This is a genomic window from Paenibacillus taichungensis (genome assembly GCF_003287275.1).
GTDB lineage: Bacteria > Bacillota > Bacilli > Paenibacillales > Paenibacillaceae > Paenibacillus > Paenibacillus taichungensis_A.
The window spans coordinates 749,729-807,399 of record NZ_QEVW01000005.1; the positions used below are offsets into that span (position 1 = coordinate 749,729).

44 protein-coding genes (2 of these 44 running past the window's edge) are annotated in these 57,671 nt (G+C 46.7%); 15 read left to right on the plus strand and 29 right to left on the minus strand.

Annotation, left to right across the window (positions count from 1 at the left end; all coding sequences use genetic code 11):
* The 6 genes from DC345_RS08565 to DC345_RS08590 all read right to left on the minus strand — a co-directional run.
* On the minus strand, positions 1-489 hold the 5' portion of the coding sequence (locus DC345_RS08565) for a hypothetical protein (protein ID WP_113052719.1). The gene continues 210 nt to the left of window position 1, outside the view; the window shows 489 of its 699 coding nt (coding positions 1-489); the start codon lies at positions 487-489; its stop codon lies off the left edge, out of view.
* Positions 490-611: 122 nt separating this feature from the next.
* Positions 612-2,141: an ABC transporter substrate-binding protein gene (locus DC345_RS08570; protein WP_113052720.1), complete on the minus strand. Its 1,530-nt coding sequence runs from the start codon at positions 2,139-2,141 to the stop codon at positions 612-614.
* A 182-nt stretch (positions 2,142-2,323) separates the two neighbouring features.
* Positions 2,324-3,232, minus strand: coding sequence for a carbohydrate ABC transporter permease (locus DC345_RS08575; RefSeq protein WP_053783705.1), 909 nt, complete (start codon positions 3,230-3,232; stop codon positions 2,324-2,326).
* A 17-nt stretch (positions 3,233-3,249) separates the two neighbouring features.
* Positions 3,250-4,245 (minus strand): ABC transporter permease, encoded by a 996-nt coding sequence (locus DC345_RS08580; protein WP_181586522.1) that lies wholly within the window; start codon positions 4,243-4,245, stop codon positions 3,250-3,252.
* 183 nt (positions 4,246-4,428) lie between these two features.
* Positions 4,429-6,048, minus strand: a complete 1,620-nt coding sequence (locus DC345_RS08585) for a response regulator transcription factor (protein ID WP_181586523.1) — start codon at positions 6,046-6,048, stop codon at positions 4,429-4,431.
* A complete protein-coding gene (locus DC345_RS08590; RefSeq protein WP_113052722.1) occupies positions 6,023-7,822 on the minus strand; it encodes a sensor histidine kinase in 1,800 nt (599 codons plus the stop codon). Before DC345_RS08590 ends, DC345_RS08585 begins: the two co-directional genes overlap by 26 nt.
* Before the next feature lie 368 nt (positions 7,823-8,190).
* Between DC345_RS08590 and DC345_RS08595 the strand changes: the two genes are divergently transcribed.
* Positions 8,191-9,627 carry a hypothetical protein gene (locus tag DC345_RS08595; protein ID WP_113052723.1) on the plus strand — a complete coding sequence of 479 codons (1,437 nt, stop codon included), beginning with the start codon at positions 8,191-8,193 and terminating at the stop codon, positions 9,625-9,627.
* A gap of 13 nt (positions 9,628-9,640) precedes the next feature.
* On the opposite strand, the gene DC345_RS08600 is transcribed toward DC345_RS08595, so the two are convergent.
* The 3 genes from DC345_RS08600 to DC345_RS08610 form a co-directional block, all read right to left on the minus strand.
* Positions 9,641-10,231, minus strand: coding sequence for a DUF4269 domain-containing protein (locus DC345_RS08600; protein ID WP_113052724.1), 591 nt, complete (start codon positions 10,229-10,231; stop codon positions 9,641-9,643).
* A 21-nt stretch (positions 10,232-10,252) separates the two neighbouring features.
* Positions 10,253-10,459, minus strand: coding sequence for a YwbE family protein (locus DC345_RS08605; protein WP_063564738.1), 207 nt, complete (start codon positions 10,457-10,459; stop codon positions 10,253-10,255).
* Between the two features lie 126 nt (positions 10,460-10,585).
* Positions 10,586-11,056: a hypothetical protein gene (locus DC345_RS08610; protein WP_113052725.1), complete on the minus strand. Its 471-nt coding sequence runs from the start codon at positions 11,054-11,056 to the stop codon at positions 10,586-10,588.
* Between the two features lie 200 nt (positions 11,057-11,256).
* Between DC345_RS08610 and DC345_RS08615 the strand changes: the two genes are divergently transcribed.
* Both DC345_RS08615 and DC345_RS08620 read left to right on the plus strand, forming a co-directional pair.
* Positions 11,257-11,892 (plus strand): biotin/lipoyl-containing protein, encoded by a 636-nt coding sequence (locus tag DC345_RS08615; RefSeq protein WP_113052726.1) that lies wholly within the window; start codon positions 11,257-11,259, stop codon positions 11,890-11,892.
* An 8-nt stretch (positions 11,893-11,900) separates the two neighbouring features.
* Positions 11,901-13,442 carry a DHA2 family efflux MFS transporter permease subunit gene (locus DC345_RS08620; protein WP_076289412.1) on the plus strand — a complete coding sequence of 514 codons (1,542 nt, stop codon included), beginning with the start codon at positions 11,901-11,903 and terminating at the stop codon, positions 13,440-13,442.
* Positions 13,443-13,577: 135 nt separating this feature from the next.
* On the opposite strand, the gene DC345_RS08625 is transcribed toward DC345_RS08620, so the two are convergent.
* The 3 genes from DC345_RS08625 to DC345_RS08635 form a co-directional block, all read right to left on the minus strand.
* Positions 13,578-14,354: a polysaccharide deacetylase family protein gene (locus tag DC345_RS08625; protein ID WP_113052727.1), complete on the minus strand. Its 777-nt coding sequence runs from the start codon at positions 14,352-14,354 to the stop codon at positions 13,578-13,580.
* Between the two features lie 67 nt (positions 14,355-14,421).
* On the minus strand, positions 14,422-15,360 hold the full coding sequence (locus tag DC345_RS08630) for an aldo/keto reductase (protein WP_113052728.1): 939 nt from the start codon (positions 15,358-15,360) through the stop codon (positions 14,422-14,424).
* Between the two features lie 88 nt (positions 15,361-15,448).
* Positions 15,449-17,473 carry a Na+/H+ antiporter gene (locus tag DC345_RS08635; protein ID WP_113052729.1) on the minus strand — a complete coding sequence of 675 codons (2,025 nt, stop codon included), beginning with the start codon at positions 17,471-17,473 and terminating at the stop codon, positions 15,449-15,451.
* Between the two features lie 215 nt (positions 17,474-17,688).
* On the opposite strand from DC345_RS08635, the gene DC345_RS08640 reads away from it, so the two are divergent.
* The gene (locus tag DC345_RS08640) at positions 17,689-17,988 is read left to right on the plus strand and encodes a hypothetical protein (RefSeq protein ID WP_113052730.1); all 300 of its coding nucleotides are present in this window, start codon (positions 17,689-17,691) and stop codon (positions 17,986-17,988) included.
* Positions 17,989-18,075: 87 nt separating this feature from the next.
* On the opposite strand, the gene DC345_RS08645 is transcribed toward DC345_RS08640, so the two are convergent.
* Positions 18,076-18,558 carry a MarR family winged helix-turn-helix transcriptional regulator gene (locus DC345_RS08645; protein ID WP_113052731.1) on the minus strand — a complete coding sequence of 161 codons (483 nt, stop codon included), beginning with the start codon at positions 18,556-18,558 and terminating at the stop codon, positions 18,076-18,078.
* Positions 18,559-18,747: 189 nt separating this feature from the next.
* Here DC345_RS08645 and DC345_RS08650 point away from each other — a divergent pair, with 189 nt between their 5' ends.
* The gene (locus DC345_RS08650; RefSeq protein WP_053783691.1) at positions 18,748-19,272 is read left to right on the plus strand and encodes an NAD(P)H-dependent oxidoreductase; all 525 of its coding nucleotides are present in this window, start codon (positions 18,748-18,750) and stop codon (positions 19,270-19,272) included.
* Between the two features lie 253 nt (positions 19,273-19,525).
* On the plus strand, positions 19,526-20,632 hold the full coding sequence (locus DC345_RS08655; protein WP_113052732.1) for an FAD-dependent monooxygenase: 1,107 nt from the start codon (positions 19,526-19,528) through the stop codon (positions 20,630-20,632).
* A gap of 167 nt (positions 20,633-20,799) precedes the next feature.
* On the opposite strand, the gene DC345_RS08660 is transcribed toward DC345_RS08655, so the two are convergent.
* Positions 20,800-22,890: an acyltransferase family protein gene (locus DC345_RS08660; RefSeq protein WP_113052733.1), complete on the minus strand. Its 2,091-nt coding sequence runs from the start codon at positions 22,888-22,890 to the stop codon at positions 20,800-20,802.
* 512 nt (positions 22,891-23,402) lie between these two features.
* Positions 23,403-23,963: a flavin reductase family protein gene (locus DC345_RS08665; protein WP_113052734.1), complete on the minus strand. Its 561-nt coding sequence runs from the start codon at positions 23,961-23,963 to the stop codon at positions 23,403-23,405.
* Between the two features lie 272 nt (positions 23,964-24,235).
* Here DC345_RS08665 and DC345_RS08670 point away from each other — a divergent pair, with 272 nt between their 5' ends.
* Positions 24,236-24,868, plus strand: coding sequence for a LysE family translocator (locus DC345_RS08670; protein ID WP_113052735.1), 633 nt, complete (start codon positions 24,236-24,238; stop codon positions 24,866-24,868).
* A gap of 94 nt (positions 24,869-24,962) precedes the next feature.
* Here DC345_RS08670 and DC345_RS08675 read toward each other — a convergent pair whose 3' ends face one another.
* Positions 24,963-25,772: an HAD hydrolase family protein gene (locus DC345_RS08675; protein WP_113052736.1), complete on the minus strand. Its 810-nt coding sequence runs from the start codon at positions 25,770-25,772 to the stop codon at positions 24,963-24,965.
* 119 nt (positions 25,773-25,891) lie between these two features.
* Between DC345_RS08675 and DC345_RS08680 the strand changes: the two genes are divergently transcribed.
* A complete protein-coding gene (locus DC345_RS08680) occupies positions 25,892-26,542 on the plus strand; it encodes a Crp/Fnr family transcriptional regulator (RefSeq protein WP_258530588.1) in 651 nt (216 codons plus the stop codon).
* 51 nt (positions 26,543-26,593) lie between these two features.
* Positions 26,594-27,109 (plus strand): peptide-methionine (S)-S-oxide reductase MsrA, encoded by a 516-nt coding sequence (gene msrA / locus DC345_RS08685; protein WP_024629294.1) that lies wholly within the window; start codon positions 26,594-26,596, stop codon positions 27,107-27,109.
* Positions 27,110-27,161: 52 nt separating this feature from the next.
* Here msrA and DC345_RS08690 read toward each other — a convergent pair whose 3' ends face one another.
* Complete coding sequence (locus DC345_RS08690; RefSeq protein ID WP_113052738.1) at positions 27,162-27,812, minus strand: HAD-IA family hydrolase; 651 nt, start codon at positions 27,810-27,812, stop codon at positions 27,162-27,164.
* 232 nt (positions 27,813-28,044) lie between these two features.
* On the opposite strand from DC345_RS08690, the gene DC345_RS08695 reads away from it, so the two are divergent.
* From DC345_RS08695 to DC345_RS08705, 3 genes are all read left to right on the plus strand, one after another.
* Entirely contained in the window at positions 28,045-29,805 is a 1,761-nt protein-coding gene (locus DC345_RS08695; RefSeq protein ID WP_113052739.1) for a DEAD/DEAH box helicase, read from the plus strand.
* A gap of 2 nt (positions 29,806-29,807) precedes the next feature.
* On the plus strand, positions 29,808-31,037 hold the full coding sequence (locus DC345_RS08700) for a YqhG family protein (protein WP_113052740.1): 1,230 nt from the start codon (positions 29,808-29,810) through the stop codon (positions 31,035-31,037).
* Positions 31,038-31,373: 336 nt separating this feature from the next.
* Entirely contained in the window at positions 31,374-32,273 is a 900-nt protein-coding gene (locus DC345_RS08705; RefSeq protein ID WP_146752118.1) for a hypothetical protein, read from the plus strand.
* Positions 32,274-32,368: 95 nt separating this feature from the next.
* On the opposite strand, the gene DC345_RS08710 is transcribed toward DC345_RS08705, so the two are convergent.
* Positions 32,369-32,593: a YqzE family protein gene (locus tag DC345_RS08710; protein ID WP_113052742.1), complete on the minus strand. Its 225-nt coding sequence runs from the start codon at positions 32,591-32,593 to the stop codon at positions 32,369-32,371.
* Positions 32,594-32,788: 195 nt separating this feature from the next.
* Between DC345_RS08710 and DC345_RS08715 the strand changes: the two genes are divergently transcribed.
* Positions 32,789-33,562 (plus strand): N-acetylmuramoyl-L-alanine amidase family protein, encoded by a 774-nt coding sequence (locus DC345_RS08715; RefSeq protein ID WP_113052743.1) that lies wholly within the window; start codon positions 32,789-32,791, stop codon positions 33,560-33,562.
* Here DC345_RS08715 and DC345_RS08720 read toward each other — a convergent pair.
* The gene (locus DC345_RS08720; protein WP_258530589.1) at positions 33,537-34,484 is read right to left on the minus strand and encodes a divergent polysaccharide deacetylase family protein; all 948 of its coding nucleotides are present in this window, start codon (positions 34,482-34,484) and stop codon (positions 33,537-33,539) included. The genes DC345_RS08715 and DC345_RS08720 overlap by 26 nt on opposite strands.
* 76 nt (positions 34,485-34,560) lie before the next feature.
* A complete protein-coding gene (locus tag DC345_RS08725; RefSeq protein ID WP_113052744.1) occupies positions 34,561-35,457 on the minus strand; it encodes an AraC family transcriptional regulator in 897 nt (298 codons plus the stop codon).
* A 211-nt stretch (positions 35,458-35,668) separates the two neighbouring features.
* Between DC345_RS08725 and DC345_RS08730 the strand changes: the two genes are divergently transcribed.
* Positions 35,669-38,107, plus strand: coding sequence for a glycosyl hydrolase family 95 catalytic domain-containing protein (locus DC345_RS08730; RefSeq protein WP_113052745.1), 2,439 nt, complete (start codon positions 35,669-35,671; stop codon positions 38,105-38,107).
* 82 nt (positions 38,108-38,189) lie between these two features.
* On the opposite strand, the gene DC345_RS08735 is transcribed toward DC345_RS08730, so the two are convergent.
* From DC345_RS08735 to DC345_RS08745, 3 genes are all read right to left on the minus strand, one after another.
* Positions 38,190-39,794 (minus strand): extracellular solute-binding protein, encoded by a 1,605-nt coding sequence (locus DC345_RS08735; RefSeq protein WP_113052746.1) that lies wholly within the window; start codon positions 39,792-39,794, stop codon positions 38,190-38,192.
* A gap of 132 nt (positions 39,795-39,926) precedes the next feature.
* Complete coding sequence (locus tag DC345_RS08740) at positions 39,927-40,817, minus strand: carbohydrate ABC transporter permease (RefSeq protein ID WP_076289391.1); 891 nt, start codon at positions 40,815-40,817, stop codon at positions 39,927-39,929.
* Positions 40,818-40,845: 28 nt separating this feature from the next.
* The gene (locus DC345_RS08745; RefSeq protein ID WP_076289390.1) at positions 40,846-41,802 is read right to left on the minus strand and encodes an ABC transporter permease; all 957 of its coding nucleotides are present in this window, start codon (positions 41,800-41,802) and stop codon (positions 40,846-40,848) included.
* Positions 41,803-42,024: 222 nt separating this feature from the next.
* On the opposite strand from DC345_RS08745, the gene DC345_RS08750 reads away from it, so the two are divergent.
* Positions 42,025-43,782: a cache domain-containing sensor histidine kinase gene (locus DC345_RS08750; protein WP_181586524.1), complete on the plus strand. Its 1,758-nt coding sequence runs from the start codon at positions 42,025-42,027 to the stop codon at positions 43,780-43,782.
* A 70-nt stretch (positions 43,783-43,852) separates the two neighbouring features.
* Here the strand turns inward: DC345_RS08750 and DC345_RS08755 are convergent, their stop codons facing one another.
* The 6 genes from DC345_RS08755 to DC345_RS08780 all read right to left on the minus strand — a co-directional run.
* Positions 43,853-45,973 (minus strand): alpha-galactosidase, encoded by a 2,121-nt coding sequence (locus DC345_RS08755; protein WP_113052748.1) that lies wholly within the window; start codon positions 45,971-45,973, stop codon positions 43,853-43,855.
* A 166-nt stretch (positions 45,974-46,139) separates the two neighbouring features.
* On the minus strand, positions 46,140-50,699 hold the full coding sequence (locus DC345_RS08760) for an S-layer homology domain-containing protein (protein ID WP_181586525.1): 4,560 nt from the start codon (positions 50,697-50,699) through the stop codon (positions 46,140-46,142).
* A 312-nt stretch (positions 50,700-51,011) separates the two neighbouring features.
* The gene (locus DC345_RS08765) at positions 51,012-52,544 is read right to left on the minus strand and encodes a response regulator (protein WP_113052750.1); all 1,533 of its coding nucleotides are present in this window, start codon (positions 52,542-52,544) and stop codon (positions 51,012-51,014) included.
* 100 nt (positions 52,545-52,644) lie between these two features.
* Entirely contained in the window at positions 52,645-54,975 is a 2,331-nt protein-coding gene (locus tag DC345_RS08770; protein WP_113052751.1) for a glycoside hydrolase family 95 protein, read from the minus strand.
* Positions 54,976-55,128: 153 nt separating this feature from the next.
* Positions 55,129-57,183 carry an alpha-galactosidase gene (locus DC345_RS08775; protein WP_309304318.1) on the minus strand — a complete coding sequence of 685 codons (2,055 nt, stop codon included), beginning with the start codon at positions 57,181-57,183 and terminating at the stop codon, positions 55,129-55,131.
* Between the two features lie 132 nt (positions 57,184-57,315).
* Positions 57,316-57,671: the 3' end of a glycoside hydrolase family 95 protein gene (locus tag DC345_RS08780; protein ID WP_113052753.1), read on the minus strand. 2,020 nt of this gene lie beyond the right edge of the window; only the last 356 of its 2,376 coding nucleotides appear in the window; its start codon lies off the right edge, out of view — the gene reads right to left on this strand; it ends in the stop codon at positions 57,316-57,318.

Below are 57,671 nucleotides of genomic sequence, written 5' to 3' on the forward strand. Positions count from 1 at the left end.
TTTGTAACTGCCGGCCAAATCAGGCAAGAGTACAGCTGCTACAGACTCTCGGGTGTAATTTTTGAGTGTCAGGTCACAGTTTACTCGTGTAATACCATTGTCCAGTACATCATAGGTACAGGAACTATCATTTTGGACATAGGAAACACCATTGATACCAGAAGCTCCCCATTTGGCTACGTACATTAATTTATCCGTCATGTAGGAATAACTGAGAACGATAGCGAGAACGATCAGCCAGAGACGTTTGGCCAAAACCGGATATAATAGCATGATTTCTTTGCGTGTAAGATAGTAGCTGCACGCTAATATACCCATTCCAAAGAATATCGTGATATGAACACCACTTACGTAGGATGTGGTATAAGGCGACATGCCTATAGCAGACAACATCGTGTCCCCCACAGAGAAACCGAGGTGATGCTTAAACGTAAAAATGATGCCAAACAGCAATAACATCGCAGAGAACACAAGTCTGGTTCTCGACACACGAACACCCCCTAATCAACCACCTGATTATATCATATTTTTCCTTATTATGGTTTGTGATCCAAATAAAAAAAGACGCTCCGGTTTTTAACCGAAAACGTCTTTGGTTTTGCAACTCAAGTCTACTTTTTGGACAGGAATGCGTCGAGCTGTTCTTGTTTGGCTGCAATGATTTTGTCAATACCTGCGGCTTTCAGTTTCTCCAGATATTTCGGGATCATCTCATTCGGATCTACTGCACCCGAGGTCATGCCCGGTTTGAACTGTTTGTTCACGTTGTTGACCGCAGCAATTTCGTTTTTGACGGATTGGCTATTGAACGTAAAGCCCAGTGCAGGTGACTTAACGCCTTTGGCATTAAACTCCTTGAACTTTTCCCATTTCTGCGGATCTTCATTATCCCAGAGATAGTTCAGGAACTGGTTGCCCAGCTGCCATTGTGCGCCTGGATTGTATGTGCGACTGTTCGCATCCACCCCTTCCGGGAGGGTAATAATGTTGTCCTGTCCGTCTTTTTTTACATAATGCGTGCCTTCAATACCGAAGTTGAGCAGGTTGTTGATTTCTTTGTCGGAATGCAGAAGGTTAATGACTTGCATCGCCTTCTCCGGCTGCTCAGAGGAACGGGAGATCGCCAGCATCGCACCGGAAGCATCCCCGGTTGTAATCGTAGGCTGTGTCATCTCAATCTGTGTCAGTGGATAACCGACATACCCTTCTTCTTCCTTATCCTTGCCCGGCTTCATGCCATCGGTCCATAGGAAAGCCTTGCCTGCCTTCGCCTGATCTTTTGGGAACACATTGGAAGTCGCTGCATCACTGTTAATGTATCCAGCCTGATACCACTTGCGTGCAAGCTCAGCAGCTTCCTTGAATTCAGTGGTCTCCACTTCGTTCAATACCGTCGTTGTACCCGCTGTTTTGGAGATGACGCCTGGAACGGATGCATCACCAAGATAATCCCAGTCCAGATTTTCCAGCAGGCCGTTACCATTGGTGTTGGACATATAGAACGGGGTGACACCCGGCTCGTTTTCCTTGATCGTTTTGAGCAGGGGCTCCAGGTCAGCCCACGTTTTTACTGCGGTCAGATCAAGCTTGTATTTGTCAGCCAAATCTTTACGTACCAGCACACCACGCGTCGCCGCCAATTCCTTGTTGGTAGGAACGCCATAGTTCACCCCATCCACCTGAGAACCTTCCAGAAAGGCCGGATCGAGATTTTTCTTGATATCCTGCCCGTACTTGTCAAGCAGATCATTGAGTGGCAAGAAAGCACCTTTCGCTACATTGACCGTATAATTCTGCCAAGCCGCCGTGAAAATAATGTCTGATTTTTCGCCGGAAGAGATCATAAGATTCAGCTTGTTATCCCACTGACCCCAGTCGATCGCATTGATTTTGAGTGTTGCCCCGATCTTTGGCTCCATCTTTTTGTTGATCTCGGCTTCGACCAGAGCTACATCTTTCTGTGGTGTCCCTGGATAATACAACGTCACTTCATAGGGCTTGCCGCCACTCTCCGTTGCACCGCCACCCTGTGCTTCCGGTGTTGTTGTACCGCCTTTGTCTGACGAGCAACCTGCCAGCACCAGGCTCAGCGCCATAACTGCTGCCGCGAAACGCGGCCATACCTTAAACGTTCTAATCAAATGAACCCCTCCCGTCATATGTTGGACCCTGCAACCGATTGCCCCAATTTGCAATGTTCCCCAATCTGCAAAAGTCCGTTCGCTTGCCGGCCCTCCGGCGTGCCTGTACTCGCTGCTTTTTGTATATGCCCTCTCAGGTCCACCTTCGATTATCCGTTACCCTCTCCGCTAACCGGCCGGAGTTACCCCTTCACTGCACCTACTGTTAGGCCTTTGATGAAATAACGCTGGAAGAATGGATATGCCAGTACGATTGGACCAATACCGACAACAGCCATCGCCATTTGCAGTGTTTTATTCGGCAGATTCAACAATCCGCCCTGTGACGAAATCTGTGAAGAGACATTGGAGTTGGATGTTAAATATTGAATATCGAGCAGCGTCCGGTACATAAGGTACTGAAGACTGATCGTCCGGTTATCAGATATAAAAATCATGCTGAGATACCAATCGTTCCAGTAATTCAATGTGCTGAACAGCGCAACGGTCGCCATCACCGGAAGGGAGAGCGGAAGCACGATACGTGTAAACGTTCTCAATTCACCCGCTCCATCAATCCGTGCCGATTCAAGAATCGATACCGGAATGGAGTTAGCGAAGAATGTACGCATGACCAGCACGAAGAACGGTGACAACAGCAGCGGCATGATCAGTGCCAGAATCGAGTTTTTCAAATCCAGTACGTTGACATAGACGAGGTACCAAGGGACCAGACCGCCATTGAACAGCATGGTGAAAAAGATGAAAAAGGCGAACCAACCTCGATACGGCAAATCTCTTCGGGAAAGCGGGTACGCGTACAATGCCGTCAGTGCTACACTCGTTATTGTACCTATCACGGTTACGATAATTGAAATGCCATAGGAATGGATGATCTGATCCATGTCCTTGAACAGAAACTCATAGGCAGTAAGGCTAAACTTCTCCGGAATCAGCTTATACCCGTTCGCAATAACCGTCGTTTCGTCCGAGAAGGAGATTGCGAAGACAAGCAGGATCGGCACGATGCAGGCAATGGCATAGAATATAAACATAGCGTGTATGATAGACGCGGAACGCCGCGACACGGCTAATGGATCACGTGATTTCACAGCTGGCTTGCCTCCTCTCAAAATAATGCATTATCTTTGTCCATTCTCCTTACGATGGTATTGGATACCAGTACAAGTACAAATCCGACCACAGCCTGATACAGCCCGGCTGCCGAGGACATCCCGATATCGCCCCCAATAAGGAAGGTTCGGTACACATACGTATCCAGAACGTTCGTGACCGGGAACAATGCGCCCGATTCCAGCGGAACCTGGTAGAACAGACTGAAATCCGCGTAGAAAATACGACCGATCTGCAGCAGAGTCATAATCACGATTAGCGGTACGAGAAACGGAACGGTAATGAAGCGAATCTGATGCCACTTGCTCGCGCCATCCAGCACAGCTGCTTCATAGTACTCCTCATCGATACCTACCACCGCTGCCAGATAAATGACGGCATAATAACCGATATTTTTCCATGTATTCACCAGCGGCAAAATGTACGGCCAATACTTGGGCTCTGAATACCAATCAATTGGTTGTCCGCCAAAGAGCTGAAGAATCGTCGAGTTCATGAAACCCGAATCCTTGCCGAGAAACGCGAGCACCAGATAGCTGACTACGATCATCGACAGAAAATACGGGAGCAGCATGAGTGACTGATACAATTTGGACATCGCCTTGTTCTTCACTTCATTCAACAATATGGCAAGTCCTACACCTACAAATAAATTCAGCGCAATAAATACGGTGTTATATGCGAGCGTATTACGTGTGATCTCCCAAGCATCGCTGGTGGAGAATAAATACTTGAAATTATCCCAGCCGCTCCAGGGACTGCCCCAAATACCGTCGGCATAGTTTACATTTTTGAATGCAATCAGAACGCCGAACATCGGCATGTAGTTGTTTACCAGCAGAAACAAAATGCCTGGCAGAAACATGAGATACAAAACCTTGAATTTCCCTAGATTGTACAGGACAGACTTTCGTTTTCGAGCTGATATATCCGGTATGTCCCTTCCATCCGCTAGATGTGCTCCCTTACCCACCTGGGGTTGTGTCTTCATAACTTGATCTCCCTCACTCCTCTTGAATTTCATCCTCAGGATGAAACACCGCTGTGTCTCCTGTGGTTCAAGTATACGGCGGGGCGTTCAGGTCCACTATCTGCTGTGGTGACCAGTTCACTTATCAAATTATGACTTTAGGGCACAAAAACACAAAAAAAACAAAAGACGCAGCACGCTGCGTCAAATCTGTACCGTTCGCGACTGTTTGCGAAACTCCTGTGGGGTAATGCCCGTGCACTTTTTGAACATTTTCGTAAAATGAGAGTAATTGTAATATCCGACCTTGCCTGCGATATCCGTCACCTTCACGGTAGACTGGGACAATAAGGTCTTCGCTTTGGCTACTCTGCGCTGGAGAATGAATTCGGAAAGCGACATGCCCTTTTCTTTACGAAACAAGCGGGATAGATAGGCCGGATTAAATCCGGCAAAGGATGCAAGTTCTTCTCGCATCAGCTCTTCACCAATATGATTTTCAATGTAAATGCATAACTGGTCCACAATCGTCATTGGACTGTGATCGTCCGGGTACAATACCGGGATGGCACGGCTGATCAGGTCTAATGTCCACTGCTTCAGCTGGGGCAACGAACGTGTTACAACGTTTTCTTCCGGCTCCCGTTCTCCGGGATACAGGCTGCGTACAGATACATTTTTCTGATGAAGCAACGGATAGATTACATGCAGCATCGCATGATAATACAAACGCAAAATTTCGGGTGACAGACGCTCCTGTGCAGCCAGTAATTCAAAGATTTCATCCACACGCTCACGCAGATCGTCAAACTTTCCCGTTTCGAACAGGATGGACAGCTCGGAAAACCACGGTATTGGCAGAAAGCGATCCTCCGTATCTCGGCCCACCTCGTCATAGATGAAGACCCCCTCAAGCTCGTTGATGTTGCGACGCTCCATGTCCATCAGCTCATTCAGCATCCCCTGTAAATCTGTAACAGCAACCGGGACTCCGACGTAACAGGACAACCGGCAATAAAAGTAGGTGCTGCACTCCTGGATATAACTCTGACATCCTTGTTCCATCTCACTCGCCGTAGGTATGATACCGTCCTGTTCGTATGCAAGCACAATATTTAGCCCACTATGGTCCTGAAACACTTCCCCAGGTTTGTCACCCAGCAGCATTTCCTTGGCAGCATTGCGGAGCGCATATTCCAGCACCTCCTCATCACGCAGATCGAAATCTCGCACCCATTCTTCAACGGATATGACAATGGGCAACACGCGCACTTGTGGATCAATCTCGGCTCCATATACCTCGGCCAGCTCCTGAAGCTTTTGCTGGGTTAAGGTTACACGCTGTGAGATGGCGTCTTTCCAGAAACGCTCGGTTAACAGCGGTTTATGTGTTTGCCAGCGTTTATACACGGTCTCATATACTTCATTCGTGCGGGAACGCTGCTCGCCATCCTTGATTTTGTCCATTGCCTGGCTCACAACCTTGAGCAGCTGGTCTGCGGGAGCAGGCTTCAGTACATAATCGAAGCTGTTCAGCTTGATTGCCGTTTGGGCATAATCGAACAGGGCATGACCTGTAAGAAAAATCGTCAGCATGCCGGGATCATGCTTTAACACCCAGCTCTGCAGATCCAGTCCCGTTTCACCCGGCATCTCAATATCACAGATCATAATATCGATGGGATGGGCTTTCATCACCGTTCTTGCCTCTTCTGCATCACCAGCACTGAATACCTGGTCAACTCCAGCCTGGCTCCAGTCTACCCCTTCCACCATCGCTTGCAGTGCGTATACTTCATCATCCACGATTAACAGGTTCCGCATAGGCTCTCCCTTCTTCCTCTTCCGTCTGGGCGGGCATATGAATATGGACTGCTGCCCCTCCTTCAGTCTGATTGCTGAATTGCAATCCGGCATGTTCGCCGTACTTTACAAGCAGCCGATGGATAACGTTCCAGATGCCAATGTGCTGTCCACCCGGATCTTCGGCGTATTGTCCCTGTTGAAGGCGCTCCAGAATTTCTTGCTCAAATCCAACACCGTTATCTGTAATCGAAAGTTGAAGAACCGAAGTTGGTTCAGGATCAGATAACGTTTTCGACTTCCGTGCTGTTATGCAAATAACAAAAGGTCCTGTGCGCCGCTGAAATCCATGAATAATGGCATTCTCCACAAAAGGCTGAATCGTTAAGGGAGGCAGCACATAATGCCCAAGATTCGGTTCAACATCCAGAACGAAATCCAGCTTGTTGGGAAACCGCAGCTTCTGGACTTCCAGATAATGACTGATATGTTCCAATTCTTCATCCAATCGAATGACACGTTTGCCTGCACGCAGGCTGAACCTGAAATAATCTGCCAGATGACCCGCCATCTGCTGAACCAACTCATGCTTTTGCAACGAAGCCAGGCTATGAATGATATTCAATGAATTCAGGTAAAAATGAGGATTGATCTGCATCTGCAATTGTTTAAACTCTGCTTCTCTCGTTCGTAATTGCTCCTCATACACATCTATCTTCAGATGCTGGATCTCACTTGTCATCTGATTGAAGCTGTGTGTCACAAACTCCAGTTCAGATGAAGCCGGCGTCTCAAGCCTAACATCAAGTTCTCCTCGGCTAACCCTCCTCATTCCACGTATGAGCACATTCATTGGACGGAACAGGAGCTGTCTGAGAAAAATCATAGCTGTGATCAGGATGACCGCAGCACCGATTGGAAGCAGGCGAATGATCTGCTGAAAAAATGGCAGGTTTCGCATCATGTCCTCTTCGGGCAGCAGGACAATATAATTCATCTCAGACATGGCTGAAGGAATGCCAAGCATCAGATACTGTCGTGCACTTCCTGTGGAGGTCACTTCAGAGATCACCTGGTATGGCTTATTTAATCCCGTGATATGGGCTGCGGCCAGTTTAATTTGTGCCGAGTTCAGGGCTGAATCGGACAGCGCCTCACCACCTGCCCCCACGATGACTGCACCTCCCCGGTCACCGGATTCCGTGAATTGCTCGGGGTGATTCAGTGCATTCATATCCACCAGTGCCCCCGCATAGAACTGGGCGTTGATCCGCACCGTTTTGACCAAGGCATTCCATGTGCCTCCCCGAACGATGCTCCACTCCGGCTTCTGGATCTCCCCCTCCAGCTGCTGCATTTGGACCGGCATGCTCTCCTGCACAATCGACATTTTGACATCATAATTGCCTGAGGTAGCGAGTAACAGATCGTCATTTACAGCATCGTACAGAAAAAATGAATCGATCAGATTATAAAATCCGATATCGGTCATGAATTTGTTCATAATGCGCTGTTTCGCAATAATATAATCGCCGCTGCCGTATTTGAGAAAAAACAGAGAGATAATGTCCGGGTCTCGCTCGCCCAGACTGTATAAATAACGATTGGTCTCCTGCAGCACACGCTCGTTCTGCTCCACACTTTTTGCAAGATGATTCATATTAGTGAGAGACACTTGGTCACGTACAACTTTCATGGCGTATACGTTGTTGTAATATAACAGCATGAATAGTGGCAGCATGATCAATGTCAGACCCACAATAAACTTAAAGCGCAGTGAACGGATGAAGTTCATGAATTCCCGCCCTTTTGTCTAATCTGGATTTCAGTTCTGTTGCACGTTATTGTAACCGCTATCAATATCAAACGATTTCTTCCGTGTTCTGATGCTATACCTCTGTGTTTCTTCCATCTTCTTCCTTATAATGGCATGTTTATTGTAGTCATACTTTCTGCATCTGTCTATGTGGTTCCGTGACCTGTCAATGTCAATTCTGGTGACTTGCGATTCTTGGCTTTAGTACGTGTTCGAGGGCCCATGCTCTAATTAGTTCTCCATCTGTAAAAAAAATCCTTCTCCATACTCCACGAACGCCCGGTGATGACATGCATACGATATATCACTCCTTGGATTGACACCAGGGATGTAAGGAGGCATGTCCGATGAATATTCAACTCGTCCCATTGCATTATGTATATCTGGCATTTATCGTCTTGATTATCGCCGTCATGGTACGGCGTAGAGACACAACCATCATTTGTGTCGCAGGTATCATGACCATTGGACTCCTGGCGACTGAAACATTAAGCGGATCGGTTTCCGGAATCTTCAACAGCTTTATCTACGCAGCCAAAGAGCTGCTCAGCACCATTTTTATCATCTCGATCATTGTTGCAATGAGCCGGGTGTTAATTCGGACAGGGATCAATGAAGTCATGGTTACACCACTCACCCGGTTCATCCGTTCTCCGCAGGTCGCCTATTGGGGAATTGGATTCATTATGATGATCGTATCACTGTTTTTTTGGCCCTCTCCTGCCGTTGCTCTTGTTGGGGCTGTACTTCTTCCGGTAGCTGTACGAGTCGGACTTCCTCCCATCGGCGCTGCCATTGCCATGAATCTGTTCGGTCATGGAATTGCCTTATCAGGGGATTACATTATCCAAGGGGCACCCAAACTGACAGCTGATGCAGCAGGACTTCCCGTTACCTCAGTTATGACTGCAAGTATCCCGCTTGTCATAGTGATGGGAACGGTGTCTACTATAACGGCATTCTGGATGCTCCGCAAAGAGATGAAGTCAGGTTCCCCCGTTAAACTTAGTGATCCGATCTCTGGTGAAGCAGTAACCGTCAATCCTCCTTCGTCAGACTCTGCACCGCTCTCCGAGGAACCAACCGTTCAACGTCAACCAATACCGCCGCGTCTGCAAAAGGCCTTCGCTCTAATCATCCCGTTATTATTCTTAGTCGATGTCATTCTGATGTTTTTACTTCAACTGCAAGGCGGTGATGCCACGGCGTTAATTGGTGGAACAGCCGTGCTCATTCTGATTGCCGTATCTCTTGCCGCGCATCGCCATACAGGTCCGGAAGAAACAACAAACTATTTAATCGAAGGATTTCAGTTCGGGTTCAAGGTGTTTGGTCCTGTCATACCAATTGCCGCTTTCTTTTATCTTGGGGATGCTGCGATTACAGAGTTGTTCAACAACCCGCTGCCTGCTGGATCACACGGTATTGTGAATGATTTAGGGGTTGCTCTTGCAGGGCTAGTGCCACTGAATAATACGGTGGGTGCTATAACGATGACTGTGACCGGAGCGGTCACGGGAATGGATGGTTCGGGTTTCTCAGGAATATCTCTCGTCGGCTCCATTGCGTCCATGTTTGCAGGCTCGGCAGATTCCGCACCCGTATTGACGGCACTGGGTCAGGTCGCCGCCATATGGGTAGGCGGTGGGACCTTAATTCCATGGGCCTTAATTCCAGCCGCTGCCATTTGCGGAGTCAGCCCATTTGAACTGGCACGCCGTAATCTAAAACCGGTACTGCTGGGGTTAACTGTTACTACCATTGTGGCTATCTTTATAATCTGATTGCGTAAACATGCTATTCGAACTGAAAAGACGTACGCAAGCGGGCCCATCGCCAAAGCTCATCCTTGCTCATCGCGGCCAGATGAAGCATTTCCTCATAAGGGTCTCCCTGAAGTCCCAGGACCGCAGCGAATGCAGGCTCCGTCTTCCAGCCTTCCAGCTTCAGTTTGCGAATCTCCCGATGTCCTGCTGCACCCCAGAGTTGCAATAATTCCCACTCTACCAGCATGTGAATATAAGCATTTTGCCTGCGTACTGATAGGGACTGAGCGAAGATCTCTATAGGCCAGTTTCCGATATTCACACAACAGGTCACATAAGGACGCTGGCCAGCACGGCCATCTCCCCGGTCGCATCGAAAACCCTGCATACCGCCCAATTGTCGGTGCACGAAGGTTTCGAACGCCTCGAGGTCCGCTGCCTCACATAATAGATCAAGATCACTTCCGGGAATATCAATATCAATCGGCACTGTTCCAGCCGGATAAGGCTGGTAGGCAGCCAATATGCTCATCAATCCACTGGATTGCAGCACCCTATATGCATCCTGCTGACGCTCGTTACCCGAGGCTAGATGTGTCATTACATCCGTTGTTGTAATCATCTCACAACCTCTGGCACTGGTTCATTCCGAGGCTCCTGTAACGACTTGTTTGACACGACCTACCTGTCCACTGGTCAAACGCACTTTAATCCCATGCGGGTGTGTAGGCGATTTGGTCAACAAATCCTTCACGATGCCGCGTGTCAGTTTGCCTGTAGGCTGATCCTGCTTGAGCACGATATCCACTTCAAGACCCGGTTTGATATTTACTCGTTGTTGTCCGTTCATGGGTTTCCCTCTCCTCTTCAACGTTTTCCATGTCATGTAGCCATAATTCACAAAGCTTCATCTATTGTAGACGTTTTGGATTGAAAACGAAAGCCATGTTCAATGTTCAAAAACATAATTGACCAGTCATTTCCGCTTCGAAGAGGGCTCAGAGGATTTGCTTTTCATCACTTTCAGAGCTGATCGATAGACTTCATCGGCACTCTTTTCAGGTTCTTTTGTCTCCGTCAGCACCGCTTCCTCTTCCACTTCGGCAGGTTTACGGAAATGAAGCAATGCTTGACGATAAGCTTGATCACCGTCTGTAGTCTGCGTCTCTCTTTTCTGAGGTGAAGGAGCCACTTCCGATGTGGAATCCATCTCGTGGATTTCCGTTCGGCTGTGGTTTTCATGTTCTAATACCTCTGTATGATCCGCCTGTTCGTATATCCGGTCTTCGTTCAGAGTTTGATCTTCTTCATGCAACAGGACAGGCCCTTCATCCACCTCTGCTATCTTGGAAGCTCGTGCTTCTGCAGCCTTGCGAGACGATCTGGAGTTATAAATCATCAGAAACACAACCCCAATAACAACGATTACCGCCAAAATAATCAACATATGAGCATCCTCCTTATCATCCGCCTGTAGGCAGCTTTAATCAATATATTGGTGCCCTATTCTGCGAATAATATTTCACCTTGTTTCGTATAGAGCGACAAAGTAGCGGGAATGCTCCAAACAGGATTGTCAGCAGAAGACTTTCAGCACCAATTGAAGAGAAGCTTTACAGAAAACCGAATTGAGGAGGAATGATCAGCATGAATTCACGTGCCATTTTGATCAATATCATTGTTATACTGGTGATTTTGGGAGCCGGAGCGGCCGGAATCTACTATTACAACCAATCCACCAGCTACGTTAAAACTGACAATGCACTTGTTACCGGGCAGCCTATCTCCGTAGCTTCCGCAGTAGGCGGTGAACTTCGATCCTGGAAAGGCAAGGTAGGTACAACATTTAATGCGGGGGATACTGTAGCCACCGTAACCGCTGCGGGAAAATCAACCTCTGTGACGATGCCTGTTGATGGCACCATTGTACAACAGACCGCCGTCGAAAATTCACTAGTATCTGCCGGTTCGCCTCTCGCACGGGCCTATGATTTCAATAACCTGTACGTGACAGCCAATGTGGACGAGACCGCGATTGATAAGATTAAAGCGGGTCAGATCGTCGATGTATATATCGATGCTTTTCCAGACACTACGTTGACAGGCAAGGTAGACCAGATCGGACTTGCCACTGCTTCCTCTTTTTCACTGCTGCCGTCGTCCAATACGAATGCGAATTACACCAAAGTAACACAAGTCATCCCGATTATCATTACGATCGAAGGATATAAAGGACTGGGTGTGGTTCCCGGCATGAGCGCTACCGTGCGCGTTCATATCTAAGGCTGCCGATGGATAATCAAGTACCTCTTGGAAAAACCATCGCTGTCCTGCTGCTCGGCGCCTTTATCGCCATTCTGAACCAAACTTTGCTCAATGTAGCCATCCCCCATCTGATGAATGACTTTAACGTATCAGCAACGACCGTGCAGTGGCTGTCCACAGCCTATTTGCTGGTGAATGGGGTACTCATTCCGATTACCGCCTACTTGATCGAATCGTTCGGAACCCGCAAATTATTCGTGACTGCGATGCTGTTGTTTACGTTAGGTTCGTTGATCTGTGCCATCAGTCCTGGATTCACGGTCATGCTTATCGGTCGTATCGTACAAGCCAGTGGGGCTGGTATTATTATGCCTTTGGTTATGAACGTGTTTCTGACTGTTTTCCCTCCTGAGAAACGTGGAACTGCCATGGGCACGATGGGCATTGCCATGATGTTTGCTCCGGCCATTGGCCCGACCTTATCTGGATGGATTGTGGAACATTATACATGGCGCATTCTGTTCTATATGGTCATCCCGCTTGCCTTGCTTGATATTTTGTTTGCCTTCATTTGGCTCAAGAATGTGTCCAAACTTACATCACCGAAATTTGATGGTTTTGGCGCATTATTCTCCACCATCGGTTTCGGCTTTCTGTTATATGGATTCAGCTCTGCCGGAGATAAAGGCTGGACCAGTGCAACTGTGCTGTTGACACTGATTATCGGAGTACTCTTCATCGTTTTCTTTGTCCTCAGAGAAACGGCCATGAAGAACCCTTTGCTGGAATTTCGTGTATTCAAATACGACATTTTCACCATCTCGACGCTGGTCAGTGCAACGATTAACATGGCACTCTTTGGCGGAATGCTGCTGTTACCGATCTATCTGCAAAATATAAGGGGATTCTCTCCCCTGCAATCCGGCTTGCTGCTGCTGCCTGGTGCATTGCTAATGGGCGTCATGTCTCCCATTTCAGGAGCGCTGTTTGACAGAATCGGCTCTCGCCCCCTCGCCATTGTCGGTTTGATCATTACCGCCATCTCCACCTTCGAGTTTAGCAAGTTGACGGGAGAGACGCCCTATGGTCACATCATGATGCTATATACATTCCGCAGCTTCGGCATGTCCATGCTGATGATGTCTGTACAGACAGAGGGGTTAAACCAATTGCCGCCTCATCTCACCAGTCATGGTACGGCCATGTCCAATACGGTCAGACAGGTCGCAGGTTCAATTGGGACAGCCCTGCTCATCACCGTAATGGCGACACGTGCAGGCATTCATTTGGCGGATTACAGCAACACCGTGACCACAACCAATGTGGCCCTGACGGAACAAGTGGGTATACTCGGCACGCAAATGGCAACTGCGGCTGGAATGCCGCCTGAACAAGGTTCAAGCCTTGCGTTACAACAGCTATATGGTATCGCTGTTCAGACTTCAACCATTGAAGGCATTAATGATGCTTTCATTGTAGCGACCTGGATTTCGATCATTGGCCTGTTTCTGTCGTTGTTCCTGCGGCGGGCTCGTTCCCGTCCTCGCAAAGTCAAGCCTGAACGCTAAAATGTCCTTGGCAACCCTATCCCCCTATATAACCCTATATCACAGAACAGATATGCAAGCTTTGCTCAGATAAAATGAAACAATAAAAAAACCGCAAGTCTCTTCAATCCAGAGACCTGCGGTTTTTGGCTTGCACTATGGATGCTGAGGTAAGGATGAATTGTCATCCTTGGCAGCCTCTCTCGCCTTAACGGCAAGCAATTCCGATACGGTTACAAAGCGATAACCTTGCTCCTGCAATTTAGGCAGAATCGTTTTTAACGCGGCAACCGTTTGGGACTTGCCCTCCACCTTGTCATGAAACAGAACAATATCCCCGTTACGTGCGTTCTTCAGCACTTTGTTCACAATGGCTGATACGCCTGGTGAAGCCCAATCTCGTGTGTCCTGATGCCAGGACCATAGCACAATCGTATAGCCTTGCTGCTTGGCGACCTGAATGACCATGTCATTGTAATAGCCTCCCGGGGGTCTAAACAACGTGGGACGATGCGCCCCTGCTCCAACAATGGATTTCTCCGCTATGTTCATTTCATGGCTGTACTTATCCGCCCTTGTTGACCTGACCGCGTACGTATGTGCATACGTATGATTGGCGATTTCATGTCCTTCCCGCTGCTCCTGTTTAATCAGGTCAGGAAACTTTTCCGCCCATTTGCCAAGCACAAAAAAAGTGCCTTTGGCCTGATATTGCTCGAGCAAAGCCAAAATCTGCGGTGTCTGGACCGGATCAGGTCCATCATCAAAGGTCAGTGCGATGAGTTTATCATGTGTGGGAACCTCCCACACAATCTCTCCCCGTTCCTCATAATACTGTCGATTCTTCTGTACAGGTTTGGCGTAGGCAGAACTGCTACCAAGCAAAAAAACCAGCGTACACAATCCGATGTATCGGGCTGCCTTCAGGTTCATGTTTATGTCCTCTCTTTATCTTCAAACGTAAACTCCCTGTTAGCATTTCCCGATTCATTAGAACTAATTAACGAAATATTTGATCAATGACTGCAATTTCCTCAGCTGTAAGTTCAACATCCAGTGTTTTCAGATTGTTGATGACCTGCTCCGGTTTCTTGGCACCAGGAATGAGCGCATCAATGGACGGCTGAGTCAGGTACCAGGCCAGAACGAGATGTGCGACCTCAGCATCCTTGGACTGTGCAATGCTGCGTAGTTGTTCCACCTTGTCCAGATTCTGAATAAAGGCTTCCCCGGTGAATAACGGGTTCTTGGCCCGGCCATCCTGGAAGGTTGTATCACGATTATATTTGCCTCCCAACAAACCTGCTGCCAGAGGGAAGTAAGGTACAAAAGAAATATTATGCTCTGCCGTATATGGCAGTAATTCCTTCTCCGCTTCTCTTTTGAACAAATTATACTCAGACTGCAGTACATCCACATCTCCATCCCGATTCGCCTCACGCAGCTGATCAATGGAGAAGTTGGAAACTCCGATAGCACGAATTTTACCTTCGTCCTTCAAACGTTTCAGCGCACCTACAGCTTCATCCTTAGGTGTATGTTCGTCCGGGAAATGAATATAGAACAAGTCGATATAATCGGTCTGAAGGCGTTGCAAAGCCTCATCTACAGAGGTTATGAGAAAAGCAGGCGAGTTATCAAAAACTACCTTGCCATCCACAAATTTATGTGCTGCTTTCGTAGCTATGATCGTATCTTGGCGCTGACCCGTCTCTTTCAGCACTTCACCAATTAACCGTTCTGAATGCTCAGGTCCATAGATGAAAGCTGTATCCAAAAAGTTAATGCCCTGTTTCAAAGCCGTACGAACGACCTCTTTGCCTGTCTCATCATTTAGCATATTCGGATAGATGTTATGCCCTCCTACTGCATTTGCCCCCAATCCAATCGGGTTAACAATCAGATCAGTTTTACCCAAACGAGTACGTTGTTCTGCCATTCTCATCCATCTCCTTTTCTGCGCGTTGGTAACTCAAATCATATTATATCAGAGGCTTAAGCATATTTAAAATATCGGGTTTATCGGATTAAGTGTTTTTCAACGCAGTAGCTTCCACATCATTGATGAATCGACGAAGTTTAGCAGCCACATCACGGTTGATTTCACCATTTTCGTATAACTGCTGTATGGTATTTCGCTGTTCCTGAATCGCCACCATTTGCAACTCCAGCTTTTCCTGATCAAATGGGTCTTCGGTTTTGCCCTGATTCCAGGTCCGCAATTTGGCAATAACCCGTTCATATCTGGAGATAACCGACAAAGCGACAATCCGGTTACTATCGTTCATATGAGCACGAATCGCCTTAATCGCTGCTTCAGAGGTACGCATCTTCACTTGACGGAACAGGTCCGCATTTTCAAGCATAAATGGCTGATCCGGCTTTTTAGAACGATTTGTAAACACATGTCCAAACACTCGTCCGATTTCACTGAGCGAGAACATCATCTGGGTATTTGTACGATTCGCAAGCATCATTTCCTTACGATCCAGCCAGCTGTTACATTTAAAGGCGGCTTCCGAAGCAATTACATTTTCATCCATCATATTCTCAATTTCCTTGCGTTCAGCTCGTGTACCGATGAGATTAATTGCTGTTTCCTGTTTCAAAATATCCTTGCGCTTACCCGCAGTAAGCTCGCCAGCCGCCTGCCTGATATATTTCGACAGATCGGAAACAACCGCAAGTGCAGCCGCTTTGTTCTCATCATTCATTTCCGACTTCACTGCACGAATGGCAGCATTCAGCATAATGCCCTGTGCTTTTCGTTCCGTCGTTTGCGGTGTTCCCTCCTCCGCTTTTTCTTCGTTCTTCGCAAGAATGGGAAGGAACACACTTGCAGCAATCAGAGTGAACAGAATCACACCTGCCGCCAGGAATATAATCAGATCCCTTTCAGGAAAAGGAGACCCGTCCTGAAGCACATAAGGAATGGAGAATGCCCCCGCCAGTGTTACAGCCCCTCTCACACCCGAAAGAGTAATAATCGTAATTTCTTTCAGCCGGGGCTTACCACTCGACAACGCCTCACCTGAATTTTCATTCCCTTTCCAGAACAGATAGATCCAGACAAAACGAAGCACCAACAACAGCACTGAAATGAGGCCCACATAGCCAAGTACTTGAAGGTTATCAAACGAGACATTCTCGAAGATAGTACTCAGCACATCCGGGATCTGTACCCCCAGAATGACAAAGACCAATCCGTTCAAAATAAATAAAATGACAGACCAGGTACTGGCAGATACCACCTGCATCTTCAGTTGCACAGACTCGGTCCGGTCACGCTCAATAGCATGAATGATGCCGCCGGCGACGACCGCAAGAATACCCGAAACACCTACCTCTTCACTTACTAGATAAATGACGAAGGGAGTTAAAATTTGCAATAACATATGAATGGTGACATCTTCCATACCCAAACGGCGAATCCAGACACCCAATCGGATCAACAGGAACGATAACAAGGCACCGATCAACAACCCGCCAATGGCGATAAGTATAAAACTAAACGACGCCTGGGCAAGGGAAAATACCCCTGTAACCGTTGCGGCAATCGCAAACTTGAATGCAACCAGACCGGATGCATCATTCATCAATGCTTCTCCCTCAAGAAGCCTATGTATGCTCTTGGGTAAATGCACCCGTCCTGCCATGGCACCTACAGCCACAGCATCTGTGGGGGACAAAATTGCCGCAAGTGCAAAAGCCGCAGGAAGCGGAATAGTTGGAATGAGCCAATGAATAGCGTATCCAGCCACAACAACCGTGACAAATACAAGGCCCAGAGCTAACAAAAGGATAGGCGCTCTTAAATTCCACAGCTCGTGCCTCGGTGTTCGCTTACCGTCGTTGTACAACAACGGAGCGATAAAGAGCACGAAAAATAATTCCGGATTCAGTGGCAGATGTACACCCGCAGGTAATAATGCAATGGCTACACCGAGAACAATCTGAATCAACGGAACGGGGATAAAGGGTACAAACCGGTTCAAAATATTCGATAAACCGATCAGTACCAGCAAAACAAGCACGGCGATAAATAGTTCCATGATGACAATCCCTTTCCGAAAAATGAAGTGGTGAAAACCATTTTGTATAGCCTTATTTTAACATAAACCAAAGTTTATTATAAAAATGTTGTCATATTCAGTACCCGTCTAAAGCGAATGGACAACAGTCCGATTGCAGATTTCTGATTGGTTCTGTTTATAAGATGTTACAATATGCTCAGGACAATACCCGTTTGGAAAGGAACTTGGTGTCTATGGCATTTGGAATTAAACGACAGGAACTGGCCGAGTGGAAAGAACGTGTATCTCGTGGCGACCTTGCCTATCTTACTCATTTCTGGATCGACAACCGTTTTCCGGGCATTACCAGTGTGACCAAAGTGGGCTGTGCAGATCTGAAACGGCTTGAGGACTGGTGTAGAGAGCATGGACTCGACCCACGTTACATCCATCGGCGTCAGCCTTTTCCCCATTTTGACCTACTCGGTAAAAAACAGAAGGAAATTCTGATCCAGGAAGGTCTGACCGATCACATTCAACGCTTCCATCTCTGATTGGAAAAATTAAAACGCCAGCCTTCAAGATTCAAGTCCCAAAGCGGGCTCAAATTCTTAAAGACTGGCGTTTTACACACCAAATATTTAGCGATGCGTTTGTTCCAACGTTTTCATTTTCTCTAACAGTTTTAACTCAATCTTCTTCAGCATGCCAAACATCTGCAGTTGTTCCTCTTCCGTAAGCGCCTGCAAAAGTTCCCACGTCATCCGACCGCGATTATTAATCAACGTTTTTGCAAGCTGCTGCCCTTCTTCCGTTAAGGACAACCATACAATTCTTCTGTCCTCTTCACTGCGCACCCGCTGGATTAGACCTTCGCTCTCCAGTTGGTTCAGCACAATCGTAGTTGCTCCCGAAGATAAACTAAGTTGTCTGGCCACATCCACAGCCATACAGCGTTCTTCACGTAAAATCATGCCCAATATATGACTTTTCGTCGGATTCAATTTGCAGTTTGTTTCATTCCTTTGCTGCTGATCCAATACTTTATTCTTATATCTGAAGAAGGCCTCCAACAATTGATCCACATTTGCCAATTGAGAGTTTCGCTCCGTATCCGGGCTCATAAACGTTCCTCCTACCTTTGATCATAACCTACCTTATATTGTAACATATTTGTACTATTTTGTTTGTGAAAAATGCGCTTGTTTCCCAAAACCCTTTACTTGTCTGTAAAGTTCATGCTTATTTTGCGGTTTCATGTGACAAGCTACCTTATAGCATGAACAGATAACCACACAAGGAGGAATCAAGCAATGAACATTTATATTGTTTTCGATAGTGAAGGCGGGCATACACGAGCGCTTGCCGAATCGATTGCTGCTGGCGCAGCCAGTGTACATGGTGCAACCGTTCATTTGCATTCCACTGAAGAAGCCGACATCTACAAGCTGGTGGAAATGGACGCCATTATCTGGGGATGCCCCGGGCATTTTGGCTCCATCAGTTCGGGTTTGAAAAAATGGATCGACAAGTTGGGCTACCTCTGGGCAGAGGGCAAACTTGTAGACAAAGTCGGCGCAGTGTTCTGTACCATCGCCACCGAACATGGTGGACTGGAATCAACGTTGATTCATTTGCTGACACCGATGCTTCATCAGGGCATGATTATTACCGGGCTACCTGGGAACTTTGCAGATAATGCATTATATGGCTCCTATTACGGTGTTGGGGTGACTTGCCCGGTGGACAGTGATGATCTGCTCAGCGAACAAGGCATAGCACTGGGTAAAGCTCTGGGAGAACGTGTGGCTCGCATAACCAACCGATTGATCACATAGTAATCAGAGTATTTTTTATAAAAGAATTTGCTGTTCTTATCAGGCCTGCGCTCATAAACTGAAAAAGCAATACCGCAGGCTTGAATCCCCCTTACTGTATAAAAATAGAATGATTCTATTGCAATATTGGAATGAATTTGTTTATAATAACGTATATCTTTGAAGTTACTTTTAGTTACTTAATGATTTTTATAAATCTGTTATTATAAAGTAATACGATTTTCATCCATTATATTGCAAGGGAATTTTACACATGAATCAAAATACGAATTTAAAAACTGACGTTTGTATTGTGGGAGCTGGCCCTGGAGGGGCTCTACTCTCATTCCTGCTGAGACAGCAGGGAATATCCACCATTCTGATCGAGCGCCAGCCGCACCTGCTTAAGTCGTTTCGTGGCGAAGTGCTCAATGCAGATGGTGAACATGTATTGAACAAGCATGGGTTATACGCTGCTGTCACCCAGCGTGGCGTGCTGCCCCTGGAGCAAATTCAATATTGGGAGAATGGTCAGATCATCCACACCATTTTCCCTGGAGAGCAAGAATCCCATGTAGGCATTCACGTGCCGCAGGATCATATGCTGGAAGTCATCGTGTCACAATCACAGCACCAGGGAAACGAACAAGTTCTTTATAATACGGTTATGACTGGGTTGTTACGAAATAAGGCTGACCACACGGTTGGCATCAACATTCGGCAAGAAGGACGACCTGCTTCCATTGAAGCAGCGGTTATTGTTGGTGCAGATGGCAGATATTCAGCTGTACGCAGACACGCTGGTCTGACCCCGGATATCCGCAAACATGGATACGACCTGTTATGGGCTCGCATTCCTGCTCCAGCAGGCTGGGAACCTGCTGTTCGGATGGCCAGTATGGATGGGCAGCAGTTGGCGTTATTCTCACAATTCGGAGGTTACGTACAGATCGGATGGAACATTCCGCAAGGGTCCTTCTCTAAGCTGCGTGAACAGCCTTTTGCTCCCTTTGTACAGAAACTCGTGGCGGCCTTTCCCTGTCTCGCTGATTCGGTAGCTGAACATATCCAAACCTGGAGTGATTTTGTTTTGTTATCCGTAGAGAGCAGTTTTGCCGATTCGTGGGCGAAGGACAACATAGTCTTGCTTGGGGATGCCGCTCACACGATGACTCCAACGGGCGCTTTTGGATTGAATGCAGCATTGGAAGATGCGGACGTGCTCGCAGAGCTGCTCATTGATATGGCCGCCGATCAATTCAGCTCTACAGAACAGCTGCAAGAGCTGCAAGCCAGACGTGGAGAAAAAGTGAAGCAGCAGTTGGCTAAGCAACTGGAGATGGAGTCTTCGTTCCAGCAGCGATACGAATCTTATCAATAATGATGTGTGCTATTCACATACAGCGTTAATCAACAAAACAGCCGATGACTCCCTGTTAGGGAAGCATCGGCTGTTTTGTTCTTCTTTTATGGAGTTAACCTTAATGTCTCTAATTTGGGGCCGTAAACATTCATGAACTATAAATAAATGAATAGATAAGTTCTGATTTATTTCATGTTGTCTTTCACAAGTGCTGCAAATGCTTCCGAACCTTCCTTCGTCAGATGTACGCCATCCTTTTCGAAATATTCGTCATGTCCCTCACTTGCAGTGTGCCAGTCAATGAGAGATACATTGCTATAATCGGAAGCCGCTTCGTTCAATGCTTTATTCACGGTTCGTTCCCATGGACGAGGAACTCGCACGGTAACCAGATACACATGTTCTTCATCTTTCAAATAATCCAGCACAGAATTTAGACTTTTGGAATTGAAGGAACCATTGGTTCCAAGCTCCAGTACGACCTGACTGCCCATTTGATTATTTCTCTTCAGGCCATCCAATACATCGGCAGCCTCCCACATCTGACGGCCGATATGACCGTCCACGTGCACACCAGTAATGGTTTGTTCAAGATAAGGCTTGGCGTCCAAAATAACCGAATCTCCAATGATCGTATAATGAACTTTTCCGTCTTTGGCTGGAGGGGCTGTTTCCACTTCCTCTTTGGAGGAATCTGACGTATTAACCGGATCCTCCGGTTGTCCGTTACCGTCGTCTTCTGGATTTCCCGGATTTTCGTTGCTGCCTTTGGGTTTACCAACAGCGTGGTTCGAGTCGCCGGGGGTTGAGCCTTTCTGCTCACCTGAGTTTGGCTCCTCAGATTGGGGAGCCTTATCTGGCTTCGTCGTTTGCTGTTCTCCATTACCTGGTGGATTTTCGTTCGCTGCTGGTTTGTCGTTTTTCTGTGGCTCAGGTTGGTTGTCCGCCCCAGAAGTGCTCACTGTTGCTGGAAGAACATCCTGCCCTTTTTCCTCCGTTACGGAATGATCTCCATTCAGCGTAGCCGACATCGATACCGAATGGGAATCAGAATTCGCTGCTGAAGTAATCATCATCTGTGACACTGTAAAGCACATTAACAGAATGCTCATCAGCAATCCAGCGCGCTTCCACCATACGTTGCGAATACCTGTTGTATTGCGCCCTCTTCCCCATAACCGGGACCAGGAATCGCGAAATCCGTTGTAACGTATTGGATTTTCAATATATTTAAGTGACAAGGAGGCCAGTGCAACCGTTGCTGCAACCTGCAAAACCATTCGCACAGGATGTGCTCCACCCGTGTCTACCGTTGGACTCGTTAGAATAATGACAGGATAGTGCCACAAATATAAACCATAGGACCTTTCACCAATCCAGCGCAATGGCTTAGCGCCAATGAGCCTTGCCAGGAAGGATGATGGATGAGCCAATACAGCTACGAGCAGTGTCGTCGCTATGGCCTGAAGTACCATTCCTCCTCGATACAATGAAGGGTCGTACTCACTGCTATTCAGCATCATGTAGATCAACCAAGCAAGCGCAGCTAAGCCTAACACGTCCAGGACAAGGCGATTGATGCGGGCAAGGGATGACGATAGTTTGCGACTCGGCCATACCACGGCCAGTGCAGCACCAGCCAGTAGAGCAAATGCTCTTGTGTCTGTTCCATAATAAACACGGCTCGGGTCTAGATCCGGATTATACATGATGGCCATTGCACCAGCAGACAATTCAGCTGCCACGACAATAAAGACGACCAGCCATCCCTTTCTTTTGAACAAGACGATTGCTGCGACCAGTAGAAGGGGCCATACAATGTAAAACTGTTCTTCCACAGCCAGCGACCAGAAATGTCCAAAGGGTGATGGAGGGCCGAAACTTTCGAAATAGGAAACGTTATGAAAGATATACCACCAATTGCTTATGTATAATACTCCCGAGACAATGTCACCACGCAACGCAGCGAGTCGAGCTGGATCTGTGCAGAGCAACCAAATCATCACCACCGCTGTCATCGTGATCATGCCAGGTAACAAGCGCCTTACTCTTCGCACCCAGAAATCACCGAGCGATATCCGGCCATGCTCCTGCCATTGTGTCAAAAGAATGTCTGTAATCAAATACCCTGATAGAACAAAGAAAATGCCTACACCGAGCAAACCGCCCGGAATAAAACCTAAATTCAGATGATACCCTATAACTGCAAGCACAGCGATGGCTCGCAAACCATCCAGTCCGTTCATATGTCGCTTGCTTTTCAACGATTGTGACATGCGAGCCCCTCCTTGACAATGTGAGTCGACATCATGCATGTCTGGGGCGTTCGAGAACTCCTTGTGGTTCTGGTTGTCATTAACATACGTATTGCACCTTCCATCATTCATTTACAACATAAAGAAGACGAGTTACTTAACCATGATGTTTTATGATTACGATTTCTTTATATCTTTGTTGTTATCTCCCGTTTAGCATTATACGCCCGAAAGATTATTCACAAATTACAGCAATAGTTACAATCCAATGAAACGATGTAACCTTTCCTGCCAAGCATATATAGCTGTAAAATCATACTCTAATTTTATTGTTAAATACAGCATTTTTCATGGAATGGCTAATATTACCTTGCCTTTTATTTCATATATGAGCAGATCCCTCTGAGGGTCTGTGGAGTGTTCGCGCCAATAGGAAAAGGCTGCCGACTTGCTCAGCAGCCAATAACCATTATAAACCTATCTCTTGCCGGATTGAAAGTTTTGCTCATAATTGCATCTTGGTGCCTAGGACCCTAGAGGTAAAACGGATGAACCTTCTCTTCCGCACTCCCATTGAGAATCCGATAAGAGGATCGTCCTATGTACATTGGAATCTGCAATTTGTCCAGATTAACCATTCCATTGTCCAGGAAGTATTCCGTGTCTAGATACCGCTGTAACACTTCACCTGCAATCCATTCATGATCCCCATACGTTGTGATATCGATAATCTTGCACTCGTAAGCAAAATAAGCTTCGGTCAGAATTGGTACATTCACTTTGATTCCTTCTTCGTATGTAATCCCGAATTTCGAGAATTTGTCTGTGTCTCTTCCACTGAAGGTTCCCGCAGCCTGAATCCACTCCGAATGATGACCCGGAAGAAAGTGTACCCCGAATACTCCACTCTGCTCAATCAATTCATAAGAGTACGTTTCCTTCCTCAGCGATATCCCGTAAATTCCGGGAGACGATCCAATATAGGTATGCCAACCTGAAGCCATCACATTCTGAATGTCCTTATGACGGGATGTCACTACCGCCACCATGCCTGGATACGAATAAAACATAGGTTCATCTATCGGTTTCCGCATCTGATCACCTCTTCGTTTTCAATAGGACCTAAAGCTGTAATAGGCCGTTTTCTCATCCATAATTATACAATATAAGTAAAGGATGAAAAAGAATTACTTCCTTCAGCACTAATCACTTTTTGAACATACGAAAATATTAGCGAAAACGGGGCCACTGCTGAATTTCCCCAATTATTTTTCACTTGATATTCGAAGATAGGTGTATTAAATTAAAAAATACATTTTTACTTTACAACAGTAAGATGAATCAACTGAGATGAAAGGGATGTGAAATGGAAGTTTATCTAAAATATTTCTTGATTGGTCTTGCCATTGCCATGCCAGTCGGAGCAATTACTGTAGAAATGACAAAGCAAGGTTTGAAAAATGGGTTTATCCACGGATGGGCAGTTGGGCTCGGTGGGATGACGATTGATGTTACGCTTATACTCGCCATGTACTTTGGCTTCGCTTCTGTACTGGCCTTGCCGTATGTGCAGATCCCGCTTTGGCTGGTAGGTGCAGGATTTCTGGCCTATCTGGGCTACGATTCCATTAAGAATGCGGATAAAGATATTACTCCCGCAGACGAAAAGACACAGAAATCATTCTTTAGTACATATCGCAATGGGTTACTTGTCGCCGTATCTCCAGGGAATCTGATTTTTTGGGTTTCCGTATTCGGTGCAGTGTTATCTGATTCCTATAGCTCAGCACATTCAGCCAGCTTTGCTATCGCAGCATGCGGCGTAATGAGTGGTATTCTAATTCACGATTTGGGGCTTTTGTCGGTGGTGTCGGTTACTAGAAGAGTAATGAGTCGCTCCATGATTCGCTGGGTTTCCGTCATAGCCGGAATACTGCTATTTGGATTTTCCCTATACTTCCTCTATGAGTTCATCATGGGGATCATCAGTTACGTTTAGAAGAGAGAGGCTTGTTATGAGAAAGAAGGAGTCCACTAATGGCGGACTCCTTCTTGATTTTTAGATTATCTCTAATGCTAAATCCCGTTAGTGATCATCCTGTTGCACTATCTTCGACCTCTACCTTTGACTCGTCAAATATACTGCTTTCTTCTTCCAATCTTTCTGCAATTTCAATAATTTTGTCCATGACATTCTTCTCTTGGCTCTCTACCCTTTCACTCGCAATCTGAGCTAGCTTCTCATGTTGTCCCACACAAATGGAACGACTCGCATACTCAAACATGGGAATATCATTCGCATCATTTCCAAAAGCAATGAAATCATGGGAAAAGACCCCAAGTGCTTGCAGTCCTGTCCATTTATTCACGCCCTCAGGACTAATATCGATGATATTCTCTGTTCCATGCATGTAGGTCACCACAGGAAGGTTCCGTAACGCCTCAAGCATCTCCTGGTGATTACGGCTGCTTAGGACGACCACCTTCACAATCTGGGTTAATTCCTCCAGCAATATGTTCTTCGCTCTGCACTCGGGGTCCAGATTGGTTCGAATAGGATGCTCCGGGTTGCCTGAATAACAGTAATCCCATTGACAATCAATGAGATACTCTGCTTCATGCTGCTTCAATAACGTCAGTATATGGTCCGCAATGGATGCTTCCAAATAAACTGTGGAAACCTCAAGCCCACTGCGATACACAAACCCTCCATTACCCCCTACCATCGGGAAATGCTGCATATGGACGGGCAGAATAGGCAATAAATCACGGATTGGTCGTGCAGATGCAAAAATAAGTTCATGACCTTTCTCCATGAGAAAGTCCAATGTCTGTACCATTTCACTGGTTAACGGTTTCCCATGAAAACAGATCGTTCCATCCAGATCAAACACAAATTTCATCATCATTCCCCCTCGTTTTTCTAATCATATCAAGTTCATATATAATGAAAAGGACCGATGTCCATTTGAGGTGAAAAAAAATGAAAATGTACAGGGAATATGAAAAAATACAATCTTACATGTCCCTTTTTAATTTGGAACAAATCTTTGCCGACGCTGCTTTGCTTCCCATTCAGCTTCGGGAATATGATTCAGATGAATATGTTCTTTCCGAAGGCAATGAGTTGGATGGTCTTTACTTTCAAGTGGAAGGTCTGACCAGAGTCTCCTCAAGTGTCGAGACTGGTAAGTCTCTTTTGCTGCGTTTCTGCCACCCCTTGTCTATCTTTGGTGATATTGAATTGATTCAGAAAGTGGTTGTACAGTCACAGGTGCAGGCTGTGCAGCCCTCCAAATTCCTGTTTTTAGACATAGAATTCGTTGAACGAAAATTAATGCAGGATTATCGTTTTTTGAATGAAATGCTCAAACATCTGTCCTATAAACTGCAGACATGTACAGCGGCATCCCGAATCAACTCACTATCCTCCGTTGAAGAACGGTTCGCTATCTATTTGATGTCCACTCGTCTGCCCAAAGAGTTTGGCAAGGAAATAAGCACGCCTCACATTCCGGAAATAGCATCCGTAATCGGTACAACACCCCGACACTTAAATCGCCTCATTCAGAAACTGTCCGATCTGGAAATCCTGTGCAAAAAAAGAAAAGGTTTTGTTGTGCTCGATTGGGAGCGGGTGGATGAACTATCAAATGGATTGCGTTATGACTAGCTTTCATAGTAATCTTGATTAAACACAACTGAGAAATGGGGAATAGCAGTGATCGAAAAAGCAACGTTTGCCGGGGGATGTTTCTGGTGTATGGTAAGTCCTTTTGAAGAGCAACCCGGCATTCACGGAATTATATCCGGATACATGGGTGGAACCGTAGAAAACCCTACATATGAGCAAGTATTGACCGGGGAAACAGGACATTTGGAAGTTGTGCAAATCTCGTTTGATCCAGCCATTTTCCCGTATGAGAAATTGCTTGAGCTTTACTGGCCACAGATCGATCCGACAGATGCAACAGGTCAGGGTAATGATCGTAAGAGCCAATATCGGGCTGCCATTCTGTATCACAATGAAGAACAACGCCAATTGGCCCTGAAATCACGAGAGGAACTCGGCAAAACAGGCCGATTCGATAAACCTGTTGTTACTGCCATTGAGGAAGCCTCCGTATTTTATCCGGCAGAAGAATATCATCAAAATTTCCACCGCAAAGATCCAAAATATTATAAAGAATCCCGGATTTATTCCGGACGCGATGAAATTATTAAGAAATATTGGAGTTAATCTCTTTAAATCGTAAAGTGGCCACATGGGCCGCTTTTTTGTTGCATCCATTTTACAGTACACCGATTAAGGTCTTCAACTCCTCGATGCTGTCAATAACCCGATGCGCCTGAGCTAATTCATCGGCTTGAGCAAAGTCAAAATTACACCCAATGGACATTAAATCATTATCCTTCGCCGCCTTAATGTCAGACAATCGATCCCCAATGACCATTCCACGAGTGATCTTATATTTCTCCACGATGTAGCGTACGAGATCAGACTTATTTTGTGATGCAATCTGCTGTATGCTGAATGTTTCCGTTACCCAATCATCCAAATGATAATAGGTTACGATGGCATTCAAATATTCGACTTGTCCATTACTCGCTATGTATATCGGTATACTCTTCTCTTTGCAGTATTGAAAGAACCCTTCTACGTACGGGTACAGGGCACCATGGCCTGCCTCGATATTCGCAATCAACTTCTCATGAAACCATTCATTTGCTTGTTGTCTAATCTGGTCCGAGTATCCGGGCAATAAATTCTTCCAGACGACGGGCAGAGGAACTCCCATAATTTCACGGTACTTTTCTATTGGCGTATCCTGCTCCCACAATCCCTTTGATCTCAGATGATTAAAAGTATTATGCAGAGAAGTTTCCAATATTCGATCTGTTTGAAATAACGTGCCATCCATATCAAAAATCAATGAAATCATAAACAGATTCGCCCTCCTTTATTTCCAAAATATATAGTGAGATACTATGGTCACTTTACATAGGTAAAGCACTATCCCTCAACATACGTGAATACCTGTCATTTGACAACCCTTCCAGATTTCTCGACTGGAACCACCTCTTATTCCAAGGTCGGTTATGAACTGCCTCTCATTCGTCCATACTATTACCTACGAATAAACCGTCATCACGAATGGCAGGGGAGGAAGCACCATGAACCGGAGAAACCCGCATCAAATTAATCAACCTGCATCAGAACTGCCCGTTCCGCTTGAATTCGATCGCAGCTGGATCAACCAACTGGAGTCCAGACTCGACAAAGGCGGCCCTTGGGGCGATTACAGACTCTTTCAACTTGGCATTCAAGCCGAAGAGACGAATCTGATTCCCAACTTTGATGAAATCCAGTGTCTGAAGCATTTACAGGGACTCACCCCTCTTCCACACCAGATGGATACTGCACGCAGAGTACTGTTTGAAATGTCAGGCCGTGCCATTCTCGCCGATGAGGTTGGACTTGGCAAAACGATTGAAGCTGGCCTGATTTTGAAAGAATATATGGTCCGTGGGCTCGTATCCAAAGTGCTCATTCTCGTGCCTGCGTCCCTTGTACTGCAATGGGTGCGGGAGCTGAATTCCAAATTTGGCATCCCTGCGGTTGCTCAGAAAAAGGCGTATTCCTGGCAAAACGAAATCGTGGTTGCCTCGATGGATACAGCCAAGCGTGACCCGCACAAAGATTTGCTGCTGAATACGGATTACGACATGATTATTATCGACGAGGCTCATAAGCTCAAAAATAAAAAAACAACCAACTATCAATTCATGCTGAAATTGCGAAAAAAATACTGCCTGCTGCTTACGGCTACACCGGTGCAGAACGACATGAGCGAGCTGTTCAACCTCATTAACCTGCTCAAGCCGGGACAGCTTGGCCGTCAGGGAGATTTTGCAGCCAACTTTGTCGTCGACAAACGCATTCCGAAAAATCAGGAACAGCTCAAGGATGAGTTGTCCAAAGTCATGATCCGTAACCGCCGCGGTGAAGGACCTGTTCAATTTACCAAACGGAACGTGTCCAATGTGAATTTGCAGCTTTCGCCTGAAGAACAAGCCCTTTACGATGGGGTGACTTCCTTTGTGAAGGATCAATACCAGGAAGCGGGCGGCAATCTGAGCAGCATGCTTTCCCTGGTAACGTTGCAGCGAGAAGTATGCAGCAGCCGGGATGCTGTGTTTGTGACGCTGGTCAATCTGTCGAAGAAGCTTCCACTGGACTCCCCACTGCGGGATAAGATTTGGGAGCTCGTTGCCCATATTAAAGCGATCAAGGAAAATACCAAAGCGGAGAAAACGATGGAACTTGTTCGTAACATGAATGAGAAGGTTATTATTTTCACCGAATACCGTGCCACGCAGGAGTACTTGCTCAATTATTTTCGTAACAACGGCCTGACCGCAGTTCCCTACCGGGGCGGCATGAACCGGGGTAAAAAAGACTGGATGATGGACCTCTTCCGTGGCCGCGTACAGGCCATGATTGCAACCGAGGCGGGCGGTGAGGGTATCAACCTGCAATTTTGCCATCACATGATCAACTTCGACCTGCCTTGGAATCCCATGCGTGTTGAGCAGCGGATCGGCCGCGTACACCGATTGGGACAGCAGAATGATGTGAACATTTACAACCTTTCCACGACAGGCACAATCGAGGAGCATATTCTGAATCTGCTTCATGAGAAGATCAATATGTTCGAGATGGTCATTGGTGGATTGGATGTCATTCTGGAGCGGTTGGAGAAGAAGGAATCGATTGAAAAAAGTTTGTACAAAATCATGCTTGAATCACAAAACGAAGAGGATATCCGCCGTAAAATGGACTCGCTTGGACAATCGCTGAACTCCATTCAGCGCGAAGTCGCAGATGAGGCACCCGCCGTATCCGGGCTTGACATTCGTAAAGGAGGCCTCTGATCATGACCATGTCACCCCATGAAGTGCAGGCGTATGTGCTCACTTACCTGGAAACACTCGATTGTCAGATTATGGAGCGTTCCCCTGCCCATGTTACGGTAAAGCTTTCACCTGAAGCCGACAAGGCGTTAACCAACCGTCCATATTATTGGGGATTTGTGGAGCGAACAGGAGCACCTGCGGAGACGATGTCCTTTACATTCGTCTTCGATCCGGATGCCTATCAGCAAGCGTTGGAGGCTGAAGAAGCAAAAGCTGCACAGTTAGCTCCCCCAGCCTCACCAGGTGCTGGTTCTGGTACGCCCGAAGCTCCCAAAGAGACTATTCTAGGTCGGTACTTCGGCATTGTCCCTTCTCTGCCTCAGCTGGGACCCGGACGAATTTTGAAAGAAGATGTTGTATATGGCAGCCGCAGGTTGCAGCAAATCTTCAATGCAGCGCGTGAAGGCGGCGCATTCGTGAACCTGTTCGAACAGGCTGCAAAAAGGCAATTGCGCGCTACCGCACCAGCAGTATACGAGCCATGGCTTGGTGTGTGTTTTAAAGTGGAATTCGCCTGTGATCTAAAAAAAGAGGAACTTCATTTTATCGGCATCTCCCTCAGAACAGGGGAAATTGTGGAGAAGTTCGGCTCGAAACTGAACAGACGTGACCTTAGTCCAAGGCTGGCTGAGAATATGCATGTACAGACCGCCAAAGTATCGTTATCGGATGCCGGGGCAGCTCTGGAATCCCATTTGACCAACCGCTTGCTGGAACTCGACTATAGCTGGGCTGAGAAAGCCAAAGAACGGCTTGACCTGGAGCTTGCTGTTGTGGATACGTACTATGAAGCAGTTCTTAGAGAGGACACCCCTGAGGTAGACGTAGATACAATCTCTGTCTCCAGCACAAGCAGTAGTTCAAAGGATCAGCATCATGCAGGGACTGGACCATCTGCTCAAATTCAGACTTCCCACTCCGGCCCTTCCCGTATCCTGAATACACGTCTGCATCCCTTTGAACCAAATAGTGTGACAACCGGATCAGATGTCGAACTCGCGGCTGAAGCTCCTGTTCAGGCAGAACCAGAACCAGAAACGGACACGGAACAGGATAAAGCCCGCCAAGCGGTCATGGACCGGGAAGCCATGAAGCTGCAATACGAGACACGCCGTACCGAGATGATCTGGCAATATGAGCCCAAAGTGAAGGTTACCGCGATAAGTAGCGGCATGTTTCATTTAAGATAGACGACGAAGACACTACTTTTCCCGCAAATGACGGCAAAAGTAGTGTTTATTCATGACTGGCAGTCCGACAGGTTGCAGCAACCTTTGCATAACCTGTCCTCTAGAATGGAACTAGAAACGATGACGCAGCGAAAATGGAATCCGTTTTGTCAGGATATGTACCCCAGAAAAGTAGGTGTTAGCATGAAACGACCCTTCCTCAAGGGATGGAACGTGATTAGCCGCCGTATAACCGGAATTGTAATTTGCCTTCTATGTTTAATCACCCTGCTCCCCTTATTGCAAGCTGAAGGTGCTGGAATTCAAAATGCATTTAGGTCCGTACTACCCACTACAATGGCCACAAGTTCGGCGGAACTTCATTCCGACACATTGGCTCCTGATGCAGTACAAAAATTTGCTCGCGAGCAAGCCATCATTCTAAGTACGGAACATGAAGGGAACCATTGGGATCATGCTCAATTGGACTTTTATCCCCTCGGTCCAGGCACACGCAGCTGGTTGGTATACGCTAATGTTGGAGAGTCACCCGTTGGTTATATGATCATTTCAGCTAATGATCAAGGACAATTTCAGCTGAGCGAGTATGGTCAGGGAGAACAACGACCATACAACTTTTCCTTGTTGGATCAAGCTCTCAATCGACAGCAACTGGACTTGAAAGAGGTAATTACTAACGGAGGAGGACTTCAATTGCGTTATGCGCCTCCCCTGCTCACTTATTGGAAAGTGGAAAGGCCTAACCATGATACAATCTATATAGACGCAACCAACGGGGATGCTCTACCAACGAGTGTTCTGAGTGCACTGGATAGGGACTCACAGCAGGCTACGAATCGAATGAAGTCCATAAGGTCAATATCTGTACAAGCTGTCGTGATAACGCCCGAAGATTCACCACAAGTCTCCTCGTTGTCCGTTGACTCCATGGATCTGCAACCTCTGTTCGATCCCGCGGACAATCTGTTATGGATCACGTCAAAAGCACTTTCGATCAGCGGTGTAAAGACATTGAATCAGCATTGGAAAGAGCATAAAAAGATCATTTTCTCTGCAGATCAGCAAAATGTCTTATATGGCGGGCCTTTGCCTGTCAGTGGTTATCAAATCTGGCGTGACGACCGTGGAACAGTTCAAAAACAATATGTAGCTATAGGCGGGAATACTTCGGTAAGGCGATTTGTACCTCTTCAGACCTTGCTGCGCGATGGGCACTTCTATGCCGTGAAACCGTGAACGATCCTCACAACAAATAAGACGCCTTCCTCTGGTTTTTGACAGGAATGCGTCTTTTTCTTTGGAAGAAACTAACTACTACGTTGGTGCTTGATTTACCCTTTACCTGAAGAGCTTCTTTTCTGCATTTCCCTCTGCGAATTCATCGCTTTTTCCTTTTTTCCAACCCATAGAGATACGGCAAAAGGAATCATTCCAAACCACTTCATTGTCCACGGCTCTTTGGCTTTGGTGCGTCCTTTACGCTCATCCTTCGGAGTATCGATATAATGAACGACTCGCTCTGTAATGTATTTCACCAATTCATCACTTTTGGCCATAAACTCTGCCTCCCTTAGCTCCGGCAAAGCCGGGGCTTATGTTATCTCTATTGTGTGCAGAAGGGATCATCAATAAACATTTTTTTTGCTGCAATGAGTATGAAAAACAGAAGAATGCACAGTCTAATGCCAAAGGTATCCATTCACTCACTTTATGGCATAAGATGCCTATTTCAAGAAGGAGCGTGTATTCTCATGTATAAGCTGCTGGCCGCATCGATGGCACTGCTAATCAGCATCAGTTCCATTCCCCTGACCTCCCATGCCAGCGCGGCGACATTCGCCCTGACCGACCTGTCTTCATTGCATTCACAGCAATCACCCATAAGCCCATCCATGCTGCCAGTAACCGATGGAGATGCCTATCACTCCACTCATCATGCGTTTGCAGCTCCTGTCATCCTTCTGGACGTTGGTCATGGCGGCATTGACGGTGGAACAACAGACCATGGGGTACTGGAAAAAGACATCAATCTAGCCATTAGCCAAAAGGTGTATCTCCTGCTTCGCAGCAAGGGTTATGCAGTCATCATCAACCGACTCGGCGATTATGCGCTGAGTGACGAGAATCGCTGGTTAAACAGTCGCTCACGCCATCGTAGAGATTTGGCTCAGCGCAAAAGCCTTAGTGAAGAGGTCAGCACTGACATCGTGGTCAGTATCCATGCCAATTGGAGTCCAAGATCATCCGCGCGAGGACCGGTCGTTTTACATCAGAACGAAGGACGAAGCTACATGCTCGCAAGTTCCATTCAGAATCAGCTTAATCAATTGTACAAGACGGATCGTGATGTTGTATGGGGCAAGCCCTTTTACCTGTTAAATCACGTGAAGCAACCCGCTGTAATTGTTGAAACCGGATTTCTGAGCAATGCACACGATCGCGCAATGATCAGCGACCCCGGCGAACAGAAACGAATTGCACAGTCCATTGCTAATGGCATTATTTATTATCTGTCGGCAGTTTAGGCTCAGCTTGCCAATGCCACACATCTCGAACCAGATCGCTAATACCGACGAACTCAATCTGACCTTTGAGTCGAGATACGGATTCATGAACGACAGCAGAGGTATTTAATCCGGTATGACCAACGTGACCGATCACTACACACACATCTTTGTCAAGAGCACGTTGGGCTGCCAAATCCATTTGCTTGCGTATTTGTTGTTTGGAATTGTGGTCATCCAGAAAAATATCGTTGCCCACTGGTGGCATGTTTTTGGTGATGGCCAATTCCCCTACCACAGAGCGAAAATTGGTTCGACTATCCACAAAAAACAACCCACGTTCTCGACATACATCCAATACAATGGACATGATGCGTTTATCAGACGTAATCTTGGAACCCATGTGGTTGTTCATGCCGACAGCATAAGGAACTTCATCAATGGCTTTCTCGACTCGATCACGCACTTCTTCATCCGTCAGGTTGGATGTGATTGCACCTGGGCCGAGCCATTCCGGTCTGCCCTTTTTGGGCTCCATTGGCATGTGAACAATCACATCCATTCCTTTTTCATGTGCGGCAATCGCATCTTTCTTCGTCGTTTGCAAGAATGGCATCACGGCCAGTGTGAGTTTAACCGGGGTCGCCAAAATTTCAGAAGTTCCCTTCATGTCATTCCCCGCATCATCAATGATGATCGCCATTCGTTTAGGATGCGATTTGTCTGTCGGAGTTTGTGATAACTGACCTGAAGTTGAACCAGGTACTTGTACTGATGTCTGCTCCATTAAAATTTGCTTTGGCGTCTGCCCTGAAGGTATCTGTGGTTCTGCACTGCTGGCAGAGAGGCCTACACCGTGAACCATGCATATCGTACTTGTGAGTACCACTGTCATTTTAAATTTCCAGGTGAAGGACCACCCTTTTCGTCCGGCCTTATTCATCCATCGTTCCCTCCTTTGTTCTGTCCCATCATTATTTGAACAATGAAGGGGGAATATGTAGACAAAAAAAGCCTGTTCATTCCAATGGATCGCTTGAGGCCCTAGTGTTGGACTGACTTAAGCGATACTGGCGCGGAGCCTGACCTGTCCGTTGCTGAAAGAGGCGGGAGAAGTAATGAACCGAGCTAAAGTGATATTTCTCTGCAATTTGAGTGATACTTAATGTGGTGTGAAGCAAATCGTACTTCGCCCGCCCAATACGAAAGTAATTCATATACTTATTGGGAGAGTATCCGGTAGACTTCCTGAACAGCTCAAAAAAATGCCCTCGGCTCATATTGAGGTTTTTGTAATAGCTATCCAATGGCTTGGGCGCTCCATGAAGTAAGTCCTGCTCCATAATTTTAAGCATATGAGATATCCGGCGGTCAGGGATTACATAGTCACTTCCCATACAGCAGTTCAGAAAATAATCGAGAAACGTCTGGAAATTACGCTGAATCATCAAGCTCCACATAAAAGTCTGTTCATTGGTGTACGACCCGCTTTTATAAAAATCCTCGAAAAGATCCTGCCAAATCTGCAGAGATTCCACCTTTGATATTTCTTTAAGCGCATAGGGAAAGGTCGGACCCACAAAAGCTTGCTGTAACACCTTTGGCGGATAACAGACCGGACAGGCCGTATCAAATACATCTTTTCGCTCCACATAATGCCAATCAAAATAACAACACAGGTGAACCATAGGGTTATCCGAATCAGCCACCCATTCATGTAGTTGCCCTGCTGGAATATAGATCAGCGAACCGGGACCAAGCCTGCTGCTTTTTCCATTGGTACTTAATAGCCCATACCCTTCGCTGATCAAGTAAATAGAGCTGGTATAACAAATTCGCGGAGAACTCGACTGTCCCTTCGCAAAAGGGTATCGGGTCGCCAAATATACATAGGGATGCAAGGAAGCAAAATTCATTGGAAGTTTCCTTTCAAGTCAAGTTTGACTCGATGTTAACCTTTCATCTCCCTAACCGAAAGGTACAATTGGCGACTAAAGGTACATATCAGCAGAGCACCAATTGATCTGACGATCGTGCAAATCATGGACGTCTTGCTAAATACAGCAAACTGCTGTTCAGATACAGTAATAACTGTACATCGCAATGACTTCATGAGGAGGACGACTTGTGCAGAAGAATGATAAGCAGCCGAAGAGAAGATACGAGATAAACAAGAACAGAGGCTATGAACGAGCCAAGCAGCATCCCATTTCCTTCAACGGTCCTGCGCCGGATTTTTTTGAAGGCGCACTAATGGGCAACGGAGGACTGGGTATTGTCGTAACAGCCCGCCCTGACGCTGTGATGCTCCATTTTGGACACAACAATGTATGGGATATTCGTCTCGCCGAAGAACACCGTGAAGAGCTCATGACTTTCCAAGAAGTATATGAAAGATTTGCTGCACTGCCAGCAGATTTGCCGCAATTGACGGATCATCCGTGGTACAAACAGTATTGTGAGATAGCCGGGCAAAATTACAGTAAAGCTTATCCCAAGCCCATGCCCTGCGGGTCACTGCTGCTGCGGTATGATCGGCGAAAGGCCGAAGTCATCGGCCATACCATGGATATTGCCAATGGCCTTTGCACGATTGATTTCCTGATCAATGGCGAACCTGCTGTATTCGAACTCTTTGTAGAAGGCGAGCACGACCGGGTCTGGATGAAGGTAAGTGATCCGGCGACGGGTACTCTGATTCATTTATTCGAGGAGATCAAGCTGATTCCCGATCCCGAAACACCGCCTGCATTTCCCCAAGCAGCAGTCGTAACCAGCGAAATTACGGGTAGACAGTCATTTACGCAAATTTTGCCGCATGTTGAGCATCCCGCTGTGCCCTATATTACACATAAAAAAGATAGAGCTTTCCGGCTCGCTGTTCGCTCGTCTGGATTAACTGCAATGAAAGAACATTCTTCGCTTAAACAGACGCCAGCAGTCAACAGCTCTCCTCTGGGAGAACCTGAACTTGGCTTTTTGGCCTGTGCAGAGCTGTGGGAAGGCCTTTATAGCGAACTGAATAATGAGGCTCACCCGCCAGAACTATCTTTCTTTAGTCAAGCTAAAGAAGAATCCAATGCAATGTGGCGTGATTATTGGAGCCGCTCCTCCGTCGCTCTGCAAGATGAATTTCTGGAGCGTATCTGGTACCACAATCTGTACTTTTTTAATTGTGCCGTGAAAGAGGGCGTTACCTGTCCAGGTCTATTCGCCAACTGGAGCTATCGTACCATCGGTGCTGACTGGCATGGGGACTACCACATGAATTACAACACGCAGCAGCCATTCTGGCTCGCATTCTCCAGCAACCATCTCGACAAACATCTTCCCTACGTGGATATGGTTGATCATGTACTTCCTGTCAGCCGAGCGTGGGCACGTGATTATTACGGATTGAGCGGTGCTTACTTCCCCCACTCAGCCTATCCTGTTGAAATGTCCATGATGCCATATCCTGTCCCGCATTGGGGATGGGAAATCTGTGAAACGCCATGGACCGTACAAAGTCTATGGTGGCACTATCTGTATTCCATGGACGAGACGTTCCTTCGTAATCGTGCATTTCAACCCATCAAGGAAGCCGTGCTGTTCATGGTCCATTACATGAATCGTCCCGAATCACAGGGTGAACGCTGGGGAGATGGTAATTATCACATTTTTCCGACGGTGGTGCCGGAGCTATATGAGATTTCACCCGGCTTTGCCAAAAACAAAGACTGTCTGATTGACCTCACACTAACGCGATTTCTGTTCAATGCGTTCACCCAGGCTTGCGATGTCCTTGAAAGGACGGAATCCGAGCAGGATCTGCTAGAGAAAGTAAAAGAGATTTTGAGCCATTTCCCTTCTTATCCCACAGCCGAATCTCGCAACGGTCCAGTCTTTGTGTCGGTGGAGGGTGAAGATCCTGATGTGGTATATAACGTCCCCATTCCTATTACGACCGTATTTCCAGGTGAAGATCACGGGCTTCATTCGTCAGAGGAGGAATACCAGACCGCAGTGAACTCCTACCTTAATCACCGCAACGAAGGCGGGAATGAACTGGTATTCTATCATCTTGCCGGAGCCCGGCTTGGCGTGTTGGATTTGGAACGCTTCAAGCGTCAAATCCAGTATTGTCTGCTACCAAACGGTACTTGCACAGATCGGGTCCTGATGAGCGGTGGTCGCTATGCTGACACGGAGAACTTCGATTTCATGTCCCGGATGGGTATCTGGTTTGAAAATTTCTCCCTGCCTGCCGTTATCAATGAATGCCTTCTTCAAAGTTATAATGGAAACCTGCGTTTCTTTCCCAACTGGCCGAAAGGACAAAAAGCAGAGTTCCACACCCTACGTGCAGTGGGTGGCTTCCTTGTCAGTGCGGCTTTCGCGGATGGGGAGACAGATTGGATCGAGATTGAGAGCCAAGCTGGTACTTCCCTAACCTTCTATATCCCTTGGGCAGAAGGAGCATTATGTACCGTTTCTTCTGGCGAGCAATATATGCTGCCTGGTCAGGTTGGCAAGATCTCTACAGTAGCAGGGGATTTCATCTCCATTGTTAAAGCAACGGTTTAGCTCATCTTTTAGAATGTCTCCACAAATAAGAAGCGTCCCGGATTATCCCGGGACGCTTCTTATTACCAAATTTACACTTCAATTACTTGGAAGACCACAGTTCCATACGCTGAGCATATTTCTCGTTAATGATATCTTCCACTTTCTCATCGCCAGCCTTCTTCATATCCTCCAGCATCTTGTCAAATACGGAGTTGGCTTCAGCTTCACTTGGAGCAATAATGGCTCTCGTAATGCTCTGATCCATAATATCCTTCACCTTCTGGGCCGTCAGTGCTTGAGGTGTTCCCCCATCCGGATTCAAGTTATCATACTGTGCTGTATCCCATACGGAATCCCCAAGACTCTTGAGGGCCAATTCATCCACTTCACTACGTTGGAATTTAACAGCCATGTCATATGGCTGTCCATTTGGATCCAGACCATTTTTGACAAACCATAACCATTTACGAACGCCACTTTTCTTCACCGTATCATCCCAATTATCCTTGAAACTCTGCAGGAATGCAGGGTCTGGTTGTCGCTTGCCATCCACCATGGTGTATTGCTCGCCTTCCTTGCCCCACAACAGCAAATGCTGTCCTTCATCACTCGCCAGATAATTAAACAGCTTAACGGTCTCTTCTGGGTGCTTGTTATTTTTGGTAATAGCAATCGCATCCCATCCAAGCGAGCTTCTTGGGCCAAATGTAGTTTGGGCCGGATCTACACCTGGAGCAACAACCTTATATGCGAACAACTGATTCTTTTCCCCGCCATCCTTCTTCAGGGCCGCATTGCCGTTACCTGGGTCCCAATATGCTCCTGGGGTAGCGAATACCGCGCCAGTTGTCAGCTTTTGAATCCATGTCTGCGTTTTGCTAATGGCAAATTCCTTCTCAATCAGACCTTCTCTATATAAACGATTCATATATAAGAGCATTTCACGATATTTGGGGTCCTTTACATCATATTGCAGACGTCCGTTGTTGTCATAATACGTTTTTAAACCCCACATGCCTTTGAATGTTCCCAGATTCGCGCCCATGTTTTCACCGTTCATCGTCATGGGAATGGACTCTTTGCCATCAATCGTATTATATTTTTCTTTGAAATTTTTCAGGAGTGCTTCAAACTCGTCCGTTGTGAGTGGCTGTGAACCATCAGCTTTATCTGGAAGGAACTCTTCCAACAAGTTTTGTCTCATCAGCATACCGAAGACCGGATCACTGTCGAGTCCATACCAGTTTGCCAGATAGTAGTTTTTGCCGTCTGTATAACGTGTTTTGGTCAAGGTTTCGCCATACATTTCTTTCAGATCAGAACCATACTTTTCAATTAACTCATCCAGTGGAATGAATGCGCCGCTTGAAATATATTTATCGAGGGAAGCATCTCCCCGGCTCATGACCACCACATCCGGATAGTCACCACTGGCAAGCATCAGGCTCAGTTTTTCCGTTGGATTACCCGTTGGCTGTTGTATGGAAATCTCTATGCCTGTCTTTTTGGTAATTTCCTGGGCAACCGCATCGGTAAAAGGTTCTCCTTTGGTATTACCATCAAACCAGGTCAGCGTAATCGGCCCTTGTTCCGCATCTTTACCCGCTGTATTGTTCTCCCCATCATTGGAAGAGCAGCCCGCAAGCAAACCAACGACTAATGCAGCCGTAATCCCCATGGTCATCCATTTTTTTGTCTTTGTCATTGACACCCTAATTCCTCCCTATGAATAAATTCCTGTAGTGATTGATTGAGCATTTCCAAAACGATCTTTGCCCACCCCCTCTCAGGAGAGGCCACCGGACAAGCCCTTCCTGCAACCGGATTATGGAATAGATTAACTCTTCACCGCTCCCAAAGTCATGCCTTTAACAAAGTATTTTTGCAGGAACGGATACACCATAACGATTGGTAAGGTGGCTACCATCGTTGCAGCCATTCGAATGGTATCGCTGGAAACGGCATTTCGTTTGGCCGAGTTGGCCAGCATTTGCGTTTGTGAAATCATGCCGCCAGTCTGAAATTGATTCAATATTTTGACAAGTACGGCTTGTAAGGTCTTCAGGTCCGAGCTGTAGGTGAACGCATAGGAATCAAACCAGGCATTCCAATGCCCAATCGCTTGAAAAAGGCCCACGGTTGCAAGTACAGGTGTTGTCAGCGGCATCACAATCCGGAAGAAAATTGTCAGATCGTTAGCGCCATCAACCCTCGCCGATTCTTCAATCTCATGGGGAAGCTGCTCCATAAAGGTACGGACAATAATCATATAGAAGACATTCATCAAACTTGGCAAAATGAACACCGAAAATGTATCGATCATGTTCAGCGCCTTAAGCACCATGTAGAACGGAATGAGCCCGCCACTGAAATACATGGTAAAGATAAAATACAGGTTCCAGCCTTTGCGACCAACCAGATTCCGCCGACTTAGCGGATACGCAAGCATCGTAATGACGAGAACCGATAGCGGTGCGCCAATCAGCGTTCGTTTGACGGTTACCCACAGCCCGTTTAAAATCTCACTATCTTTCAAAATCTGCTGATAGCTGTCCAAGGTCAAGTCCCTCGGCCACAAGTAAACGCCGCCCCGTACCGTATCCTCCGCGCTGTTCAATGAAAGAACGAGTATATTCCAAAACGGAAGAAATGTAACCAGTAATACGAGAATAAGAATGAAATACACAATAATTTTGAAAATACGATCCCCGAATCTGTTCAGAATCATCACAAGCGCTCCCCTCTGTCTTTTATAGTTAGAACAACGCCTGGTCGTTCACTTTTCTGGAAATCCGGTTCACGATGAGAACAAGAATAAAGGCAACAACGGATTTGAACATCCCCACAGCAGCCCCATATGAGAACATGCTGTTCTGTAGTCCGTATTTGTAGGCATAAATATCAATTACTTCCGAGTATTCAAGTACGGTATTATTTTGCAGCAGGTATTGCTGTTCGAATCCTGCATTCAAGATGCCTCCGACCGCAAGAATAGCCAATATGACAATTGTAGGGCGCATGGATGGCAGCGTAATATGCCACATTTGCTTAAATCGGCTGGCTCCGTCCACCCTGGCCGCTTCGTAGAGCTCCGGATTAATGGAAGCGATTGCGGCGAGATACATTATGGCGCTGAAACCCATCTCTTTCCACATGTTCGACAGTGCGATAATCCACCAGAATAGTGGCCCGTTCTGCAAAAATGCGACTGGTTCTTTAACGATGCCGAGCAGAACCAGAATATTGTTAAGCATTCCATCCGAAGCCAGAAGCGTAATTACAATGTTCGCTGCAATAACCCATGAGATAAAATGCGGCAGATAAGAAACCGTCTGTACAAACCGTTTGAAAAATCCCTGTCTCGCTTCATTCAACACAAGCGCGAGAATGATTGGAGCAGGAAATCCGAAGAACAACGTCAGCAAGCTTGTCGCAAGCGTATTACGCATAACCCGATAGAAATCCCCTGTAGTAAAGAAATACTCAAACCACTGGAAACCTACAAACTCGGCATGGAAGAACTGGTAGAAAAACGATCCCCCACCCGGCTGATAATTCGTAAACGCCATATATAGTCCAAACATCGGACCATAGGAAAATAGCAATGTCGCAATGAAGGCAGGAAGCATAAGCACGAATAACCATTTTTGCTCTTTTAGTCTGCTTATCAGATTATTGCTCCTGACTGTTTTGATAGCGCTTACCTTATGCATTAAATACCCTCCCTTTTTCTATACAGCAGCATGGCCAGCCATATCTTGATCAACTTCTCTCCTATTTATCATAAATTTGACGCAGATTGCTTGCCATAGTCGAATTCTCCGAAAGATACCGCTTTTTAAAGATGTTTTTGTAAAAAGAGAGGATTGGATTTACATATTCACTCTGCTATGATGAACTGTGCAACGAATAATCAGTCAAGAGAGGGCTATCTAATGCGCCAATTTTATCGAAAATACATATACATGCCTTTTGTTAACCTGAGCTTTCGTTCCAAACTATTTATGGTATTTGTACTAGTTACCATCATTCCGATGATGCTACTGGTTTATTTTTCCTATGAACTTACCAAAACGAAACTTACCGAGCAGATCTACATCAACATGACGAACTCAACAGCTCAGATCACTAAAAATCTGGAGAATAAACTGGATAGCTACGAACATATCTCCGCCTCCATTTATTTGGATAATCGTCTTGCCAATTACCTTACGAACGAGTATCAGGATGATCCATCCTATTTGGACGTCTATAACTACATTGGCAATCGAATCGACACCGTGATGGCTGCCTACCCTGATTTTGATAGCGCATTCATTTATTCGGACAATCCATCACTGCCCAAAGACAATTATTATATCCGGCCGATTACACCCGAAGTTCAGAACACGGAGTTGTTCCACAAATTGCAACAATCCTATGGGAACATTATTCATCTCTCATCGCCGCAGACTGAGAATGGTCCCGCCATGTTTACACTTGCCCGGTTGCTGAACAACAATAGTAATCAGTACCCCTATGGGATGCTGGTCTTTCAAATTTCCGAGTCTGTCATCTACTCTCTCATGGAAAAAGAAGCAGGTGGCAAAGATATCTTTATTATCAATGACAAAGGTATTATTCTTTCTTCAGCGGACAAGCAGTTAATCAACACAAGCTTGCCCGAATTGCTTCATCAGAATTTTGACGAGACGTCTTCAGGCAGATTTGATACAACGTATCAAGGCGTGAAGGCTCTGGCGGTTTATAATACGCTCAAAAACGGCTGGAAGACGGTATCCATCTTCCCTTACGACAGTATTATCAAAGATGCCAAATCTCTCTCTCAGCTTATTATCAAAATTTCACTAGGCTTCATCGGCGTGGCGCTGTTGCTCATTTATATTACCGCATCGCTGTTCAGCAAACGCATCAGGACGTTAATACGGATGATTCGGCGCATTGAACGGGGGGATTTCAATCCTACCCATGAGGAACAAATGGGCAATGATGAGATAGGACAGCTTCACTTTGCTTTTGAGCAGATGACAACCCGGTTGAAAAGTCTGGTTACGGAAGTCTACCAGAAGGAGCTACAGAGCAAGGAAGCCGAACTTGATCTGCTTCAAGCTCAGATCAATCCTCACTTTCTGTATAATACACTCGGCTCGATCTCCTCTTTGGCCGTAAAGCATCAGGATCCCCAGATTCAGGATATGGTCCTTCATCTGGCCAAGTTTTATCGGATATCCCTGAATAAAGGAAAGAGCATCCTGACGATCAATGAGGAATTGAAACTGACGCAGAGCTACAACGCCATACAACTTATTCGATTTAAGGGTAAGCTGAATATCATCTACACGATAGATCAATCGATTCTGCCCTACTCGACCGTAAAGCTTGCGTTACAGCCTTTTGTGGAGAATGCAGTGATTCATGCACTTTGGAACCAGGATCGGCCCCTAAATATCCATATCAAGGGCGTCATCGAGAACAATAGTATCATCTTATCTGTTATAGACGATGGAATGGGCATGCGGCGTAAGACGCTTCAGTCTCTGTTTGAAGAGAAAGAAGGACGAGGCTATGGCATTTCAAATGTGGATCGGAGAATTAAGCTGAAGTTCGGTGAATATTACGGTGTTAAAGTGTATAGCAAACTAGGCATGGGAACCACGGTCCAAATTCGTCTGCCACAAAAAGAGATCACATAAAAAAGGAGTGCAATGCAGCCATTATTGGCTTGCAAAGCACTCCTTTTAAAGCATTTTCTACAGCATCCTTTTATACCTGCTCACGGATACGATACACTAGACTGTCGAAATCGCCGCGTAGAGGCAATTCCACCCCGATGTTCATCAGCGCACGGCCACTGACCGATAATCCCAGCTCTTCAATGAGATAGGTCTTGTCAGCCTGAAGACCCGCCAAACGGAGTCTTGGCAACGGTTCACCCAGCTTCTGCGAGTGAAGAAAGGCGAACAGCACATGTTCACTTGCGGCAGTATTACTGTACTGGACAGCCGTAACCCCCTTATCGCGAAGCGCAGTCAGGCGGAATTGTCTGCCGAATTGCACGAGGTGGCGAATGGCTTTGTACTGTCCTATGAATTCCCCGGACTGCTCAATCCATTCATCACTCCACTCGTTCAGATTGGAACCAATACCAAGCGTGCCCATCATTGCACTGTGGAAACGATACTTCAGAGAGACGTTTCGACCGTTCATTCCTGTAGGTGACTCGGTTACCCAACAAGTCATCATACGTGGTGCGTACGTATACGAGAAGCCTTCCTGAATGCTCAGACGGTCGAACGCATCCGTATTGTCACTCGGCCAGGACTGGTCGGCATAACGGAAGATGCCCAGATCAATCCGCGATCCACCTCCTGCGCAAGTCTCAAACTCCACATCCGGGAACTTGGCTCTCAGCTGTGCCCATATATCATAGAGACTCTGGACATGCCTTACCCATACTTCTTTCTGACGGTTAATGGGGTGCCCCTTCATGCCTGGCTCCGTGATGGTCCGGTTCATGTCCCATTTAATGAACTTAATCTCATGGTTGCCAAGCAGTTCGGTCATGAAATTAATAATGTATTGCTTAACCTCCGGCTTGGAAATATTCAGCAGCAGCTGATTGCGAAGCTCCGTACGTCCCCGGGTCTCAAAATGATATACCCAGTCTGGATGTTCTCTATAGAGATCACTATCCGGATTGACCGACTCCGGCTCTACCCATATGCCGAATTCCATCCCAAGTCCATGAACCCGGTCAATCAGCTCCACAAGTCCGTTCGGGAACTTCTCCTTATTCACGTTCCAGTCGCCCAACCCCGCTCGGTCGGAATGCCGCTGTCCAAACCAGCCGTCATCCACGACGAACAGCTCCACGCCCATCTTGGCTGCCCGCTCGGCAAGCGCCATTTGGTCCTGTGCATTAACATCGAAGTAGGTAGCTTCCCAAGAGTTATACAGCACTTTCCCGATTTCACTGCGAGGCAGTATGTAATTGTATTGATATTGATGCAAGCGGTGGCTCATTCCTCCAAAGCCTTCAGGGCTGAATCCGCCGACAAAGACAGGTGTCTCAAACGTTTCGCCCGCACCCAGCAACCATTCATTGTCAAAATCATTGATACCACCTGTTACCCGCACATGCGTGAATGGTGTCTTCTCAGCGACAATCTTCCAGTTGCCGCTCCAGGCCAGAGCACCAAACCATACCCCACCGCCGCTTTCTGTCGAAAGACCATCATCAATCGCAAACCATGGGTTAGCATGACCGTCCGTGAAACCTCTCCGCGATTCAAGTACCTTTTTTCCCTCTGTCAAAATGGTATTACGCAGTTGGAATTCACCTGACCATTTCCCCGTAACATGCGTAAGGCGGTAATCCTGGAGATATGGCAATGTCCAGGCTGCGGATTGCATGCTTTCCAGCACGATATCCTCCTGTCCCTTATTTACGATATTGGCGTGCCGCTCCACCAGGTCGAATTCCGGGATGACCCGATATACCAGCTGCGTCTCAAGTGCATACACCTGATCCTTCAACGTGATAATCAACGTCTGTCTGCCATCCTGTTCAAGGATCTCGTGACGGTCATACTTTACCTGAAGATCGCGGACACCATCAGACATACGCAGCTTCAGAGATGGCTCTGTATAAGATGCGCCTCCCCAGAAGCTGTACTCCTCCACCTCTCCTTCCACTTCCGCGTCAAAAGAGCTATGGGATTGTAGATGGAGCAACGGAGCGCTATCCTCGATGTCCACGGGGTTACCCCAATACAGATGCTGGAGGTGTTCCCTCTCATTAATTCCGAAAATGTAGGACGAATTTTGTGTCTGTATTGCAAATATACGTAGTTGTTCATTATATTGAATCGTCAAGTTTATCATCCTTTCGAGTTCCTGTTACCCTCGTGCTGTGTGTTGTGAACATACATATTATTGTAGGAAGCAGGAGTTAAATTAGCCATATCGCATTCTTACAATCCATAGGGGAAATCATCTGTCATTCTAAGTTATGAAAATAAGGCTGCGATGCAATTCGCAGCCTTATAACTTACTTCAAAATCAGGTTATAGATGACCTGAGCCGCCTCTGCACGGGAAGCTATCCCTTTAGGCACAAACTGCCCCTGTCTTTGGCCTTGAACCAGTCCTAGTCGGGCTGCATCCTTCACCGAAACAGCTGCCCATGAAGAAACCTGAGCCATATCTGTAAACAAGATGTCTGTAGCACCCACAGGCACTTTCCCATCATTCAGTTCGTATGCTTTCATCAGCATCACCGTGATTTCCTCTCGGGTAATCCGTGCGTCCGGCTGGAAACTGGTTGCGCTTCGGCCATTTATAATACCGGCTTGGGTCGCAATCGAGATGGGTTCCGCGTACCACGCATCTGTCGCTACATCTGTAAATTGTACTTTCCCCGCTACGGTCAGTCTCAGGGAATGAACAAGCATAGAAGTGAATTCAGCGCGAGTGACTGCCCGGCCTGGCTCAAATTGATCTTCGTTTATACCTTCGACATAGCCCTTTGCTGCCAACTCCTTGATTACAGAGTTGGCCCAATGACTGGCCGGAACATCGGCAAACGTCCGATTCAGTTCCAGAACGGCATACTTGCTGAAGTGGCTCACTTTAGTCGTTAATACGCCATTAACGTAATCCGATTTAAAAAATTCCAATTTCCCATTTTCGTTAATATAATATATTCCTCCCAGTGAAGGGTCGAAGCCTTCAGCCGCTGCCAGACTCAGCGTAACCGGATGATCGAACGCAGAAAGTGTTTCGGTTGTACCTGATTTGGTTGTTGCCGAAAGGCTGAATTCATAGATTTCTCCCTTAAGGGAAACCGTTGCCCGGGAAGATGATTCCACTGCAGCAACGACCTCCTTGGCCTTGCTGCCAAGCGGAACCATTTTCAAGGAAATCATACTATCTTCCCGTTGCCCAGCTGGTAGCTTGCTCAACAGCTGCTGGAACAAACTCGCAGGTACTTGCAGGGTTAGCTTGCCTGATTTCACTTCCAGTGGATGGTTGCCGAGCTGGCGTAAAACAGCAGATGACAATTGTAGCTCCTGAGTACCAGCCTTGATGTCCACAACGGCTTTCCCTGTCCCACTGTCCACTTTCAGCATATCGGCTGTGATGACCAGTGTTACTGTACTGTTCTCCTGAGCTGTGCTGTTGCCGGAGTTCCCACTAGTAGTGTTATTGTTATTGCCATTGTTGCCAGGATTGCTTGGATTACCTGGGTTTCCTGGGTTTTCAGGATTGAGTGGTTTTTCAGTCAATTTAACCAACTTCGATTCAGCCGGTCCAAGCGAGATGGACCATGAACCCGTGGCTGACGAAGATTCTCCTGTCCACAAATCTTGTAACATGTAGGATTTGGATTCATTCAATCCGGCACGACCCAAATTAATCGTTTTGTTTGCTGAACTATTGCCGCTGTAATTAAATACGGCAAGGTAATAATCATTGCCATCTTTCAGGACAAACGTATCTGCCGCATTTGCATTCGTATTTCCTTCAAGCGGCTTGAATACTTTGCCTTTCAGCGCCACCTGAAGAACATCCGTGTTATTGTACAATGCTGTCATGTATTCCTGTGCCTTGGGATCGTTCACATCATCGGAATCCATCATCACCGTACCGGCAATTACACCGGAATTTACCCGGCTGCGGGCTTCCTCCAAGCTTGAAGCACTGCTTAATGCCAAATGATCTGGATCTGTATATGAATAGATCGTTCCATTTTGCCAGAAACCATATGTCAATGAATTGAGCATATACTCCGTTTCATTGATTTTGCCATAAGTGTCACAAGAGATCCGTCTGCTATGCGCATATTGACTTGGAAAGATCGGTGCAATGGACGCACTAATAAACATTTTCCCATCCAATCGCTCTTCAACATAACGCATCCCTTCATTGTAAGCCTGTATCCCTGTCGTCACGGTTGTATCATAATGCTGGCCTTCCAGTGAGCCGTGGGTTAGGAAATCCAGTTTGATGAATGTGAATCCAAGTGATTTAAACTTATCCAAAAAATAATTCATACGCATTTGACTTCCCGGATGTGTCACATCCAGTGCATATGCTCCATCCAGTGTAGGCAGAGGTTCCCCCTCAGCATCCTTAAGCACAATATCACCATACGTATATTGCCCGTTGGTACCATCTACTTTTTGGCTCATATCGTTGCCCCAATACACAAATGGCCCCCAATAGATGCCTGCATGCTGACCATTGTCCTTAATTACAGATACGGCTTGAGCAAGCTCAGCATCACTTAGATTATCCCAGTAGGAATCCATGTTAATGAATACATTACCATTATTGTTGAACTTCTTAAGATTGTTCTTGAAATAATTGGATACATCCACTACGTTCTGATACGAAAGCCCGCTATCATAAGCTCCCCAGCTATTCCAACCTACTGGAACGCCTTGTGGCAGCTCCGGATTCAACGCCAGCGGAGGTGTAATAATCGCATTGGCTTTTCCGTATTCTTCAAGTCCTGTGCGGTAATCACTGAAACCACCTACCATAATCAGTGGTGAGGACAGTTCAGTACCAGTCAGGCTGCCATGTGGCTGAGTATCGCGAGTAACGTCACTCGCTGCACCACCATACACAACAAATTCATTCAGACGATTAGCTGAGCCTTTCCAGTCAATACCGGTCTTCCAGGTGTCATGGGTTACTGAACCAATCACGAGACCGTTACGTGTTGAATTATTGAATACCGTTGTCATTTCGTAACTGGTATCCGCGCGGTTCATCGTTTGAGATTTATAGCGAATCCAGGCGTCATTGTCAAAAGGTACTGTAAGCATACGGTTATCCGAGCTGACGCCGATATCCACACCACCCGTATTTTTCACAGTAATTGGTGACATGTAATTACTCTGGATCTCTGTATCACTGATGGCATCCAGACGGTTGAGGAAATACGACTTATCTTCATAAAACCGATAGACCTGCTTCAGGGTTGGTTTGCCAGTTGACGTATGAACGAAATTCAACTCAATGCCTTTGCCAAATCCATCCTGAATCTCCAGCGGTGCTCCACCGCTCGCATGACTCTCATAACCTTTGGTTTCCACAAGGCTCTCACCAAGTTTAATGCTGCTGAAAATGCCCCGCATCTTCTGCCCTTCTGCCCAGCTATAGCCGACGAATCCAGTTTGGGTATTATAAGACACTTCGTATTTTCCGTTCGATACCAGAAGGCCATGCGTGTAATCAGTCACCGTGATATCCCCGTATTGTTGCGAGTCACCCGGTGTTCCCAGATCGTCATCTCCTTCACCTGGATTTTCGGGTTCTGTCTCTATCGCAGGCTCTACGATAATCCGGTCCAAATCGGGAGAATAGCCATTGTTGTCTGAAAAGGTGATTGTATTCTCACCTTCAGTTAATGGGAGTGTAAGATCATACGTACCTACCGTATCCCAATCCGGGGTTTTAGGCAGGTCATGGAACTGTTCTTCCCCACCATTCGCATGGACATAGAAACTCCGTGGATCACCTGAAAAATAATCTACCTTAACGCGGTAATCACCTGTCATGGGGGCTATAATTTTATTGAATGTCAAGGAGCTTCCGCCATTCAGATAGCCGACCCTTTTGCCGCCGGAAGCATTCGGACTCTCTGTTACTCGCGCTTCACCAGTCAGCGTATTGCCCGAATCTTCGGCTTCATAGCTAAGCGTATACGGGATTACTTCAATTCGGTCAAAATCGGGGGAGTACCAATCATGATCCGAGAACGTAATGGTATTAACTCCCTTATGGAGGGAGGCTTCCGCATCATACGTGCCTACCGTATTCCAGCTTGCCGTTTTGGGCAGATCAATCATCTCATCCGTGCCATTGTTCACCTGCATATAAACAGGACGCTGGTCACCGGAGATATAAGATATTCGAATCAAATATGTACCATCTGCCGGTACAGTAACATTCGTAAATTGCAGTGAACTGTTTTTGTTCAGATCCGTTACTTTTTTTCCGCCTGAACTGATACTGCTGTCCACCACCTTGGCATTGCCTTTCAAAATATTGTCGGCTGCTTCTGCCTCAATGATTGCACCATGCAGATTTTTCTTCCAGTCATCTCCGCCCCCTTCGCCTGGGTGGCCACTGTCCAAACCGCGGATCACAATCTTGTCGATGTCGGGAGAATACCAGTTGTTGTCATCAATCAGGATTGTGTTGGTACCAGCGTTCAACGGAAGAGTCACATCATATGTTCCCACCGTATCCCAGTCGACTGTCTTGGGTGGTTCTTCAAATTGCTTGTCCCCTCCATTCGCACTAATATTGAACGGCCGCGAATCACCTGAAATGTAGTAAACGGAAATCTTATAATTTCCTGTCTCACTTACAGTAACATTGTTAAATTGCAAGGAACTGCCTTGGTACATGCCTCCGACCTTTTTGCCTCCTGAAGCCGTCGGGCTATCAGAGATTTTCGCGTTGCCAAGCAAAATATTCCCCTCGGCCTCGGCTTCATAGGTATTCATATCATCAGCGTGAGCTGTTCGGACGAACTGGCCCCCGCCAACTACCAAGCAAAAAATGATAAAGAACACAAATCCTTTTTTCATCATCCGTCCCAACATAACATGCCTCCATTTTCTTATGATTGAGTTAGGTCTCCATATGCCTATCCTGCAGTGGTTCACAGCCATTATCTGTAATCGCTTTCATAAAGAGCTGTTAAATCCCATCTCTCCTCCTTCCTTTCCTATATGCCTAATTGTAAAAAGGAGGAGGGGGATGTTCCATACCACAATGTTACTATTCATACAGGAAAGCCTCTTTCATTTGCCATATCATGGGTTAGTAAGAGGGAACCTATCCAAATCATGTTTAAGGAAAACAGGAGGATCAACATCATCATTACCAAACAGCCTGTATCGTTAAATACTTTTCCTGTATTCGTTGGGTGTTACGCCCTGTGTCTTCAAGAACAGAGAAATAAAATAGGATGTACTTTCATAGCCCACGTTCTGCGCGATATCGTGAATCTTGAGAGAACCATCAGCCAGCAGTTCCCTGGCTTTATCCAGTCTGATGCGTGTCAGATAATCGTGAATTGTCATCCCTGTTTTGTCCTTAAAAATGGATCTCAAATAGTTCGGTGACAAATAGACCTGATCAGACAGGCTGTTGATGGTAATCGGCTGATTATAATTCTGATCGATGAGGGTACGGACCCTGTGAATCAACTTTGCATTTTTGTCCATAAACCGCTCACCCAGCATACTCACGGCATCTTCCGCAGTACCGAGAATCAGATCCTCGATCTCATGCAGAGTCAGTGCATTATAGATGGAATGATACAGCTCAGCCCGTTTCGGAACAGGTTTATGAAGCTGCTCCAACAGCTCATTAACGAGATCTATTGACCAGTCGCAGATGATTTTTTTCTTAACTCGCAGTGTTGCCAATCCCTCAATATACCCGTGCAGCTTCTGTGCGGCCCATTCAAAATCCAGTCGGTTAATAGCCTCAAACCATTCCTTTTGTTCAAAAGGGGGCATATGCTCCGTATAAAATTGGTTCGAAAGCGTCTCCGCATGAATAATTGTGCCTGTACCTTCATAGAAACGTTCGTTCAAGATGGTTCGCGTCTGTTCGTACAGACAGTGAATATGGGCTAACTCGGTCTCTTGTCCGCCCACAGCTGCCGTTACCGTAAAATCCAGGGCACTACGAATAGCCTCAGCCAAGTCTTCCCACGCATAATGTCCCGGCTGCTGGGCCGCTTCCATAAATACACCTGTCTCTCCTTCCTTGTAATCCACAAAGATCGCTTTAAGGTTCTTCGCTTTGAAGAAATGATCGAGAAAAGACACCAGCCGAGCTGTACATTCCTCCAGACTTTGCTGTTCCTCTTCAGCCTCCTTGGGATCGATACTGAACAAAGCCATTGCATATCGGGTGGTCTCCGGTTGTCGGGTTAGACGGCTGAAACTAAAAGCGAGATCAAGAGCACGATCCTCATTTTTTTCGTAAGATAACTCCTTCAGGATATTGGCTTTGGCCGCCTCCATGGAACGGTTCTTCATTGCAACTTCTTCACAACGCTGTTTAACTTTACTGATAACGCTTTCAATTTCGTTTAAATCCAAAGGTTTTAACATATATCCTACGGCCCCTACGTTGATAGCCGATTTTACATATTGAAATTCATCGTGCCCGGTCAGAAACATCACTTGGATCGAATCGTAGCTCTCATGTATCTTTCTCGCCAGATCAATACCGTTCATTATCGGCATCTGAACATCAGTAAGAACGATATCAGGCTGGGTGGCCTCGATCTTCTCCAAGGCCTCCCTGCCGTTACTCGCCGTTCCCATGATGTAGATCCCCATCTCTTCCCAACGGATATAATCCCTCATCATCTCAAGTCCCAGCTCTTCATCGTCTACCAAAAAAATACTATACATCAACGTCCCCTCCCTTTGTCTCTTTCTGTCTCTATTATATGTTTTTCCCCCCGTGGGACCATGGTCCATATAAATGAAAGTTATTTTCAAGTATAGATCGTTATTTTACCAACTCCAGCTCGCTATTGAAATAGTAACTTTCGCCTGCTTCGGCATGAAGGATCGCTCTATGCTTGCCCCAACAAATGGTGAACGTTCCTGGCGAGAACGTGTGAATGTTAGTTGAGGTCAGCTTTCCATTCTCCCAGGCGATGTCAACCTCGGCATTTCCTTTTGCTCTCAACCCGGTTATCGAGCCCGTGCTCCATGCCTGTGGCAGCGCTGGGAGAAGGTGAATTTCGCCCGCATAACTTTGCAGCAGCATCTCCGCTAAGACAGCTGTACCGCCGAAATTTCCATCAACGACGAAAATATTACTCTCTGCTCCAGCAATTCCGGATTTGGAATAGGTGAACAGATTATCGAAGCACAGACCGCCGATCAAATGTGAGAGGTGTTTATATGCCGTTTCTCCATCGTGCAATCTCGCAAAACCCAGTCCAAACAAAGCAGCTGTAAATTCAACATCCTCCAGCTCTTCCTGGACCATACGGTTCTCCAGCGTTACTCGTGCTGCCGCACTAAGTTCCGGTGTATGATCAGGTGTAATCAGATTGTCCGGATACAGCGCATACATATGAGACAAATGCCGATGCTCCGGCTGCACCTCCTCATAATCCTCCAGCCACTCCTGTAACTGGCCTTTCTTGCCAATCTGTAGAGGTGGAAGTTTGCTGATTGCTTCTTCCAGCTTGCGTCCGAGTTCCTCGTCTTTGTTCAAAAGTTCAACTGAATTAAGACAAAATTCGAAGAGCCTGCGCACCAGCATCTGGTCCATTGTCGTTCCCATGGACAGCTGCTGTGCCGCCTCACTCGAATTACCAGGATAGAAATGATTCTCCGGCGAATTGGAAGGACCCGTCACCAGCCAACCGTTCTGAGGATGCTCACACATGTAGTCCAGATAGAAGGCCGCCGATTCTTTAAGTACAGGATAGGCCACATTCTCAAGAAAAACACGATCCTGACTATACTCATAATGCTCAATCAGGTGTGTAGCCAGCCATAATCCGCCTGTAACGTTCAGCCCCCATGAGGTCTCCCATCCAGGCAACGTAAAGCCCCATACATTGGAGAAGACATGAGCGACCCACCCATCGCATCCGTATACATTACGAGCCGTTTCCCTGCCCGCCTGTGCCAAACCCTCAACATACCGAAATAACGGAAGATGGCTCTCACCAAGATTCGTAATCTCTGTGGGGTAATAATTCATCTGGGTATTCATATCAAGGTGATAATCACAGCTCCAGCCCATTCGGCACGCTTCACCGTCATTCCAGATTCCCTGGAGATGGAGTGGCAGCGGTGAGTTCTCACGAGAGCCCGCAATGGTCAGATACCGTCCATATTGAAAAAATAATGCAAACAGCTGCGGATCTTCATTCCCCTCACCCTGTTCCAACAAACGAATGCGTTGGTCTGTAGCCAGACCGGATTTCCCCTTGAGCCCCAACTGAATATCTACCTTGTCATATTGCTCACCGTAATCACGGATATGATCCTCCCTCAGCAAGGCATAGCCCTTGTTTAAAGCCTTCATCAGCGTAGACTCGTTCTCTGTTTCCCAACCCTGATCTGTACGGCGATAATCTGTGCTCACACTAAAATAAATCCAGGCCTCATCCGCTCTGGTCACAGTCAATCGATCATCACTACTTGCGATGGTCCCCCCGGATATAACCAACTTGACCAAACCCTTGGCCCATACACCGCAAGTCCCATCACTATGTACATTTTCCGTTGCCTGCCCTTGGAATTCAAGCGTGTTGTCATCTATGGCTATAACCTTGAAAGATTCCGTGCCTGCCTGCAAACCAAGTGTAAAGGATACGCCACCAGGAGCATCGCTCCAAACTCTGGAGGCCACTATATCATCGGCGTGAGAAGCAAAAACTTCACGAAGAATCGTGATTTCGTCATCCTTCCAGAACGCTCCGGCCAGCGCATGAGTCAGATCCAACTCACGTTGGAAGCTTCCAACTTCATCAGAACTCGAATTCTTTTTCCCAAAATCAATTACAACATCACATAATCCAAGATGGGTGCCGAAATTACGTTTCTTTGGCTGTAGATGCTGCTTGGCAAGACGATCTCCTTCATCATAATCGCCGGAGAAGAAATGATCTCGCATCTCTTGCAGTGCAGCCTTGCCTCCTTCGGAAGGGTGCTCCGGATCAATTCGACCCGACCAGTAGGTGACCTCGCTCATACTCCATACTTCTTGATGCGAAGACGCCATGACAACTGCCCCTATTCTTCCATTGCCCAAAGGCAGGCCTTGAGACCAATCCGCTGCAGGGGTTGAATACCACAAAGTAAAATCGTTCATATCATATCCTCCAGTCCAATATTGTTTATCTTTAGAAATAGACTCATTCCCAAAATAGACAAACGCGCGATCTGTGAGATACAAAAGCGCGCGTTTGACTTTGTTTTTATATCCTAAAACCGATCAAAGCTCTGGACTTTCATTTCGCCCAGGTCAGTTTCCCTTCACGGTCAATCTGAAGATTTTGGATTCCGCCGGTTCCAGTGAGACCGTAAGCTCTCCAGACGTTTCCCCTTGTGAGCCTTCCCACAGGTCCTGCAAGCTGTATACGGCATTGGCGTTTAGCCCGGCCCGCTCCAGCGAGATGGATTTCACCGCAGCTTGTTCAGCATCAAAGTTGAAAACAGCGAGATAGAAACTTTTCTCTTCCGGCGATTCAAGGACAAACACATCAGAAGACAGCTTCCCAAAATCACCTTCTACTGGACGGTAGGTTTTGCCCATACGAGCAACGTTCAAAATCTCCTTGTTACCTAGCCACTCTTTTGCTCGTTCGGCAGCTTCCTCTTTACGGAAGTCATCCCCGAGTAGAAGCACCGTACCAGCAATGACTGAAGCAGTCAGGCGGCTACGTCCTTCATGCCAGCCGGTAGCTTCCTGGTTGAAGCTCTTGTATAACACCGAATGATCAGGATCATTGTAGCGATAGAGCGTATTGCTCATCCACCAACCGTGTGTCAGCGAGTTCAGCATATATTCCGTATCCGCAAGTGTACCGAAGACATCACAGGAAATACGACGGCTGTGGGCAAATGCATATGGGAATAATGGAGCGATGGACAAGTTTATGAAAAATGGCCGTCCGATTACTTCTGGCGAGAGCTTATGCTGCAAATAAGACATGCCATAGTGATAAGCCGCTATCCCTGTTGTAATATTCGAATTGTGGTGCTGTCCTTCCAACGAGCCATGTGCCAAGAAATCCAGTTTGATATATTCGAAACCTTCCGAGATGAATTTATCCGTGAACCAGTCGATTCTTTGCAGGTTGCCAGGATGTGTCGGGTCTATCGCCAGGCCACCGTCTACATCTGGCAGAATTTCGCCTTCACTGTCACGCAGCAGAATATCTGCATAGGTATATTTGCCGCTCGTTCCTTCAACCGCCTGACCGAACTGATCAGGCCCTCCCCAAAAGGCAAATGGGGTCCAGTATGTTCCGGCTCTATGTCCATTTTGCCGCACTCGTTCCAGCGCACTCTTCATCTCTTCCGGCGTAAAATTATCCCAGAAAGCATCAAAGTTGATGTATAACGTATCCTCATTCTCGAATCCAAGCGGCTGTACTTCATTTTTCAGAAAATCGCTGGTCGCTGTATACAGATCATAGTCCAGATCACTCATGGCTGCAGACCAGCTGTTCCATCCGATCGGAACACCGCCCTCCCAAGGTAATTGAGCCTCAATCCAGGTATTCGCCTGACCGTAAGCTTCAAGGCCTTCACGGTAGTCTTCATAGAACCCGACGAATACCAATGGAGATTCCACTCTTTTTCCCTTCACATAACCATGAGGCTGGGAATCGCGAGTCAGTTCACTCACGGCACCGCCGTACAGATCAAGTCCCTCGATAAGTACGCTTTTTTCGCTTTGTATACGAATCCCTGTTTTCCATACCTTATGCGTAAGGGAACCCATCACAATTCCCCGGCGGCTGTCGGGCGCGAACAAGGCTGTCGCCTCGTAACTCTCCACATCAAGCGGCGGCTTAACCACCGTATATCTGACCCATTTATCGTTATCAAACGGAACACGCAGAATGCTTGGTTCTTCCTGGCCCGATTCTCCGCCGAGTGATATGGTTTTGGATTGGATGACAGCCATGCGATTTGCCTTAATTTCTTCATCGCCGACTACAGCGGTCTGCACCAGTACAAACGGTGAGGATTCATACATATAGAAATGCTGCTCCAGTTGCGGCAGCAACGAGGCTGTATGCAGAACAACCAAGCGGATGCCTTTTCCAAATCCTTCTCGAACAATATCTTCCTGTGCCGTCAACTCATGGTTCTGATAATGATCCGTGCTGTATTCCCGGCCCTGCCAGCGAAAAGCACTACGAACGCCCTTCACATGGGAAGAATGCCTGCCGATGCAGGACACTTCACCATTTTCAAGATTGATCTCCAGGCTCACGTGCCCATTTGTAACGCTTACAAGATTAACATTCTGTTGCTGCACTTGTACGGCTGTATCGCTAGTTAGCATCATATGCCTCCTTATTGTTGCATGCTATGCCCTGAGCGGAGCTGGTTATGTCTCTCCTGCCCAAGTCTGCCCTCATTATAAAGACCGAATAGAGCATTTTCCATGCAACGATCTTCCGATCCATAACGCGATTTAACTCAACTTAATCTTGTAAGTACGTCCTGCAGATGTAGGGAAAATTATGATATTTGAATCGGTGTCCTCCGTTTCAACCACGCTGCCTTCAAGCATTACCATAATTGGGCCTTCACCTCTAAGCACACAGTCCCGGCCCAGGTGTGAAGTTATATACGCTTCTTCAAGTTGTCCGTTGTCCCACCGGATGCTGACCTCAAATCCACCTCGGGCACGCAGACCGGAAACGCTGCCCTGCTGCCAAGCATCCGGCAATGCAGGCAGCAGTTCCATATAAGGACGGTGAGATTGCAGCAGCATCTCAGCTATCCCGGCAGAGGCCGCGAAGTTGCCGTCGATCTGAAACGGAGGAT

What these genes read in the sequence shown, in the direction of transcription:
- DC345_RS08580 (WP_181586522.1), bottom strand. Translation starts at nt 4,245, where the DNA reads ATGAAGACACAACCCCAGGTGGGTAAGGGAGCACATCTAGCGGATGGA.
- DC345_RS08585 (WP_181586523.1), bottom strand. Translation starts at nt 6,048, where the DNA reads ATGCGGAACCTGTTAATCGTGGATGATGAAGTATACGCACTGCAAGCG.
- DC345_RS08590 (WP_113052722.1), bottom strand. Translation starts at nt 7,822, where the DNA reads ATGAACTTCATCCGTTCACTGCGCTTTAAGTTTATTGTGGGTCTGACA.
- DC345_RS08595 (WP_113052723.1), top strand. Translation starts at nt 8,191, where the DNA reads ATGAATATTCAACTCGTCCCATTGCATTATGTATATCTGGCATTTATC.
- DC345_RS08600 (WP_113052724.1), bottom strand. Translation starts at nt 10,231, where the DNA reads ATGATTACAACAACGGATGTAATGACACATCTAGCCTCGGGTAACGAG.
- DC345_RS08605 (WP_063564738.1), bottom strand. Translation starts at nt 10,459, where the DNA reads ATGAACGGACAACAACGAGTAAATATCAAACCGGGTCTTGAAGTGGAT.
- DC345_RS08610 (WP_113052725.1), bottom strand. Translation starts at nt 11,056, where the DNA reads ATGTTGATTATTTTGGCGGTAATCGTTGTTATTGGGGTTGTGTTTCTG.
- DC345_RS08615 (WP_113052726.1), top strand. Translation starts at nt 11,257, where the DNA reads ATGAATTCACGTGCCATTTTGATCAATATCATTGTTATACTGGTGATT.
- DC345_RS08620 (WP_076289412.1), top strand. Translation starts at nt 11,901, where the DNA reads ATGGATAATCAAGTACCTCTTGGAAAAACCATCGCTGTCCTGCTGCTC.
- DC345_RS08625 (WP_113052727.1), bottom strand. Translation starts at nt 14,354, where the DNA reads ATGAACCTGAAGGCAGCCCGATACATCGGATTGTGTACGCTGGTTTTT.
- DC345_RS08630 (WP_113052728.1), bottom strand. Translation starts at nt 15,360, where the DNA reads ATGGCAGAACAACGTACTCGTTTGGGTAAAACTGATCTGATTGTTAAC.
- DC345_RS08635 (WP_113052729.1), bottom strand. Translation starts at nt 17,473, where the DNA reads ATGGAACTATTTATCGCCGTGCTTGTTTTGCTGGTACTGATCGGTTTA.
- DC345_RS08640 (WP_113052730.1), top strand. Translation starts at nt 17,689, where the DNA reads ATGGCATTTGGAATTAAACGACAGGAACTGGCCGAGTGGAAAGAACGT.
- DC345_RS08645 (WP_113052731.1), bottom strand. Translation starts at nt 18,558, where the DNA reads ATGAGCCCGGATACGGAGCGAAACTCTCAATTGGCAAATGTGGATCAA.
- DC345_RS08650 (WP_053783691.1), top strand. Translation starts at nt 18,748, where the DNA reads ATGAACATTTATATTGTTTTCGATAGTGAAGGCGGGCATACACGAGCG.
- DC345_RS08655 (WP_113052732.1), top strand. Translation starts at nt 19,526, where the DNA reads ATGAATCAAAATACGAATTTAAAAACTGACGTTTGTATTGTGGGAGCT.
- DC345_RS08660 (WP_113052733.1), bottom strand. Translation starts at nt 22,890, where the DNA reads ATGTCACAATCGTTGAAAAGCAAGCGACATATGAACGGACTGGATGGT.
- DC345_RS08665 (WP_113052734.1), bottom strand. Translation starts at nt 23,963, where the DNA reads ATGCGGAAACCGATAGATGAACCTATGTTTTATTCGTATCCAGGCATG.
- DC345_RS08670 (WP_113052735.1), top strand. Translation starts at nt 24,236, where the DNA reads ATGGAAGTTTATCTAAAATATTTCTTGATTGGTCTTGCCATTGCCATG.
- DC345_RS08675 (WP_113052736.1), bottom strand. Translation starts at nt 25,772, where the DNA reads ATGAAATTTGTGTTTGATCTGGATGGAACGATCTGTTTTCATGGGAAA.
- DC345_RS08680 (WP_258530588.1), top strand. Translation starts at nt 25,892, where the DNA reads ATGTCCCTTTTTAATTTGGAACAAATCTTTGCCGACGCTGCTTTGCTT.
- DC345_RS08690 (WP_113052738.1), bottom strand. Translation starts at nt 27,812, where the DNA reads ATGATTTCATTGATTTTTGATATGGATGGCACGTTATTTCAAACAGAT.
- DC345_RS08695 (WP_113052739.1), top strand. Translation starts at nt 28,045, where the DNA reads ATGAACCGGAGAAACCCGCATCAAATTAATCAACCTGCATCAGAACTG.
- DC345_RS08700 (WP_113052740.1), top strand. Translation starts at nt 29,808, where the DNA reads ATGACCATGTCACCCCATGAAGTGCAGGCGTATGTGCTCACTTACCTG.
- DC345_RS08705 (WP_146752118.1), top strand. Translation starts at nt 31,374, where the DNA reads ATGGCCACAAGTTCGGCGGAACTTCATTCCGACACATTGGCTCCTGAT.
- DC345_RS08710 (WP_113052742.1), bottom strand. Translation starts at nt 32,593, where the DNA reads ATGGCCAAAAGTGATGAATTGGTGAAATACATTACAGAGCGAGTCGTT.
- DC345_RS08715 (WP_113052743.1), top strand. Translation starts at nt 32,789, where the DNA reads ATGTATAAGCTGCTGGCCGCATCGATGGCACTGCTAATCAGCATCAGT.
- DC345_RS08720 (WP_258530589.1), bottom strand. Translation starts at nt 34,484, where the DNA reads ATGAATAAGGCCGGACGAAAAGGGTGGTCCTTCACCTGGAAATTTAAA.
- DC345_RS08725 (WP_113052744.1), bottom strand. Translation starts at nt 35,457, where the DNA reads ATGAATTTTGCTTCCTTGCATCCCTATGTATATTTGGCGACCCGATAC.
- DC345_RS08735 (WP_113052746.1), bottom strand. Translation starts at nt 39,794, where the DNA reads ATGACAAAGACAAAAAAATGGATGACCATGGGGATTACGGCTGCATTA.
- DC345_RS08740 (WP_076289391.1), bottom strand. Translation starts at nt 40,817, where the DNA reads ATGATTCTGAACAGATTCGGGGATCGTATTTTCAAAATTATTGTGTAT.
- DC345_RS08745 (WP_076289390.1), bottom strand. Translation starts at nt 41,802, where the DNA reads ATGCATAAGGTAAGCGCTATCAAAACAGTCAGGAGCAATAATCTGATA.
- DC345_RS08750 (WP_181586524.1), top strand. Translation starts at nt 42,025, where the DNA reads ATGCGCCAATTTTATCGAAAATACATATACATGCCTTTTGTTAACCTG.
- DC345_RS08755 (WP_113052748.1), bottom strand. Translation starts at nt 45,973, where the DNA reads ATGATAAACTTGACGATTCAATATAATGAACAACTACGTATATTTGCA.
- DC345_RS08760 (WP_181586525.1), bottom strand. Translation starts at nt 50,699, where the DNA reads ATGATGAAAAAAGGATTTGTGTTCTTTATCATTTTTTGCTTGGTAGTT.
- DC345_RS08765 (WP_113052750.1), bottom strand. Translation starts at nt 52,544, where the DNA reads ATGTATAGTATTTTTTTGGTAGACGATGAAGAGCTGGGACTTGAGATG.
- DC345_RS08770 (WP_113052751.1), bottom strand. Translation starts at nt 54,975, where the DNA reads ATGAACGATTTTACTTTGTGGTATTCAACCCCTGCAGCGGATTGGTCT.
- DC345_RS08775 (WP_309304318.1), bottom strand. Translation starts at nt 57,183, where the DNA reads ATGCTAACTAGCGATACAGCCGTACAAGTGCAGCAACAGAATGTTAAT.